The organism is Vibrio sp. Isolate33, assembly GCF_022397895.1.
Taxonomy (GTDB): domain Bacteria; phylum Pseudomonadota; class Gammaproteobacteria; order Enterobacterales; family Vibrionaceae; genus Vibrio; species Vibrio pomeroyi.
In genome coordinates, this window is the sequence record NZ_JAKEUP010000022.1 from 1 (window position 1) to 57,671 (window position 57,671).

The following is a 57,671-nucleotide window of genomic DNA, read 5'->3' on the forward strand; positions in this document are numbered from 1 at the left end:
CTTTTTAAGGATAACTTTTTAAGGATAATCTGGCGCGGATATCATCGTGGAGCTGGGAAGCTAGTGCTCCCAACAAGGACTCCGAATACATTAGCGCAAACCAACTCCGTTATTACTTAATTGTAGTTGCAATAACGGGGCGGACCATACATTTTTGTGCCTGCTGTTTGAGTAGAGGAAATATTAGGCCGTTAAATAGATCAAGTAGAGGGACTGGTGGTTAGCCATACTTTTAAGTTCTAAATTTTGCCTCTCACCTCTTGTTCAATCTTCAACAGAGCTTCCCATTCGCCTCACGTGCCTATCTTAGTAAATAGCGGTTACATACAATGTTACTGGGAACGATAAGCTTAGGTTGTCTTGGGCGTGATTAAACTGATCACCGAATTAATAATGATATTCGACGTCTTGAATCTAAGGGTAGTTTACTAGTTGAGAATACGGCTTGTTAAAAGCAGAAGTTATGAATTAACAGATGTAGCTTTAATTACCAAACAGAAACTGATTCTGACGCCCGATAACACTCTAGACGCTTTAATAGAAAATTATGCGAGGTGGCTTTAGATAAACGGTGTTTAGGGTCGAAGAGTGTGTATTGGAAAAGTACAAAAAAGCCTCTAGTAAAACTAGAGGCTTTCGGGCAGAACTAGATAGTTCCTACTCTGCTGTAAACTGAGCTACGCGCTCTTGAATTTGAGCGTTGGTAAGTACTTCATTCCAAACTGCGATATTATCAACTGAGCCATCAAAGTTTTTATCACTACTGGAAGATCCACCCAATAGAATAAACTTGTCGTCTGTTGTATTTTCAACAACATCAAAATCGACACTTTTTGAGTGAACAAGAGTACCATCGATATACAAGTTAGCAGTCGAGTCTGAGTGATTGTATGTCGCCAAGATGTGGTACCAATTATCTTCAACAAGGAATACATCTCCTTCACTAGATTTCGCTTCGGTACTTAAACCGTCACCCCCAGCGTTTTTACCACCATATACTTTGAATTTGATAGAGTTGTCGTCTTTTTCTAGGTATAGCTTAAAGCCCAAATACTCGCTAGTCTCTGCAAAATCGACAAGAGATACATCAGAAGAGTAGTTAAAACGGTCTGCTTTAATCACGGTCTCTACAGAAAATGAATCCACAATAGCTTGAGCACCAGTAGTAGTTTCAGAAGTTGCATTGTAGTACACGTAACCATAACCACCACCTGTAGCTGAATCTTGGTCAATATGCATTGCACCTGTACCAGCCGCGCCTGCTGTCGTTGTGATTAAAGGAGATCCTGACTTACTCGTTAGATCATTTTTAGCACTGCCGCTATCTACTGCATAATCGGAGCTATCAAAAGTGTACTCGTTTAACGCAACCGGAAAGTCTCCAACCGGCGGCTCTGGGTTTTCTGGATCGACAGGAGCCTCTCCAGTCAAACTAATAACCGTAGCTTCAGAAGTACTGCTGTTATATGGGTTGTTATTTAAGTTATACCCAGCAGAGTAGTCGTTAAAATTGTCTTTGAACTCTTCAACATACTCTCCAGTAGACTCATCAAGTGAGTATACTTTAAGGTTGTCAGCAATTAACTCATATGGCGTTACGCCACTGTTTGTGCCTAGACGAAGGGCAATAACTTGAACTTCGTTAAAGCTACCTGGATCTGAAGACACTGCACCAGTGTATGTTTCGCCATTGATGGTAAAGGTATGTGACGTTGGTGTCCAAACCACCTCGACAGTCGCATCAAACGTGCTGTTTGCATCAAAGGTACCGCCAGTTGCTGTTAGTGAACCAGAAGCGTCGCGAAATTGAATAATACCGTCACCAATCGCGATGTCACCGTGGTGATATGCGTTGCTGACCTTATTATCTTCATCATTTGTTGAATAAAGCGAAATATAAGAGTTGTTCTGACCTTCATCAACTTGAGTGCTATCCGGATTAAGTTGGTAGGTTAGATCAACAGTTAACTTACCTGAAGAAATCGTTTTGCCTACCGTAGAGCTAGTGTTTAAGATCTTAAGTCTCAGCTCACCAGTATCATCGGTTAACGTATCTAAAATTTGAGCAGCATTATTAACACCTGAAGCTTCATCAGCTGTGTCTGCAGAGCTGGTAACTTCAGTATTATCGCTGTGGTCAGTACCTGAGACCGGAATGTTACCGCCGATAGCAAGACCACCGTCAGCAGCAGAGTAGTCGCCATCTACAGATACCGTACCTACCGTACCGTCATTATTGAAAAGTGTGAACGCGACTTGACCTGAAGTTTCATCTTCAATTGTTTCTTCATAAGTGGTTTCAAATCGTTCATATTCACCAAGTGTGGCATCAGCTGAATTGTCAGTGTAGTAATAAAGTGTCTCACCATCTGCTGAGAAGCGATATACGTTGGGTAAATCAGTACTACTCGATGATGAATAGGCTGCTGAGAATGCTGAGGTATCAGAAAATTCCCAATAACCATTTAATAATGCTGAGGTTGGTAAACTAGGATCTGTTGTAGAGCCATCACCTGAACCAGTTGGAATAGGTAAACCATCACTGTTACAACCAAATAATAAACCTGTCGAAAGGGCGACAGCAGTAGCGACTTTAGAAATCTGCATAAAATATTCTCTTTATGATATTAAGTCCATATGTAAATCACATAAGAAATAGATAATGAATAGGAGTTAAATATTTTTTAGGATTAAACAATATTTATTAGAACGTCCTATTCTTTAAAATAAAGTAATTAAATATGCCCCAAAATTTTACAAGAGGAGAGGGGTGTTTTAATAAATTAACTATTTTCTAATTAGAATGAGTAAGCAACGCCAACACGGTATTTTGCTTCGCGATCTTTAGAAGACGAACTGATATCAGATGACCAGATTTCAGCAAAAGGTTTCCAAGAACCGAATTTGTAGTTAACTTTTAAGCCTGCATCCCATTCCCAGTCATCGCTGTTGTAAAGCAGTACGTTATCCAAAGATTTCACGTAGTTTGCTTCGTAAGAAAGACCAAGTTTAGGTAGAGATTGAATTTTGTAAGAACCCGTTAGTGTGACTTTTGATTTCTGTGCTGATTCTAAACGCTCACCAGTCTCTGAATCTTTGTCACCAAATTGAGTGTGATTACGGAAATCAGCATACTCGTGACGGTAACGAATAGCCGTTGTTAGACCCATGTCTGCTTTATAGCCAACACGGAATTGAGGTTTGTAAGTGACCTTTTTCATTTTCCAGTCACCGCCGTTGTAGTTCGGCTCATCCCAGTCCCAAGCGATTGGCATACCTACTTGTAGATACCAGTTGTTATCGACCTTGTAAGTTGCTGTATTCTCGACTTCCATGCCGTAAATGTACCAGTTGCCATCATAGAAGCTTCTACTGTTCGCTGATTTAACTTCGCCAGAGTCTGCGTCGTAGTAAGAGTCGTCAGTATGGAATTTAACTTCAAGTCCAGTTGAGTGCTTCCACTTATCAGATAGCTTAAAGCTGTGGCCTAGTTTCACGCGGTGCTGGTGGCGAGCGTCAACATGAGCTTCATCTCCATTAGTTTTTGTATAGTCAGTCGCTGCACGATACTCATAACGGTAATCAAGTGTTGTTGCTGATGCCATGCCTGCAAATAAAGTTGTTGCCACTGCGATAGCAACCGTATTCATTTTTTTCATCATTACTCTCATATTTTTAGATTTAAAATTAAGTAAAGGTAGGGTTTTTCTTCCGAGCCACTTAATAACTCATACAATAATCTTATATGTTAAGTTTATGAAAAACCGTGAGCTAGGTTGAAATTCGAATAAATTGGATATTGACTAGTTTGTTAATTCAGTTGTGAGTCACTGATTTTTGGAATGGTATATACACAAAACGGCATAATTTGTTAATTATGGTTGCTCTTGGTTAACAAATTTAACTTTTTACCGCCTGTTTATATCAAAACGTTATGAATATCCCACTTTCAGTGCTGTGTTTAATGTCAATAATGACAGCCCTCTCAATTTTTCAATGTTGCCGAGAAATGCAAAATCCATGTGATAAAATAATACAAATGTTTTATGGGTTGATGTGGCGATATGTGACTCCCAACTATCAGATAAATCGATTTTTATCTTTTTGGTTGTTCTGTTTTTGGTCGCCATGCTTTGAATGTTTATCCAATGGATGGTTAAAAGAAAAATGAAAAACCTAGTATGTTTGGCGATAACGGCGTCACTTTCCCTCGGCGCACATGCTTCTGATATGGGAGTTCCTGCTGACTACAGTCAGTTTCAAGACATTCTCAAACTCTCTAAGCTGCAAATGTCTGATCCAGAAGGGAAACCTGGGAACAAGAAAGATTATGCGAGCAAAGGCAACTTTGATGGCGTTGTGTTTGAACACTTCTATGTTGATGAACCCACTCAAGCATTGGTCTTTAAAATGGCGGGTTACAAGAATCGCAGTGAGATTCGCGTCAATGACAATTTTAAGGTCGATGAGCCTAATAAGTACCATCATCTGAGTGCTGAGTTTATGCCCATTAATCCTCGTGATTCGGTAAAAAACAGCGAAAAAAAACGTGATGAAATGACGTACCTGCAAGTGCATAACAAAGGGACGTACTACGATGGAAAACCAGGTTCTCATGGTGAAGGGTATATTCCCCATCCTTTAGTTCGTGTGGTTTATGACGCCGACCGAAGTGGTAAGACAGATTGGTATTGGGCAATCATTAAAAATAATGCCGTTAACTGTAGTTCAAAGAGTGGAAATAAAGGCTCAACGGAATGCAAAAAGGCTTATATAAAATTACCATTGGGGCCAATAGCTGAAAAAGGCGCAGATAAGTTCGATATTTATGTCGGCAACCAAAGGTTAATTATTAACCATAACGGCAGCACTGTTGTTAATCATGACATTAGTTATTGGAAAGATATGGTTAGCTATTATAAAGCGGGCGTTTATAACCAATTCAAAAATGGTGAAAGCGAAGCTCACTTTTACAATTTAGTTTATTCAATTAAAGATTCACCTGTTATTACCAACTAGTTTTCTTACACCTAGTTAATATTAATGGGTTTACAAATACTCGTTTGTTATTAAGGATAATTTGGATGTTCAAAAAAAATATGCTTGCTATAGCTTTGCTATCAGCAGTTCCTATTGTGTCATTTGCGAATAACGGTGTGTCTTATCCAGTTCCCGCTGATAAGTTTGATATGCGTAATTGGAAAATAACGATCCCTTCAGATATTAACGAAGATGGACGTGTTGATGAAATCGAAGGGGTAGCAATGATGAGCTACTCACATAGCGATTTCTTCCATCTTGATAAAGACGGTAATCTCGTCTTTGAAGTACAAAACCAAGCGATTACCACGAAGAACTCGAAAAACGCACGCTCTGAATTACGCCAGATGCCACGCGGTGCTGATTTCTCAATCGATACGGCTGACAAAGGAAACCAGTGGGCATTATCAAGCCACCCAGCAGCGAGTGAATACAGTGCGGTTGGTGGGACATTAGAAGCGACACTAAAAGTGAATCACGTTGCGATTAATGCTAAGCACCCAGAAAGGTATCCAGCTCACTCGGTGGTTGTTGGTCAGATACACGCGAAGAAACACGATGCTTTGATCAAAGCAAAAACAGGTTACGGCCATGGTAACGAACCCCTAAAGATCTTCTATAAGAAGTTTCCTGATCAAGAGATGGGCTCAGTCTTTTGGAACTATGAACGTAACTTAGAGAAGAAAGATCCTAACCGTGCTGATATTGCTTACCCAGTTTGGGGCAATACTTGGGAAAACCCAACAGAACCTGGTGAAGCGGGAATTGCTCTAGGTGAAGAGTTCAGCTACAAAGTGGAAGTGAAGGGTACAATGATGTACCTCACATTTGAAACGGCTCGCCACGATACGGTTAAGTATGAAATCGACTTGAGCAAGGGCATTGACGAACTTGATTCGCCAACAGGTTATGCGGAAGATGACTTTTACTATAAAGCGGGTGCGTACGGTCAATGTAGTGTAAGCGACTCTCACCCAGTTTGGGGCCCAGGTTGTGCTGGCACTGGCGATTTCGCTGTCGATAAAAAGAACGGCGATTACAACAGTGTGACTTTCTCAGCCCTTAAGCTGAACGGCAAATAGTACATGCCATCACCAGTAGGCTAGCAGGGTTAACCAGAATCTAGCCATGGTAGATGTTTTCTTAAGACCACTTAAACGAATGTTGAGTGGTCTTTTTGTTTTATAGGAGTTTTAAACCAGCGAGAGCGTAGTGAAGCTTATCAATGAAAGGTACAGCCAAAACAATACAACCTTGCCAAAGGACAAGGTTGTATTCAGAAAGCTTAGACAGAGCTTAGATATCTTTTAGAGATAACTCTGACCCTTAGAGTCAGTTCGAGATGAACGACATACCATCACTAGTCATACATCAACTCATTGGCCTTGTTTGCATCAAACTCTTTAAGAGATTTACGCGCCAAGTGACGGAATGGGAAGGCTTTGACTATCTCTTCGAATGGTTGGATGGCAAATGCCCAAAAGATGGAGCCGTCTAAACCAAAGATGATCAATGCGCAAAGCGGGATTGAAACGACCCATTGACCCGTAAAGTTGATTTTGAATACGTCAGTGGTTTTGCCTAATGCTCTTAATACGTGTCCGTGAACGGTGTTGTAACCACGAACGATTGGCAAGAAGATGTAGAGTGGGGCAATAACAGCCAGAGCTTGATAAGTGGAGGCGTCAAGATCTGGGTAAATATCGCCAATCACCAAACTTAAACCTGCAAACATCACCGCACAAACCACAGAGATACCAACCGCCACATCAATACTGGTATCAACGTTTTTGGTTAGGTCATCCATTTTCTTCGAACCGATAGCCTGGCTGATCGTAATCGCGGAAGAATGAGCCCAAGCCGTAATGAATTGAGTGCCGGCACGTATCCACGGCATCACCAAGGTAATCGCTACGTAGGCATTAATATTGAGTTGTGAGTACAACAGCTGATAGATTGTCGCGCCAATCGAAAGCATAGTCACGTTCGCTGCGACCGGGAATATCTCAATGAAGTGACGACGGATGTTAGTGATGAACTCTGACTTTTCAGTATCCAGTTTCAGTGACACGGACGAATCGTAATGCACACACAGAATCAAATACACAAGACGAATCGTAATGGCGATAACACTACCTAGTGCTGCACCTTGTACGCCAATGCCTTCAAAGTTTGAGAAGCCATGAATAAGCACATAAGAGAGCACGGCATTGACAGGCAGTTCGATTAAGTAACCTTTAAACGGAACCTTAGTTCTGCCCAGTCCATTAAACAAGGCAATGATCACCTGTGTTAAGGCTGTGAAGATCACCAGGTATTTTGAGAAGTCTAGATAATGACTGATCTCAAGGTGAAGTGTCTTATCGTCGGTTAATGCTTGGATTAGAGGTTGTTCAAAAAAGGTAAGCAGAAGCCAAAACATCGATGCGACGCCAACATTGATGAACAGACCCGCCCAAAATGCTTTGGATAGTGAAGAGCTGACACCAGAACCGACTGCGCGGCTGAGAACCAGCTGGGTACCATTAGCCAACGCCATTTGAATACCCAACACAAACGCGATGATGGTCGTGGCAATGCCCATTGCAGCAAGAGGTATTTCACCAAGGGGAGAAACCAATAGCGTGTCGATCATCAACATCGACTGCATCAGTAATGCGTTTAAGGCGAGGGGCCAGGCGAGAGAGAAGTTTTTCCTTACGTACGATTGCGAAGACACAAACAACACCTTATGTGTATAACCGTAAGCTTTCTCTGAGACGACCCGACTTCAAGGTTTAAAGATGAAACACTACGGTATGGATGGTAAAAAATTGGACGCTAAAATGTGACTGACTCGTGTATTGATATACACGAGTCAGTGGGTAAATATTGGTTATGCGATGGCGAGTTCAACCCGAGATAGCTTTTGGTTTTCATCGTCTAGTAACACTTGTGAGGCTATTCGAGCCTGCTGGGCGTTACCCGACATAATCGCATCGTATATCGCTTTATGCTCTTCTAAACAGAAGCGACCACCTTCGGCTGAATGGTCGATGAACTGCTTGAAGATTGTCGACAGAATGTTCGCAAACGGGATGTAGAACTGATTACCTGTCGATAAGAAAATCGTTTGGTGAAACAGGTGATCGTTGGTTGTCCACTCTTCATAATCAAAGCTGTTTGCCGCAATAGTCATCTTTTGGAACAGAATCGAAAGCTCTTTGCGTTGTTCTACCGTTGCGTTGGTTGCTGCTAGCGCACACGCTTCTGGGTCAATCGCTTTTCTTAAGCCTAAGAACTGAGACAAGAAGGGTTTGGTGTCTTCTAAGTCTTGAATCCAATACAGTAATTGCGGATCTAAGAAGTGCCATTGCGTTCTTGGTTTGATACGAGTGCCCACTTTCGGTTTTGACTCAATCAACCCCTTTGCAGAAAGTAGCTTGGTTGATTCTCGAAGGGCAGTTCTGCTTACTCCAAAGATATCGCACAGCTCCATTTCGCTAGGTAACTTTTGATTTTCTTGTAACTCGCCAGATAAGATCTTACGAGCAATTTGTCGCGCCACTTGAACATGAATTCGGCGGCTTGAATCTTCCACCAATGTAAATATTGACATTTAAACCACCTGAAATTGAAACTTTAAAAACAAAAAAAGCCAGACGAATCTGGCGTTTTGATGTCAGTGTATACGTCTAATATAGCGTGAGGTTTTGCCTCATCTATTAAGGTCTTGTGACCTAATGTAATGTGTAACTTAAAGTGCAGCCTTATAGCTGAGCTTCAGCCTCTAAGCTAGGGCATTATTTGCCTAAGCTAAGGAGCTATCTGTCCGCCGTTTACATCCAAGATTTGTCCTGTGATGTAACCGCTGCAAGCATGGGATGCAAAGAAAGCAAAAGTCGGTGCCACTTCTTCGATATTGCCAAAGCGTCCCATTGGGATGTTGCTAGCAATGTTCGACTTCAGCTCGTCGCTTTTACCATCGTGAAATGCAGTATCGATAGTGCCCGGAGAAACAATGTTGAAACGGATATTGTCTTTCGCAAACTCTTTCACCCAGTTACGGTGAATGTCGTGTAACCACGCTTTTGAAGCTGCATAGATGCCAGCACCCACACCGCCACCTTCACGAGCAGCAATCGAACCCGTGCTGATAACACACGATGTTTGCCCCGACTTAGCTGCAGAAGCGCGTAAGTGGGGGATAGAGAACTTGGTTGTCATTAATGCAGAGCGAACGTTGAGATCCATGACTCGTTCATAAAACTCGTCATCGATACTTTCTAGATTTGCACGACCGCCTAAGCCACCTGCGTTATTGATCAAGACATCCATGCCACCAAAATGCTCGGTGAACTCTTTAACTAATCTTTCGCACTCTGAAGTGTCCATCAGATTTGCTGGGAAAAACGCAACATCGCCACCCAGTGCAGTGAGTTCTGTTAGAACGTCATCCACTTTTGGGCTGAAAGCACGACTATTGATGCCAATCTTTGCACCATACTTTGCAAAAACACGTGCGGTAGCTAAGCCCATACCAGCGGTAGAGCCAGTAATTAGAATGCGTTTGCCTTTTAAATCGTTAAACATCAGAGTCGCCTATATTGTAGATTATTTGCGTTAATAAATCATACAATAACACTTGCCATATTCAAGGGTGTTCATCTCAAAACCGATCATTAACGACATAATTAGTGAGAGTAAGAGTGGTTTTGTGAGTTCGCGCATACTCAAAAAGTGTAAATAAGAACTATTTGTATGAATAAATGAGTTGGAGAGGTCTAATGTGTTGAATAGGGGTAAGATGAGTGAAATATTGCTCTAGACTATATCAGGAGTGACCTCACGTTATTCTTATACTGAGTTGGTGCAGATATAAATCAGTGCTATAGTCCGGGTTAAATAATACATATCTAATAAGTAAGTAGACACATGGCTGGCTCTTTCAATTCGATTTCAGGCTCTAAGCGAAGCCTTCATGTGCAAGTTGCACGTGAAATCGCTCGTGGTATTTTGTCGGGCAATTTGCCTCAAGGTTCTATTATCCCTGGTGAAATGGCTCTGTGTGAGCAATTTGGTATCAGTAGAACAGCATTAAGAGAAGCGGTGAAACTTCTGACTTCAAAAGGTCTACTAGAATCTCGTCCTAAGATTGGTACTCGTGTGGTTGACCGCGCATTCTGGAACTTCCTCGATCCACAATTGATCGAGTGGATGGATGGCCTAGCGGACACAGACCAATTTTGTCATCAGTTCTTGGGTTTACGCCGTGCGATTGAACCAGAAGCGTGTGCGTTGGCTGCTCAATTTGCGAGCGCTGAGCAACGTATTGAACTCTCGGGTATTTTCCAACAGATGGTAGAAATCTCGAGTGCCGAAGAATTCGACCAAGAGAGTTGGTTAGATATCGACATGAAGTTCCACAGCTTGATTTTCAACGCAACGGGTAACGACTTCTACCTGCCATTTGGTAATATCTTGACGACGATGTTTGTTAACTTTATTTCTCACTCTTCTGAAGAGGGAAGTACGTGTATTAACGAACATCGCCAAATTTATGAAGCAATCATGGCGGGTAACAGTGACAAAGCGCGCCAAGCGTCTGCAAGTCACTTGTTAGAAACTAATCACAGATTACCAGTGGCTAGCTGATTGTTTTAAAAAGCTTTAGTTATACAAAGCTATAGTTTTAAAAAGACTTTGGTTTATAAAAAATAGTGATTTAAAAACCTTAGTTAAAACAAACTGACACCTAAAAAGCACGTTCAATACGTGCTTTTTTTGTCTTCAAATTTGATGAAAACCTGACCAGTGTCCAATATTTAATCTATTATTTACCGTTTTATTAAAATCACTAGTAACCAGTATTTTAAGTTATATAATAATACTAATTAAATTATTGTGAGTGTGATTATGCCCCAGTCTCTGCTGCCAAATATTCTTCAATTCATCGGTCAGATAGACCCTTTCGATAAGATCCCTAAAGAAGCACTTCGTGAGCTTGCCTCTAATGTTCAGATCACTTACCTCGGTAAAGGAGATGTGGTTGATCTGTGTGAGTCGGGTAAAGAGAAGTCGCTCTATATCATTCGAACGGGCTCGATGGAGCAAAGAAAATCAGACGGCGTACTTCGTGCGCGTTTAGGCAGTGAAGATTTGTTCGGCTTTACGTTCTTAGATTCTGAAGTTAACGACGAGAAAGGCTATCGAGCCGTCGCCATCGAAAACACCTTACTTTATGTTATTCCACATTCGGCACTTCAAACGCTGTTCAAAGCATTTCCAAGTTGTGCAGAGCACTTTGCATCACAGGCTCAAGTTCGCTTGAAGTCGGCGCTTGATGTGGTGTGGTCAAATAAAGAGAAGGGCTTGTTCATTCGTAAGGTTGAAGAGGTGGCAAGCGGGCAGGTGGCCATCGTTAAGTCTGAGCAAACCATCCAATCGGTCGCGGTAGAAATGCTTCATCAACGCTCTCCTTGTGCGGTGATCTATGAAGGTGAAACCATTGTTGGTTTGATTACCGACCGTGATATGACCAAACGCGTGATTGCGCACGGTGTTAGTACTGAAAATTTAATCTCTGAGGTAATGACGCATTCGCCACTCACAGTAAAACCGGATGATCTCGTGTTGCATGCCGCGTCTATCATGATGCAATTCAACATTCGTAACCTTCCTGTAGTGAAAGAGAACAAAGTCGTTGGCCTTCTGACTACCTCTCACTTGGTTCAAAACCACCGTGTTCAAGCGATCTTCTTAATCGAGAAAATCAAATACGCGGGCAGCGTGAAAACCATGTCTTCCTTCACTTCAGAGCGACAAGCAATCTTTGAAGCGCTGGTGGAAGGTAAGGTTGCACCGGAAACGGTCGGCAAGGTCATGACCATGATTATGGATGCCTACACACGCCGATTGATTCAGATAGCAATTGATAAGTTAGGTCCACCGCCGTGTGACTTCTCATGGATTGTGGCAGGTTCGCATGCTCGCAACGAAGTTCACATGCTTTCGGACCAAGACAGTGCGATCGTACTGGCTGACGATGCAACCGACAGTGACCGTATTTACTTCAAACACTTAGCCATGATGGTGACTAATGGTTTAGCGAGCTGTGACTACCCACTCTGTCCGGGTAAATTCATGGCAGCGACGCCAAAATGGTGTCAACCGCTCAGCGTATGGAAGCATTATTACAAGAAGTGGGTGGCAAACCCTGAGTACGAACGCTTACTTAACATCAGTGTGTTCCTAGAGATTCGTACAATTTACGGCAACAGTGAGTTTGAAGGCATTCTTCGTGATGAACTGCATAACAATATTCGCAGTAACCGTGAGTTCTTAAGCACGTTAGTGAAAGATGCGGTGAATACCAACCCGCCTTTGGGTATCTTCAATAGCTTGGTACTTGAGAAGTCAGGTGAGAACAAGAAAACACTTAACGTGAAGAAGTACGCTATTAATTTGATCATCGATTTAGCGCGTATTTACGGTTTGGCGGTGGAGTGTGATTTGTCGGCAACGGACGAACGTTTCGCTGCTGCTAATGAAAAAGGCATGTTGAGCGATGATGCGTTCAAGAACATCCTTGGCGCGTATCAGTTTATTCTGTCTTTCCGTTTCGGCCATCAATTAGAAGCGTTGAAGAACGGGGAAGTGCCAGACAACAATATCAACCCAGACAGCTTTGGTAGCTTTGAACGTAAGCACTTGAAAGATGCCTTTAGAATCATTGCCGACCTTCAAGAAGCGGCGAAAATTCGTTTCGGAGCGCGTTAATGAAAGCCTTGTTGAACTACTTTCATCCGCTTGAGCGAATAAAACGCAAGCGTAAGCAATATCTGGGTACGGTTAAGCTGCCAGAAGCGCTACATGATCTGGTAGAACAGCCTTGTCCTGAAATGACGGATTTGGCCAAAGACAGCGACTATATTGTGTTGGATCTGGAAACCACAGGCTTAGACAGTGAGCAAGATCTTATCTTGTCTATGGGATGGGTCGATGTGGTGAAAGGACGAATCGATTTGGCTTCGGCCAAGCATATCTACCTGAACAATGATTCTCAGATCAACGCTGAAACTGCGGTAATTAACCACATCACACCACAGATGTTAGAAGAGGGGGCATCCATTCATGATGCGATGCTCACTTTCTTCGAAGCAGCGAAAGGCAAGATTATTGTTGCACACGCTTGTGTGGTCGAAGAGAAGTTCATTAGCCAATATTTGCTGAGATGTTATGGCTTAAGGCAACTGCCTTTACTTTGGTTGGATACACTGTGTATTGAGAAGAGCATGGAGAAAGCGATCAGCAACCATGAAGAGGTAGACTTAACTCTGGCTGGGACGCGTGCAAGGTATGGGCTTCCGGAGTACAACAGCCACAATGCACTAGCCGATGCCGTCTCGACCGCAGAGTTGTTTTTAGCTCAACAGAAGAGAGTCGTGCCTAACGATGAAGTGACCGTTTCATTTCTTTATCGGATCAGTCACTAAGGGCAGAAGCCCCACGTACTCGATTCTTGTTTGAATGAGCCGAGTTTAAACGATAAAAAGCCAGCGATTAAGCTGGCTTTTGTTTAGGTCTTAGAAAATTAGGACAGTAATTATCTTAGATTTTTCATGTAATGTGCTGCTTAGAAGCTGTAAGTAATACCTACACGGCTACGCAGTTGACGGTCACGGCTGTCTTGAACGTTACCGAACTCAACGTATGGACGCCAGCTCCAGTCAGCCTCTTTGTAACCCACTTTAAGGTTGTAATCCCACTCGTTGTCAGCACCGCCGCCGCCAGTCCACTCATTATCAATGAAGTCTTCTGCGTAGTTAGCTTCGAAGCCGAACTGCCAAGCATTCCAGTTGTAATCGATGTTACCTGTTACTTTACTGCGGTTCTTGTTGTCGTTTGAAGAATCAGAGGTGTAGTCACGGAACTCGTGACGGTAGCGAAGCTTCGCTTTTACACCTGAATCGAAAGAGTATTGAACACGTACTTGTGGTTTGTAGGTTACGCTATCAGAACCAAATGTTACTGGCATACTTGGTTGGATTAACCAGTGATCGCTGATTTTGAATTTGTAGCCGTATTCAAATTCGTTGTCCGCTGCTTCCCATTCAGAGAAAGGCTTACCTTTTTGCTTCATTTCAGCGCCGAAGAAGTGGTTATCTACCGAACCGCTCATTTTGATACGGCTTGCCCAGTCTTCAGAACCATGTTTGTACTCTTGGCGTGCGTCAAGTGATGCTGCTGATACGCTGCCTGCAAATAGAGTAGCGACGACAGCTAAAGCGATTTTATTATTTTTTAACATTGTTATGTTCCACTGTTTTAATTAAAAATGGTTGTACAAGGGGCGGTTACAAAGCCCCTTGTAGTTATTTGGATTAAAGCTTCGGGTAAAGCAGTTCTACATCTCGTTGAGCCCAAACTTCCGCTAGGTTCTTCTTAACCGTGAACTCGCTGAAGTCAGTTTCTGTTGCCAGTTTCACCCACTCAGGGTTTTCCATAGCAACACCGGCTTTCAGGTAAAGCGGAGTCATACGTTCAACGCGACGACGTTCATCTTTTTGTGTGTATGGCCACTCTTTCGACAGGTCGTTGTAATCAGCCATTAGCTGAATGCCTGTGTCTAAAGAGCCACCTTTTTTGTTTGTGTAGTTCCAAAGGTCGATACCGACTTTGTCACCGATCTGAGCCATACCGACCAATGGATCTAGGCTGAAGTAGTGGTAGTGGTAAGCACGTGTACGTTCGATTTCATGGGGCTGAGAGCCATCTTTTTCGAATTGTGTGTCGATACGCATTTTGCCTTTCTGAACCATCTGCTTAGCCAGTGCGTCGTTACCAATAAAGTAAGAAACGCCTGCTACTTGATAGTCGTACCAAGTTCCGTGGTTGTTTTCTGCGTAAGCTTCGCCTTTAGGGCCACCAGACAGATCATCGATGATTAACCAATCTAGATATTCGCTGTACCACTGAGTGATTTGCGTTTCATCAGACTCAGTCCACGTTGGTGATTGAGACAGAATGGCGATTGAATCCAGCATGCGGTCAGTCAGTGTTCTGGTATCGATGATTCCACCGCGGCGACCTTCAGCAACGCCAGGTACACCTTGTCCGTAGTTCACGTTCGGGTTCATCTTCGTATCTTCATTGAAGAACCAAGTTCTTACATATTCGATACCTTGCTGAGCGTATTTTTCGTCTTGGCTAAAGTAGTAGGCGATCGCTAATGCGCGAACAGAACGTGTGAAGTGGCCAATACGTTTTGAGTCAGTTTCGTCAGTTTTTGATGCTGGGTTGGTTTTTCCGTCATGGCGTACCCACGGAAGCCCATCTTCTTTTGATTCATCAGGCCACCAGTAAGGGCTGATGCTCATGTAATCGTTTTTGCTGCCGCTTGGCGGAACCATGCCTTTATCAGCAACGCTGAAAGGACCATCGTTCATAGCTAGTTCTGCTTCTTCAATCAGCTTGGTGTAAGCATCTTTCATTGAATCAGTAGCTTTATCTGACTGAAGAAGAGTGCGGTTCGCTTCTAATGTTGCTTCATCGAGGAAAACGAATTCAGCAGCCATAGCTTGTGAACCGAAAGTGATAGCACCAATACAGGCAGCCAGATGTAGGAGTCGGGGGGCTTTCATATTTCCGCCTTTTGTTTTGAATTAAAATAATACAAATATGGTAGCGATCCGAGGCGTGATGATCTGTGAATTAGATCGTGTTGTAGTGACAAAACCACTATTTACAAAGGGTTACAAAGTTAAGGTCTGATATAACATTATGTTTTTATTGGTTAATTTATCTTGATAAGTCTGTTTATAAAGTTCTTGTTTATCAATAAATGTGCGCTACAGCAAAAAATTGAATCTTTAGATGTTATTTTTATTTGTAATACATTATTATTTACTAACTTTATGTAGCAACACTTATCTTTCGTATGTTGAATATATGTAGATTCAACAAAGAACCGCTAAGTAGTGAAGTAAAGTGGATAGAGGAACGGATAGTTCAAAGGACGAGGCATTTGCTTGAGGTGATAAAAGCTTCAATCAGAGCAGGTTTGAAATGTAGTAGGCAAGGCAGTGACATCGCCTGCTATATAGAATCGAATTTAGTTAAGACGGTTAACGCCTCTCTAAATCGATGAAAAAAAGAAATCGTTGAAGTGCTTTCAAGAGCATTTTGATTATTGCTCCCAACTATTCTAATTATAACTTCTGCTTTCATTTAGAAAGGTAGGAGATGGTAGTAGAAGATCTGCCCTTGCGCTCATGTTGATACAGGCAACATGAGCGTTTTTTTATCTGGAATTTGAGTAAAGAGTCGTTTGAGGCTCAATAAGCGTGTAAACCGCGGTTTAAAAGCTAGGCTCTTAGGTTGATGACAGCTCGCTCAAGTGAGTCGGTTTGTTCTACCACAGACGTTGCAGAAGCGGCGTTTTTCGACGCTCCCGTTACATTGGCTAATGTTAGCTGCTTAATGGCACCCACGTTTTCAATGATCTCTGAGGTAACAGCGCTTTGTTCTTTCATTGCATTCGCCACTTCCAAACTGTTGTTTAAAATCGTTTCCATGTCTGCGATAACAGAAGTGATTCTTGAATGCGCATTCTCACAAGAGTCGACGCTGCTGTTGCCTTTCTCACAACAACTTTGAATCGTATTTACGACCGTTTGTGTTTGATCCTGAACGCCTTGGATTATCTTTGAGATCTCTTCAGTAGAAAGTTGTGTTCGGCCAGCCAACGTTCTTACTTCATCAGCGACCACCGCAAAGCCACGGCCTTGTTCTCCCGCGCGAGCTGCCTCGATGGCTGCATTGAGAGCAAGTAGGTTGGTTTGTTCTGCGATGTCTTTAATCACTTCTAATACAGTATTAATCTTCTCTGAGTGAACAGAAAGGCGATTCACTTCTTCACTGGCACTGACAAGATCAGTCGAAAGGGTATTGATGGTGTCTCTAGTGAATGCCACATCATTCAGACCTTCGTTTGCTGTAGCGAAACTGGTTTGCGCATTGGATGAAGCGTTTTCACTGTAGGTCGCTACGTTTTGAATATTGCTGCCCATCTGGTTTATCGCGGTCGCAATGTTCTCGGTCTGTTGCTGCTGTTTGTTTAAAGCACTCTCAACTTCCATTCCGTCATGTTGTAGCTGGTTCGAAATATTGCCGAGCTCTTTAATAGATCCCTGAACTTGGCCGACGAGCTGACGAATATCAGTAAGGACTGTATTAAATGCCTTTGCGATATCGGCAATCTCGTCCGATCCCTTATCTTCGGCTCTTACGGTAAAGTCGCGTTGTTGAGCGACGAGCATCATCGTCGAGTTCAGCGAGGCTATTTTCTTTGCTACGCGAGATGAGATGCCATAAGACAGCGCCATCAATAACGCAGCGACGGTAATAATGGAGCTTACAATGAAGGTGGTAATGGTTTGCTGAATCGATTCGACTTGCTGTTCTAATCGGCCTTCAACGTTGATGAATATAGAGATGATATCTTCAAACAGCATTTTCATTTCTGATTTCAGTTCAGCGACCTTGGCGGGGTTACGGTCGATGGCATCGACCATTAACGAGAAGTCTTTGTTGTATTGCTTTACTTCAAGTGTCAACTTCTCTAATTCAGGGACTGCGATATCAGACTCTTTAAGCAAGACTGAGAAACCGCCCATCAGTTGTTGAAAGTGAGAGTACTCTTGAGCAAACACTGGCTTGAGCGTTTTATCGTGGCTTATCAGAAGCTCTAATTCTGTTCGATTGAGCTGAAGCATAGAGACTTCGAGTGACTTTACCTTGATCAGCGTTTTCTCAAGTTTGATCAGTTTTAGATTGGCCAGTTCTGTAAATGAAACGACGATCAGTAAAGACAGGATGGATAAACAAGTAAGGCTAATTAGGGAAGTTTTAATTTTCATAGACGGGTACCAAAGCAAACAATATTACTCAACAACGTATTTGGAATCGTGTTTCTCTTATTTGCGTGTTAAATAGCTTATGAGAACGAAAAATGAGATCTGACTCGCAACGGAAACGTTTGCTAACAGTATTTTATAAAATGATTATTAACAAGTTAAATATTTATTATTTCAATGACTATTGGTGATTGTTCTGTCACTAATAGGTTATTTTGTCACTAAGCGATTGTTGGAAGTCAGCTGGAAGAGAAAGGAATACAACAAGCGGGAGAGGGAAGGCACTGTCTAGGGGCAAAAAAATACGAGCATTCACGTCGGTTTACATGAATGCTCGTTTCTAGTGTCGATTTGTTTGAGAGAAAGGCTATCTAACAACCATAGTATGAGTTTTTGTGGCTATGTTTTAGGTTACGCATTTCTCTATAAGAGACATAAAGTAGGCTTAGCTTTTATGAAGACCTAGCGACTGAGCAAATCTAGCTTTGAGTCGGCATCCACACTTGTTTTGACGTGATTTTCTGGTCTTTGAACGTCAGTTCTTCGACCTTGTCGCCGTTAGAGTTCCAGCGAGTCAGTTTCCCGTTCGCCATTTCACCGTCACTGAATTTCGCTTGGCTCGCCTTATTGCCATTCGGGTAGTAGTCAGTGACCAGACCATCTTTTTGTCCGTCACTGTATTCTGCCGTTAGGCTTTGTTCGCCATTTGGATACCATCGAGAGGCAACGCCCGATAGTTCGTTGTCTTTATAGTTGAGCTCGGCTTTCTTCTGGCCGTTGGGATACCAGGTTTCTGCCTTGCCTTGTAGTTCACCTTTAACGTAATTCACTTTAGAAGCAATTTGGCCATTAGGATACCAGCTGGTTTCTAAACCAAGTTCTAGTCCGTCGGCAAATTGAGCTTGGGTCGCGACTTGGCCGTTATCGAACTTCTCTTCAAACTGACCAGTAAAGGGTTTTGAATGGTTTACTTGATAAGCCAAGCCTTTACGCATCTGTAAATAGTCGACAGCATCTTCGCGTGGTGTAGCTGCATAACTCATAGAAGACATCGTACTAAGAGCAATCAATATAGGGATGTATTTCTTCATAATGACACCTTTTTATTGGACAGGGGAAAGTGTAACCGGTGTGTTAAAAGCATTTCACTTCAGTGCCCGACTGTCAGTATCTATTAGTGGTTTTCAAGTTTTCATTATTAGCGGTCTAATGAAGGGAACTTTTCAAAGCGTTATTTGACTATAAGTTTGTGATATTTGTAATACAAATATGTCGTGTTTATTCATTTTTATAAACTATATCTAGCGGTATTTCCGTTGTTCGCATATAAAAATTTTCCGTAACGATTAACCGTTTTTAACGTCTGTTATCAGTATTTTAGTGACTTTGTTCTTATTTTTCGGGGTTTTGATGGGTGTCCGGCGCTGGAGTCTGCACTGAGTTGATGAAAAGGTGCTCCCAGGCGGTGCAAATTTGAACTCGATCACTTGTATGATTAATTGAGAGTCAGACTGTAAGATCATCGTCACGCATTTAAATTATTGTAGTACAAATATACTTGCCATCTATCTATAGTGACCCTAACAAAAAACATAAATAAAAAGGTCTTAAAGATGGAACTCAATACCCTGATAGTTGGCATCTATTTCCTATTCTTAATTGCGATAGGGTGGATGTTTAGAACGTTTACAAGTACGACAAGTGATTACTTCCGTGGGGGAGGTAATATGCTGTGGTGGATGGTAGGTGCAACAGCATTTATGACCCAGTTCAGTGCGTGGACATTTACCGGCGCCGCAGGTAAAGCTTTTACCGATGGTTTTGCGGTAGCGATTATCTTCATTGCTAACGCGTTCGGTTACCTAATGAACTACCTTTACTTCGCTCCGAAGTTCCGCCAACTGCGTGTTGTTACGGTAATTGAAGCGATTCGTATGCGTTTTGGTAAAGTGAATGAGCAAGTATTCACTTGGTCTGGTATGCCAAATAGCGTTATCTCTGCAGGTATCTGGTTGAATGGTCTAGCAATCATTGCATCGGGTATCTTCGGCTTTGATATGACAACAACGATTATCCTTACGGGTCTGGTTGTACTGATCATGTCAGTGACGGGCGGCTCTTGGGCGGTAATCGCATCTGACTTTATGCAGATGGTTATCATCATGGCAGTAACGGTGACATGTGCAGTCGTTGCTATTTACCACGGTGGCGGTGTTACGCAGATCGTTAGCGACTTCCCAACGGATTCGTTCATCACGGGTGACAATCTTAACTACATGAGCATCTTCAGCATCTGGGCTGTGTTCATCTTCTTAAAGCAGTTCAGCATTACCAACAACATGCTTAACTCTTACCGCTACCTTGCTGCGAAAGACTCAAACAACGCACGTAAAGCCGCTCTACTTGCATGTGTACTAATGACGCTTGGTCCAATCATCTGGTTCATGCCTTCTTGGTTCATGGCTGGTCAAGGTGTTGATTTAGCAGCAGCTTACCCTGAAGCTGGCAGCAAAGCCGCTGACTTCGCTTACCTTTACTTCGTTCAAGAATACATGCCTGCAGGTATGGTTGGTCTTCTGATTGCCGCTATGTTCGCAGCAACCATGTCTTCAATGGACTCAGGTCTAAACCGTAACTCAGGTATCTTCGTTAAGAACTTCTATGAGCCGATTCTTCGCCCTAAAGCGACAGAGAAAGAGCTAATGGTTGTTTCTAAACTAACGTCTACTTTCTTCGGCATCGCTATCATCTTGGTTGCTCTGTTCATCAACTCTCTTAAAGGTCTGAGCCTTTTCGACACCATGATGTATGTGGGCGCATTGATTGGCTTCCCAATGACGATTCCAGCATTCTGTGGCTTCTTCATCCGTAAAACACCGGATTGGGCAGGTTGGGGCACGCTAGTTGTAGGCGGTGTGGTTTCTTACTTCGTTGGTTTCGTTATCACAGCTGACATGATCCAAAACTGGTTCGGTCTAAACGAGCTAACAGGCCGTGAGTGGGCTGACCTGAAAGTGGCTATCGGCCTTATCGGTCACATCGTATTTACTGCTGGCTTCTTCGTACTATCAACACTGTTCTACAAGCCTCTTGCTGAGCACCGTGAGAAAGACGTAGACAAGTTCTTCAACAATCTAGCGACACCGTTGGTTGCTGAGAGTAACGAGCAGAAGAAACTGGATAACAAGCAACGTCGTATGTTGGGTTCACTTATCGCAGTTGCGGGTGTGGGTGTAATGACAATGTTCGTACTGCCTAACCCAATGTGGGGACGCATGGTGTTCGTTCTTTGTGGCTTGATTGTATTCTCTGTTGGTTTGCTGCTTGTTAAAGCGGTAGATGACAAGGTCGAGAAGCAAGACGAAGTAACACCAGCTGAAACCTAAGTCCTTATCCCTTAAGAGATATGGCTTTCAAAAAGACGACAAGTCTTAAGAAATTATAAGTTCAAACAAAGAAAACTTTAATAAAACGGTCACCAGTTTGGGTGGCCGTTATTTTGGTAATCCATTATTTAATGTGAGATGTAAAATGAAGAAAAAATTAATTTCGGTAAGCATTATTAGCGCGTTTACGTTAGCTTTCGCGACAGGCTGCACGACTCAAGAAAAAGCAGCACCCGTGATCAGCGCGGCTGAGCAAGCAGTGCCTTCGATCAGCGAAATCGATCGTAGTTACTTACTAAGCAGTGACCGCTTAACTGAGGTTGATGGCAATACACTAGATGTTGCTTCAGAAGAACAAGTGGCTGCACTCAAAGCACAATTTGAAAACCTAAAAGATGGCGACGAAGTTGTTATCCCTAATGGTAAGTACGCGAACCTAGGTCAAGTGACGATTACCGCGAATGACATCACCATCAAAGCGGAGCAAGCAGGTTCTGCGTGGATCACTGGCTTGATTCAGTTCGAATTGAAAGGTGATGACATCACGCTTGATGGCCTAGTGTTTACCGAAGGCGGTCCAAACGAACGTTTTGGCGCAGTACGTATGATGGGTAATGGCAACACGCTACAAAACTCAACATTCTACTACTTCAACCACGATTACACGTACGAGCCAGATGAGCGTCGCTCTGAGTATCCAAAGTACCTGTGGGTTTCTCTATGGGGTAAAGACGGTAAAGTGATCAACAACCGTTTCGAAGGTAAGCAAAAGCGTGGCACTTTGATTGGTGTTCAAAAGGATGACACGTCAGACAACCACCTGATCGCTAACAACATCTTTATGGATCAAAAGCCAAACCAGTTTAACGAGTTCGATATCAAAGAAGCGATTCGTTACAACGGCAACAGCTGGGAAGCGATCCGTATCGGCGATTCTAAATCTTCACAGTGGGATTCAAGCTCTAAGTTTGTAAACAACCTGATGATCGATATGGATGGTGAGCGTGAGCTTATCTCGATTAAGTCGGGCGACAACACGATTTCAGGTAACACAATCTTCCAAAGTGCGGCACTGATTTCATTGCGTCACGGTAAAGGCAACACGGTTGAGAACAACATGATCTTGGGTAACGAGAAACGTCTAACAGGCGGCATTCGTATCTACGATGAAGACCATGTGATCCGCAACAACTACATTGCTAACACTCGTGGCCGTGATGGTGTGATTGAAGGCAACGCTGACCTACGTGGCGGTATCGTGATTAACACGGGCATTATCGACGTAGCGAATGGCGAGCAGCTAGATCAATCGGTGAAAGGCAAAGAACTTAACAAGCAATGGACACCGAAAAACATCACCATCGAAAACAACTCTCTAGTCGATACTGAGTGGGGCATTGTTTACGGTAACCAAAGCCACCGTGTAAGCCTGTTTAACAACGCAGAAGTTGAAGGCATTTACGCAGGTGTGGACGTGGCGTTTAAACACAACGTGGTTGATAACTCGCAATCACCTGAGTTTGTAAGTGTACGTGCCACTCACGACTTCCCATTAGTGGGTGCGACTTACACAGACGAAACTTACGTGGGTCAAGTGACGGACTCTGAGCTGATTGAAAGCTACTCGGTTGAACTACCAAAAGTAGCGGTAGAAAACGGTATGAATGCTTACCAAGGTGAAGGCGCAGATGTGTCTAAACTGGCAGTGGTAACGGCTGAAACAGCAGGTCCAGATTACGTGCTTGAAAACACAAAGAAGTAACGCGGAATAAAGTCAGTTCTTAACTGACAATGATAAAAACGAGCCCCAGAGCGTGTCAGCGTTCTGGGGCTTTTATGTTTTGGAAATTGTCATTTTCCTGTGCATCCTCTGAAAATTATTAATAATGGGCGTCTTCGTACAGAAAGTGACCACGTGTGAGGTGCCCAGTTAATGTATTCGAGTTCTCCAATCCATAATGCAGTCTTAAATTTACTGAAAAGCCAAGGATTCTCGATGCAGGAAGCATCTCTCATCACCAAAGCAGAAACGGAATATCTAACGTGCCGTGACAGACAAGTTGTCGAGCGTTGGAATATGAGTCGCTGTCACTCTGAACATGCTAAGTCGGTATCTTACGTTCAAAAATACAAGCTGATTGAGTATCTGCTCGTACTTAAATCATCGAACCCTTCACTTACTCAAATGTAACTGACTGAGCGAGGCTTATATGCACTTAACGACGATAAGACAAGCGATGACACAACCAGGAATACAGCAGTTACTGATAGCCAACCGTTTTAAAATAACGCCAGACCAATCAAATCAAGAGAGCGGTTGTACTTGCTCCATTAAGCCTCTTTCTCTTGTGCGAGATTACGCCTACGGAACCCATTACTACTTGCTTTGTCCTCAATGTAAGCGCATAGAGGTGACGAGTATAAAGAAAGACAGAGAGACAGTTTGTTGAACTAAGATTTGTATTTATGCAGCAGATCCCAAGGGATATGGCATAAGTGATGATCTTCAGGAAAGTGGCTTAGGTGGTGCTGGTGGATGTCGCCACTGGCGACGTATTTGGTTAATGGCAAAACCTCTAGAGCGATTCGGTCTGCATCTTCGCGAGATGCAATGTAGCGCTCGGCTTCTGCTAAGTGTTGAGCGTCGGTGCTGTAAACACCGGTGCGATACTTTTCCCCCACATCGACACCTTGTTTATTTATGCTGTATGGGTCAATGATCTCAAACAGATGTTCGATTAGAACCGTTACTGATGTGATGCTTGGGTCAAACTCAATCTGCACACACTCAGCGTAGCCATCATAAGCGTTTTGGTCGTCATCGCTTTTTGGTGCTTCGGCTTCTGTTGGCTGGTAGCTACCATTGGCGCGGCCTGCTTCTGTGCTGATCACACCGGGTGCATACTTGATGAACTCTTGCACACCCCACAAGCATCCACCTGCTAAATAAATTTGTTCCATACTTCTCTTTGGGCTCTCTGTGTTTGTTGCTAGCTTTTAACTGATGGCTGTTGATTACTAATAGACGACTTAAACTGTTACAGCGTCAAGCATTCAATAGCTTGGAGCATGCTTAAATACGTGATAGAACCGTATATAAAACAGGCTTATAAAAACAAGCGCTTAAGCATTGTAAATCAGCACGACTGAACAAACGCGTCACTGAACAAACTTAAGTTAAATGCGATAACCTGATTATATAAGTCATCGCACCTTGTCACCAACCCGAATCTCAACATCAAGTGAGCGTTAGTCTAACCATGTTTGATCAAATTAAAGACTTCATTAATCCGAGCAAGAACCCCGATCTCACGCAGGCTCATGAATATCAGCGTAAGCATCTGCCGACCTTGTGGCTGTTGGGCAAAACGGGTGCGGGCAAGTCATCGTTTATTCAAGCGGTCACGGGTAACTCCTCTGTTGAAGTGGGTAATGGTTTTGCGCCATGCACCATGACGGCAATGTCGTATGCGTTTCCACAAGACAAACCGGTTATGCGATTTCTCGATACCCGAGGGCTGGGTGAGGCCGATTACGATCCGGCAGACGATCTTCAAGAGATTGGCCAAGCGGGTAATGCGCTCGTCGTGGTGATGAAAGCTGACGAGCCTGAGCAATCCGCGGTGGTTACCGCTCTGCAACAGATTAAGAAGCAAAAGAAGATTAAACACTTACTGCTGGTTCATACCGCTGTGTTGTCTTCCAATGAATCAGACCGTGCAAGGCAAATTCAATTCAACACCAATCAAATAGAAAAGGTGTGGGGAAAGGAATTTGAATCGGTCGCGGTGGATTTTGAAACGGATGACGAGAGCAACAACAGTGGCGCAATCTACAATTATGAAGCCTTGATTGAACAGCTGACTAATATGCTTCCAGTTATCGGAATGATGGTGGTCGACAAAGAGCATTCCACCCAAGAAGAAGCCAACTTTGACCAAGTAGAAAACGAAGTGCTTTGGTACGCAGGAAGTGCTGCGGCTAGCGATTTGATTCCGGGTGTTGGCTTGGTGTCTGTGCCTGCAATTCAAGCGAAGATGCTCCACAGTTTGGCAAACCAATATGGGGTCGAATGGAACAAGAGAGTCTTTAGCGAGCTGATAGGCACTTTGGGAAGCAGCTTTGCAGTGCAATACGGCATGAAACTCGGAACTCGACAGCTGATAAAGTTGATTCCGGTTTATGGTCAAACGGTCGGTGCGGTTGCGGCCGCAGCCATGAGTTTCGGTACCAGTTATGGTTTAGGTCGAGCTGCGTGTTTTTACTTCTATCATAAGAACAAAGGCGAAGACGTGTCTGAACAAGAGATGCAAAAGATCTACAAAGAATCCCTGAAAAAAGGTAAGGCAGCGTCGGGTTATGAAGAAAATTAGAAACTTATTTCGATTACTTTCCGTTTTATCGGGCGGGCGTTGGGGCATTGCGCTGATTTCGGCGATCTTCCCAAGCCTCATCATGATGGGATTTGGTCTGTTTTTGGCCGTCAAATACGGTTATCTGTTGGAAATGTCGATTGCTATAGCGGTAAGTACCTTGGTGTTCACCATTCCTTTATATATTTCTAGCCGTTCTTCTCGCGAGCCGACTTATAGCAATGCGTCTGCCAACTCAGCAAGCGAGGGTGAAACCGAATCATCGCCTAAGAGTGCTGACATCAATGATGCGTTAGTAAACGATGCGTTAATAAATGATGCGATGGTCAAAGCATCTGATGAATGGTCGCAAGCTGAGTTGTTGATTTGGAACGACTCGAAGCACTATGTACGTCAGCAATTAAGTAACGAGATAGAGTGGGGCAACCTTGACCAAACTGGTTTAGAGGTGCTTGAGTTTGTCGCTAAAAAGTTTGATAAGAAATCACTCGATTTTTCGATTCCTGAAGGGCTTAAATTATTTGAAGAGGTCAGCCGCCGCTACAAGTTAGTGGTGAAAGAACACATTCCGGGCATTGAGTATCTTAAGGTTTCTTACATCAAAGCGGGCTACGAAGCCTACGACAAATACGGTGAGTTGGGGCAGAAGATCTTCAAAGCGGCGATTTGGGGTAACCACCTCAAAAACTTGTATTTGAATCCGCTCAAAGTGATTTCTGATTTAGGTCGAGAACAAGCCACATCTACCATGACTAAAGGTGTGGTCGATGACATGCAATACGCTGCCAAACAAGCTTTACTCGATGAAGTGGCTGCAGTAGCAATTGATCTCTATAGCGGTCGATTCAGCATTGAAGATGAATCGCTTAGAGCGTCTGATGTTTCAGAAGTCGACGATACACGTTTTGCTCCTGAATTAGAACCTGTACGAATTGTGCTGGTGGGGCAAACAAGTTCGGGTAAATCTTCACTGATTAATGCCCTTAAGCAAGAGCTGGTTGCCGAGGTCGACGTGCTACCATCAACCGACACTTCAACCGTTTACAAGGCGTTTGTCGATGACAATGACGTTCGAGTAGTTGATCTGCAAGGGCTTGATGGTAATGCAAAAAACGAATCCTTGATGCTTAAAGAAATGACTCAAGCCGATGTAGTACTTTGGGTGCTTAAAGCCAATCAATCGGCTCGCGAACTGGACAAACAGTTGAAGGGCAAGTTTGACGCTTTCTATGACGATCCGAAGAACATCTCACGTAAGAAGCCAATATTGGTCTCGGTTGTTAATCAGGTCGATCGACTAAAGCCTGTTGATGAATGGCAGCCACCTTATGATTTGGATAGCCCGACATCGGTTAAGGGGAAGATCATCGCTCAAGCGATCGAATACAACCAAACACTGCTACAACCCGATATTGCATTGCCACTGGCGATTGCTCCTGAAAAGGCACAGTTTGGTTTAGATGCTCTAAGACAGACGTTGCTCGAGCGCATCGCTGACGCAAATAACGTGCAGAGAAATCGCCAACGTTTTGAAGCTATGAAAAGAGGGACGTCGGTTAAAGGACAGCTGAACAAAGCGGTAAAAGCCGGTAAGAAGGTGGCACCCAGTGCACTGAAAGCCGCGACACCGAAGTTAGCTGAAATGGCGATTAAACAAGTGGTTAAGAAGAAGTAACCCGATTTAATGGCAATAGCTATGGCAACAACAATAGCAACCAAGCTCTGATGAAGCTGAAATTAACCGAACTCAGTGATTATCAGAGCTTGTTTTATTTACCATTAGTTATAATTAATCCTCTATTACCGCAACTCTGTATTGCTACAGCTATTTGTCGATACTTGTTAATTCCGCGAACTAGTTTAATAGTATATAAACTGACGATATTCACAGTTTATATAACACGCTATCGTATTTAATTGCCATTCTAAATATTGATCACATTTATACTTTCTTTCGCTGTATTTATAAAACAATTGCACTATATTTAAATTTCGGATCACCTTGATTTCAACGTAGGGATATATTGTGAACATGTATCTGAAATGGCAATCAACAACATGGCTAACCTTGTTAGCTTGGTATACTTTAGATCATCAGCTCTCGTTCCACCTTTCTTCAGAGTAGTACCCTCTAGGCGTCACGCGCCAGCAGAGCCGCTGAGCTTTGCCCAATCCTATTAATTTCGTCTTTAAGACATGTCGTAACTCATGAGTTTAGTATTTGTTTTTTGTGCATGAGGTTCTTGTCTCTTAGATATTATTAATTGGAGTCTAATCAATACGTCATTGATTAAATAATCTATTTCTAGCTATTAATTTTCATCGTAATTTCACGAGAGTTATCGTACGTGAAATAAAATTAATGGTGATGACTCGTGACATCTAAAATAATGAATTTGGCTTTTTCGCCCTAGGCTGAATTTTTTGAAAGGTACTATTATGGAAAACTTCAAACATCTACCAGAACCGTTTCGTATTCGCGTTGTAGAGCCAGTAAAAAGAACAACTCGCGCTTACCGTGAGCAAGCCATTGTTGAAGCGGGTATGAATCCGTTTCTACTCGACAGTGATGACGTGTTCATCGATTTGCTGACTGACAGCGGTACAGGTTCAATCACACAACGTATGCAAGCAGCGATGTTGATGGGTGATGAAGCCTACAGTGGCAGTCGCAGTTACTATGCACTGTCGAACGCGGTGAAAGATATCTTCGGCTATGAGCTGACCATTCCTACTCACCAAGGTCGTGGCGCAGAGCAGATTTACATCCCTGTTTTGATTAAGAAGCGTGAAATGGAGAAAGGACTCGATCGCAGCAAAATGGTCGCTTTGTCGAACTACTTCTTCGATACCACGCAAGGCCACACTCAAGTGAATTGCTGCGTAGCGAAGAACGTTTATACCAAAGAAGCGTTTGATACCTCAGTGAATGCTGACTTCAAAGGCAACTTCGATATCGTCAAATTGGAAGAAGCGATCTTAGAAGCAGGCGCAACCAACGTTCCTTACATTGTGAGTACTATTACTTGTAACTCGGCTGGTGGACAGCCTGTCTCGATTGCCAACCTCAAAGCCGTGTATGAGATCGCACAGAAGTACGATATTCCAGTGATCATGGACTCTGCTCGTTACGCTGAAAATGCTTACTTCATTCAGCAGCGTGAAGCCGGTTATCAAGATTGGACTATCGAACAAATCACACGTGAGTCTTACAAATACGCGGATGGTTTGGCTATGTCGGCTAAGAAAGATGCGATGGTACAAATGGGCGGCTTATTGTGCTTTAAAGACGACTCCTTCATGGATGTGTACACAGAGTGTCGAACCTTGTGCGTCGTGCAAGAAGGCTTCCCAACCTATGGTGGCTTAGAGGGCGGTGCAATGGAACGACTTGCGGTTGGCTTATATGACGGTATGCGTCAAGATTGGTTGGAGTACCGCATCGGTCAGGTTCAATACCTCGTTGATGGGTTAGAGGCGATAGGTATCGTGTGTCAGCAAGCGGGCGGTCATGCTGCGTTTGTCGATGCGGGTAAACTGCTTCCTCATATTCCAGCGGGTCAATTCCCTGCGCATGCGTTGGCGTGTGAGCTTTACAAAGTGGCAGGCATAAGAGCGGTTGAGATTGGCTCGTTATTGCAAGGTCGTGACCCCGTAACGGGAGAGCAGCATCCATGCCCTGCAGAGCTATTGCGTTTAACCATTCCACGCGCGACTTACACACAAACCCACATGGATTTCATTATTGAAGCGTTCGAGAAAGTGAAAGAGAACGCAAGCAAAGTGAAAGGGCTCGACTTTACCTATGAACCGCCAGTGTTAAGACACTTTACTGCGCGCTTGAAAGAGGTAGAAATAAGCGAGAAACAAGCAGGAAAAAAGAATGAACAAACGCTCGAAGAAGCATTTTAAAATAACAACATAAGCGAATAGTCACAGACCAAAAGAGCCGTTTTTTAGCGGCTCTTTTTTTGTGCGCTCTAAAGCAGAAATCGAGAGAAAAGAAGAAATCGAAATACGTAGGGTCTGATCCTACAAGTGGGATAAAAGGAAAATCGGCGAACCTCATATAATTCCATTCATCGCCTAGGTCGTTATCGATGAGCAGGCTTTGAAACGTTGTTTTCTCTAGTGGAATAATAGAAGGGGTGTGTATGAAAACTAAAGTTTTAATCGCGTTATTGGTGGCCTTAATCGGGTATTTGATGACGTCTAATGCCGTTCACAGTTCGAATATCTATCAGGATAATGCCGACCTTAACTGGAATGCGCTTATCAAGCCAACCAAAGAAATTCAGAACCCTTTTGAAGACCTCTCCTACGAGAACATCTCCTTGTTAAGAGAGTACGCGAGTTTCCAAGATGCGATAAAAACACGTGACTTAGATACCGATCCTCAATACAGCGACTACATCACCAGCCAAGTGAGCAAAATCGAAGATGTCTTACTTGATGAAGGGCTCGATGCGAAGAACCTCTACGACTTGCGAAACCAGATGATAGCGCTCAACGAAGAACGTTTTTATACCCCGAACCCTAAAGTGTTGGACAAGAACTGGAAGCTCGGCGGTTACATGGTACCGATTGATTTTGAAGGGCTTTCTGTCACTAAGTTCTTTCTTGTGCCTATCGCTGGTCAATGCATCCATACACCTGCGCCACCTGCGAATCAGATCATACTGGTCAACTACCCACAGGGGATCGTGATGCCTTCTTTAGAGACGCCATTGTTCATTGAAGGGACATTGCAGAGCGAGTTAAACATCGACCAAGGCAATTACTACGATGGAACGAACAGTGTGGAAAGCATTTACCACATGACGGCGACCAACGTCGCATTTCTAAACTGATTCATTTTATTCAATTGAAACTAATCCAATCAAATTTACTTAGGTTTATCGTTATGCTTTACAAAAAAACAGTGATCTCTTCTTTAATCTTGTCGGCGCTTTCTTTCTCTTCACTTGCAGCAGAAAGCGTGCTGATCAAAGACGTGAAAATATTCGACGGCACCACCAACGGCCTAACATCCAACATGGATGTTTTGGTTGAAGGCAACACCATTAAATCGATTGGTGAGAACCTTGATCAACAAGGTGTAACGTCAGTGATTCAAGGTGAGGGAAAAACTCTGACACCTGGCTTTATTGATGCTCACGTGCATCTATCGCTCCAGTTGGGTTTCGGCGAAATGATGGTGGCAGACGAGTACCGTTTTGCCATTGGTCAGGTTGAAGAATCTGAAGCTATGTTGATGCGTGGTTTCACTACGGCTCGTGACATGGGCGGCAACACCTTCTCTCTAAAGAAGGCGATTGATTCTGACATGGTCAAGGGCCCAAGAATTTACCCGTCTGGTGGCGTTCTAACGCAAACTGGTGGTCACGCAGATTATCGTATGCCTAATAGCTTGTCTAAGCTGCACACCAATGATCCTGATCCATTTGTTCGTGGTGGTCACACCGAGATTGTTGATGGCCAGTCTCAAGTATTAACAGGCGCTCGTGAACAGCTTCGTAAAGGTGCAAGTCAGGTCAAAATCTTAGTTGGAGGCGGCGCAGCTTCACCAACCGATCCTCTTGATGTGACTCAGTTCTTGCCAGAAGAGGTGGATGTGGCAGTAAGAGCGGCAGACAACTGGAACACTTATGTCGCGGCGCACGTGTACAACAATCATGGGATTCGTATGGCGCTGGATAACGGTGTGAAATCGATTGAGCACGCTAACTTCATCAGCGAAGAAAACCTCGACTTATTGATTGAGAAAGACGCGTGGTTGAGCGTTCAAACCTTGGTGTACATCAACACACCCGCAGGCGTGAACGAAAGCCAGAAAGCCAAATTCGCACAAGCGTTTGATGGCTTAGATAACACGTTCTCGCTTATCAAGAAGAAGGGATACAAGAAGATAGCCTTCGGTACGGATGTGATTGCCGACCATTCGTTAATGGCGCGTCAAAACGAAGAGTTTACCAATCGCACTAAGTGGTTCTCAAACTACGAGATCCTTCGCCAAGCGACTTCTGGTAACGCTGCGCTGCTTGAAATGTCTGGCCCTAGAAACCCATATGAAGGGAAGCTTGGTGTCGTAAAAGAGGGCGCGCTGGCGGATTTGATTTTGGTCGATGGCAATCCGTTGGAAGACTTGTCGGTATTAACGAATCCAACAGACAACTTCGACATGATCATGAAAAACGGGACTATCTACAAAGACACGACTCAAGATTAAGTAACTCGATAGCTGTCGGTTGATATCAAGAACCAAATAGTGAATAAACAAAGGGCCTACTGATGAAGTAGGCCCTTATTGGTTCGTGGCTATTTGTTTTGCAATACGGATTTGAGGATCTTTAAAAGCCATTGGTTCACAGGTGCGTCTTTTTGTGAACGACGACAGCTCATCACATAGCTGACACCGATAGTCAGCTTCTCGGGTAAATCAATGCTTCGACAGCCTTCTGGCACACTGCCATCTAAGGTGATACCAAAATAGTCAGACTTCAACACCACATCGTGGATCATGGCAGGGTGGTCGACTTCAACTTTTGGCGTGACGTTGAAACCGACGTTTCTGAGCCTGTCGATAATGGGGTATTTATTGTCATTCCACCCAGGAGTCTTGAACAGAATGATTGGGTAGTTAACCAATGACTCAAAGGTCTGGGCTTCGTGGTCATTTCGAACGAAGAACACCGCTTTGCCTTTTCCTATTTCCTTCTGTGAAATAGATTGCGGCAAACCTTCATCAAAGTAGTGAACCGCGACAGCATCTTCACCGTCGATGAGCCTGTTTTTAACATTGGTTCCCCATCTCACAAATGAATAGTGAGCATGTGGTGCTTCTTGGCTGAGTGCGAAGTAGAGCTTAGATCCGTAGCGTTCCCAAAACAGGGTATTGGCGTAAATTTTAATGTCGCCCTGATAAGTCTCAGGAGTGAACACTTGGTGTTTGATGGCTTCGACACTCGTGAGTATCTGCTCAAAGTTTTCGATATTGGTTTCGACAAAAGTCGTTGGCTCAAACCCGTGTTTGGTTTGAATAAACAAGGGGTCATCAAGCTGCAATTTTAGTTTCGACAGGTTCTTGCTGATCGCCCCAGAGGTTTTTCCTAGCGACTCAGCAACCAAACCAACATTGCGAAGTTCATACATACGTTTGATGACCAAGATATTCTGAATATCGAGATTGATGTCCACAAGCACTCCGAATTGGTTAGGTGATTACGATGCGATTCTTTGTTGCGAATGAAGCGTTAAAGTATAAAGCGCGACAACAGAGAAACGTAAAAGCATCTGACTCTAATATCATAGTCATGAGTTCTAAGTTTTAAGACAGCACAACGTCAAGATGTGAACTATTTCGTTGATTTATCGAGCAAGTTTCCATTTTGTAAATCTTGCTTTTCCTCGAATGGCCTGCATCCGGTTGTTAAAGTTACCTCAACAAAGAAACACAGTAACAAACGAACATAATATTAAAAATAACGAGGGGTGATGTATGAACAAGTTAATCGCACTAGGCTTGATGGCTATTTCAATGAATACTGCTTTTGCGGCTGATGGAACCTATACAGGCACCATTGATATGACAATGAGCCAAGGCAATCAGGTAAATGTAGAGCGTGTTGAGTCTGATCTTACTCTTGAAGGAAGAAATGACGGGAGCAATGGCGGAATAAAATTCCAAAAGACCGTTGATCAAGACCAAGCGATTCAATTAACGGGTCGCCGTGACTAACGCTTAATCTGTGCTTACCATGTCCATGGAAAATGCTGTGCCTTCGGGTGCAGCGTTTTTCGTTTTAGAGTCTTTTATAAAACTCAGTCATCTAGCCTTGGCAGTCTCTGTAACCTGTGGCATTTTGTCTTCTATTAGCGTTAACTCGCGACTGGGTGTGCGCTCGAATGACACACAAGCAAACGAAGACTCGACAAGGACTAGGAATGAATCGAAAAGAAACGGGAATGATTCGTCATATTTTGCTGATTAAGTTTAAACAAGATGCAGAAGTTTCTGAAATAGAGAAGCTGAAGGGACTGTTTGAAGCCATGCCAAGCAAGGTTGCAGGAGTGACTTCAGTCGAATGGGGGCTAAATGACAGCCCTGAAAACAAAAACCAAGGTTATACCCATTCGGTGTTAATGACGTTTGCTGATGAAAAAGGCCGCCAGAACTACCTTCCACACCCAGAGCATGATGCGCTGAAAGAAGTGTTTCGTCCGCTTTTGGAAGACATCATTGTGTTTGATTACTCCCTGTAATTAGCTTCTCAGTTCGTCTCTTATGTTTTACGCATCTTCGATAATGAAGAGTTAGGGCTTGTATGACTAAGCCCTAACCAATAAAGAACGATTTACTCTGTCGGTGAAATCGTGACAGGGGCGAACGAAGCAACGGCATTTCCGCCTGCGCCCGGGCGATCAACGTAAGGGGTGTTTTGCATTAAGGTGTAGTACACGTCTACGAAGTCATCGTCATTCACTAGTACGCCTTCAGGAATCACATCAATGATCTTACCGGTGATCTGAGCAATGATCGCATAGCCTTGAACTTCTGGGTCAGGAATCATCTTCAATATCTCTTCTGCGGCTTCAACCAGCAGCTTGGCTAACGCTTTGTAATCGGTGCCGTCATCGTGCTCCATCAAAATCATATCGGCAGCACCCCAACGGTAACGAGGCCAGAAGATCACGGTTTGATTTGGATAGTACGTCTGTTTGTCGTAATCCAGATAAGGCATCTCAACCAGATCAATTTGTGGCTCTAAACGACTTGAGTCGACCCCGGTCACAATGGCATAGATTTCAGCTTTGCCAGAGATCCACGGTTCTTGGTCGACAGCCAAACGGATTTTCGTTAACTGTGTGGTGTTCAATGGCTCAGGTTCAGACATTGCCATCGAACGCTGAGCTTTACCCATAAACGTTTGCTTCTGAACCTTACTGTTTTTACTAGCTTCACTTTCGCTGGTGGTTTTGGAATCGGAATTGATTTGTGTTGCAGTACCCAGCTTGTTCATCTCGGCCTGCATCGCCATTAAGCCTGCTTTGAGTTCTTCTGAACCGTTACTATCAATAACAAACACAGGAACGTCGGGCATTTGGTACACATCTAACTCATGAACTTGTCCATACACATCATAGGCTTCGATGTATTGCCAGTTTGAATCATCGCCTGATGGTTCGTAAGCAAACAGTGGGCTTTCACCATTCTTCCAAGCTTCAATCATCGCTTCATCGGCCATGCGAATTTCTAACACAGAGTCACTGAAGTCGTTGATCCCTTTCATCTTGCGGTAACTAAGATCGGCTTTCTGCATTTTGCTTGAAAACGTAGAGTAGGGCTTGTCTGAGTTAAGCTTGTCTATCGGTGTAGACAGCTGCTTTTCTGTTATCTGACCTTTTAGAGAAAGCTCAAGATCCGAGTAACGGGCACTGATTTGCAACGCCAAAGTTTGCTTTTGTGCTGAGGCGTTCTCTGAAAGAGAGCGTGCGTCTGTCGTGTCGATATTGTTTGCATAGGACTGGAAGCCAACCACTGTTGTTGCAAGCACCATACTGATAGAGAAAGATGGTCTCATAAATAATCCTTATTTTAATTTTTATCATTAATAGAGCATTTGCCCTATAAGGATTAACCTATCAGCAAGGTGAATGTGTTTAAAAGTTAGACAGCTGATTTTTATTTCGTTGTGCAGCACAGGATCTCAATTTAAATAATTTATAAAATATCAAGTGTGTGACGACTTGATATATCCAAATTTATAAACCAATCAGCAGTTAATTAACAAAATTATTAACTATATAGTTTTGGTTTATAGGTGCAAAAGAGCGCTTAGGTATAAGGGTATCTGTTGGCTGGCGTAGGGCAGATAAGAGAAAGGGCTAGCGCTTGGCTAACCCTTTTATGTTTATAAGCGAACGGCAATGCTTATAAATACTGACTGTTGTTGGTGTATCTATTATTTCATTACGAGCGGCGTTATATCAGCGCTGTTAGCCCTGTGATTGCTCTGCGGATGCCATGTACATTTGCATCTCTTCTAAGCTTGTTTTTGCGATAACTTGGTTATCAATAGAGTAGTGAACTTCATCGCCAAAGCGCTCGCCCGTTAATGTCGCGTGAGAACCGTCGTTGTAAGTCAGCTCAATTGCGATTTGGTCTTCGTTGATCACTCTCATTTCACTGTGGTCAATCACATGCTTTGCCAGCGGGTCGATAGGCGCTTCAGTTAGGCTGTCATCCAGTTGGTCATTAACATCAATGTAGGTATCTACTTTGGTGTCAAAGATGTGAGGCTTCTTGTTGATTGGGTTCTTACCCGTCCAAAATTCCAGTGAGTTAAATACGATGTAATCGGCGGCAACGGTAATACCGTAAGCAGGGGCAAGTAACATGTTTAGGCCACCACGAGCGTAACGGTTATCAACGGCTTTCACGTTAAATTCCATTAGTTTTCCGGTTACGGCATTGCTGCCCACACAACCAAATAAGGTCACAAGGCTCATTGAGATTATTATCGGTTTTGCAAATCGGTTAATCATTATCTATTTCTACACGTGTCTGTTTAGGAACGGATAATTATGTCAAAGTCATCTGCGTTCTAATATAACGTCACGCCTATACTTGATATCAGAAAATCCTATATCTCTATATAAACCAACATCTTGCTTATTCGCTTGGTTTGTTTCTCTTGCTATTTCGTTCGATCCTATCGTACTAGTTCGTGTTATTTACACTTGGTGTTTTTACAATGAACTGTCATGACCATAACTGAATGATGGAAATTGAACAGGATAATAGAGGACAAGTTAAACGATATTAATTCTCCGTTTATTCATATAAATGACTGCCTAAAGGGCTCGAATGAAACGATTTAATCTGAACCTCATCTATTACTTTATTGCGATATATGAAGAAGGAAACTTAACGTACGCAGCAGAGCGGCTCAACATCTCACAACCCAGCCTCAGTGCTCACTTGAAGCAGCTTCGAGACGAGTATCGTGATCTGCTCTTCGTTAGAAAATCGTACACGCTTGAACCGACACCTGTTGCTAACGACTTGTACCCAATCTTCAAGCAAGCACACAAACTGGTATCTCATTCGTTACCTGAAACGCACGACTTTAAACCCAAAGAGTGCAGTTACACATTTAGAATTGCCGCGATGAGTATTTCAAGCAGTGTGACGCTGCCGCAAGTTCTGGATAGGATTCAGAAAGAAGCGCCAGACTGCGTGATAGAAATCGTGAACATCAAAGAAGACATGGCGACCGACATACGAGAGAAAAAGATCGACCTTGTTGTCGACTTAACCAGCGCCCATCCAACCTTATTAAGCCAAGAGGTATGGAGCGACGAGTTGTGTATTGTGTGTAGCCAAAACCACTCGAACATTGACCAGCAAGTCAGCTTAGAGCAATACCTTTCAGAAAAGCATGTAACGCTCACACATGATAACTACCGAGTTAACCAGCTCTCCGAGTTTCACAGCCCAATTTTTTCAGAGCGAAAAGTAGCAAGAAAGCTGAATTCGATCGCTGATTTCTCAGAGACCATCTACAACAGTGATTGGATTGCAACCTTCCCCAAAAGTGTGGCGAAAGCGTATTTCGATGAAGAAAAAATAAAGATGTTTGAACTGCCATTCGAATACAACAAGCCATCATTGAGTGTGTATTGGCACAGCAACCGCAATGACGACATCGTAAACCGATGGCTAAGAGAGTTGTTTACCAGTGAGATCTTAAAACTGTCTGCGTGATCAATGTGGCTTTGTAATAGGTCGTCTAAGTCTCTAGAACAATCCAGCCTTTTAATAAGCAATCAAGCCTACTCATGTGAGTAGGCTTTGTTATTGGTTGCTACCTTAAGCGCTAAGTTTTAACTCAATCTAAACGCAACGTTAGGCCAGAATAGTTCGAGTATCCGCGCAGTAATACATGATAAGTCACGCCCGGTTGCGCGCTCACACTGCACTGCTCATTGTTGCCAGCGCGATAAGGGCGACAGTCGTAACTCGATGTGGTTGGCTTGCTTCCCGATTTCACGTAAAGGTCGGCATCACCTGAGCCTCCAGATATTGAAACCGTCACGCTTGATGCAGAATCCACAGTGAAGGTGTAGAAGCTCTCTGATGATTGGTTTCCGCTTAGGTTCGCAATCGGTGTGCCTTTCGTTAATACATTGCCAGTTGGCGGTGTGATACCACAGCTCGCATTCACGCCTACGGTGTTAAAGGCATTTTCAACATCGGCAACCATATAACCCATGTCTGCTGCAGCTTTCGCAACGCCACACGCACCGGCATCAAAGGTACTGTTTGCCGTCCAATACAGTTGGTTTGCGACTGTGAATATTTCAAAGCCCTTACGTACATTCCAACCCGATTTGTTCGCTAAAAGGTAAAAGGCGCGGTTATAAACACCGCTAGACAAGTGAACGTTCAAACCATCGTAGTATTCAGAGGCATGATCAATCGAGCGGCCATCTTTTGATGGTTGATCAAAGTAGCGCAAGCCACCTTCCGATTTGAAAATGTCGCTACCCACAATCCAATCCACATTTCCACGCAAGTAATATTCAGCCGCTTCACCTGCAATATCGGAGAAGGCTTCGTTTATGCCGCCCGACATGTTTCGGTATACAAGCCCCGAGTTCTGCTCTGTGAACCCGTGACTGACTTCGTGAGCACTCACGTTAATATCGACCAATGGATAGAAGGTGCTGCCACCATCGCCAAAGGTCATTGATGAACCATTCCAAAATGCATTCTCGTAATTTGAGCTGTAGTGAACACGCATCGTCAGCTGAAAGGTTAATGGTGAAGTGTTCATCCACTCTTTGTACATATCAAACACGACATTACCGAAGTAGTGCGCATCGTTAAGAGGCGAGTAAGCACCGTTAATGTACTTATGATCGGTGTAGTTGGTTCCGTCGGCACAGTTGTAGCTGTAGGCGGCACTGCCGGACGTTCCGTGATTCAAGTTGACCGTTTTAACCGAATCATTTTCTAACTTACACGTCGTGCCTGATTTGTCGATGGGAAAGCTAGGGAAGTCACTGCCATATTCATATCGAGTGGTTTTGAGGTTACCACCGGGGCCAGTACCAGACGATTTAGCGTGGTTTAATCCATTCCATTTTTGGATTACCTCGCCAGTCATGGCATCAATAAAGTAAAAAGGGCGCTCTGGATAAGAAGAAGCGATAAAGAAGTCGACCAGATACACCATTTGCGCGGTTTGGTTCTCGTCCAGTTTCACCATGAGTTTTGCATTTTTGTTTTCAATCGACTTTTTGCCGACAGTAAACGTGCGGTGAGAGGAAATAGCGGCTTCAATCGCTTGTTCCTGATTTAGCTTTGGCGCGATGCTGGATAGGTCACCACTGATCCCTTGTGCCATTGAACCGAATACCTGAGTGGGTTGGTTCTTGGAAAGGGTGGCGACAACGGAGGTATCAAAGACGGGTAAACCTAGGTGAGTTTGTTGGTAGCGGACTTTCGTTTTCCCATTGGGTAATACCACCCGTTTTACTTCAGAAAAACCTAATTCTAGTGGGGCAACACTCTTCGACTGCGCGACGAGGCTTTGTTGTAGCAGTGTATCGTTATCGACTCTGACCATTTCTGCAGCGTGTGCATTGAAGCCAAAAGATGTACCTAGAATAGCTGCTACTTTCCAGCTTAGTTGACGTTGTTGGTTCATTTTTCGTTCCTGATTTTAATATAAACTCCTTCTTCCCAACGGCTTTATAGGAAGTCTATATGCAACACACTAATGCCATGTGTTGCGAATCAAGATTGGAAGAGCATTTCGGCTTATGACAAGTTTTTATTAGAGATTAAATTTTAGAGTATGTAATTCAAAGTTTACAAAAATTCTTATTGATCAAATTGTTTTTATAAAATCCCATTTTATTATTTATCGTAAACGTATGAAGGGTCGGGAGTTATTAAAATCCGTTTTGTTTGAATCTAGAGAATACTTTTCTCTAAGTTAACTTCGATATTTCTCCGTTTTTATCTTAATTATAAATGAGTAAATAAGTAGTTTTTGGAAGTGGCAATATTGTCTTTATTATCAATAGTAAACTTGTTTTAACAATGTTACTAAGTACAGATCTCATCTTTTCTACATTTAGTCCTGTTAGATAGAAAAATTCTATATTTTTTCGTTCAATCACAAACTAAGAACGATAAGTCATTGTTATGAATAAAGTAAGTCGTTTAAGATAGGCAACATAAGAAGCTAGATAGAAAAATTCTGCATTTAAATACAGAGTTTTTGTCTAATAGCTGTTATCTCTATATGGAAATTAAGTATGGTGTTTAAAAAAGTAGAAGTGAATCATTGGCGACAGTTTGAAAGCATTGACATCGAACTTGATGAGAGTGTAACAATTTTAACTGGTTCGAATGGTGCTGGAAAAACAACAATACTAGGAGTTATTAGTAAAAGCTTTGGTTGGAATACTCGTTTATTGTCAACACCAGAGAGAGATAAGTCATCAGGAATACTTAAATATTTAACAGGAAAGTGGAGCTCTTTTTTTTCAGATAAAATATATGAAGATTCATGGGTGAATATTGGGAAGGTGCAATACTCTAATCTAAATGTTTCACAAGTTAGAATACCCAAAGAAGCTGGCTCTAGTTATGATCTTAACTATTCAGAATTAACACCTATAGATGGTATGCACATACCTTCTCACCGCCCTGTTTTTAGCTATAAAGAGGTGCAGTCAATTCCAACTAAACCTAAAAATAAAGAAGACTATTTTAACGAATATAATGCCAATGTAGTTGATAAGTTCACTAATACTGATGAATATTTAAAAAATATAAGTCCTAATTTTCTACTCAAGGAATCTTTAATTGGGTTGGCCACATTTGGTTATGGAAATGCTCATGTCGTCGAAAATAAGGAATATGCAGCGTTATTTGAAGGTTTTCAAACGATTTTAAAAGTGATGCTTCCTGTTAGCTTAGGGTTTAAGCACTTAGAAATTAGGATACCTGAAGTAGTGCTTATAACTGACTCTGGAAACTTCTCTATTGATGCTGCTTCTGGTGGTGTAGCTTCGATTATAGGCATTGCGTGGCAAATTTATATGTTCTCTCATGATAAAGATCGTTATGTCATCACTATTGATGAACCTGAGAACCATTTGCACCCTTCGATGCAACGAGAATTAATACCAAATTTAACTGAAGCTTTTCCAAATGCTCAATTCATTATTGCCACTCATAGCCCTTTTATAATTGGTTCTTCTAAAAAGTCGAAAGTATACGCATTAACTTACAATGAAAATAAGCGTGTATTTTCAAGAAAGCTCGACATGGTCGATAAAAGTGGTAACGCGACCAAAGTTTTAAGAGAAGTCCTTGGAGTTCCTGTAACTGTACCTGTATGGGTAGAAGATGACCTAAGATCTATCGTTCAAAAATATTCAGATCAAGGTATCGATGAAACTTTATTTGAAAGGATGAGGCAAGAGCTTGAAGAGCAAGGACTTCAAGAGTTTATGCCAAAAGCAGTATCTCTTGTTGTGGAGAACATCAATGATAAAGCTTAATAAAGGCGCTGAGCCACAGATATTATTAGATAACTCTATCAATTGGAGAAATGAGTTACTTGGTTATATTAAGCGAAATGAGAAGGTACCTTCGGCCGTATCAAATCGCTATAATAACTCTCAAGTTAAAGCGTCACTGAAAGAAGAAGTTAAATCGAAATGCATGTACTGTGAAAGCAAAGTTAGCCATGTTTCTTATGAGCATATTGAACATGTGAAGCCTAAAGCTAAAGATATGTATCCTGAACTTACTTTTGATTGGAATAACTTAGGTCTAGCTTGCCCTGTATGTAATATGAATAAGAGTGATGAATATGATCCTAATTTGCCAGTATTGAATCCATATATAGATCAACCTAATAATTTTCTTTTCGCCACAGGTCCATACGTTTTTGGTAAGCCAGGACAAGCTAGAGGAAAATTGACGGAGAAGTTACTGGAACTCAACAGAGTTGATTTAATCGAGCAGAGGCTTGAACGAATGGAAGCAATTCGTTTACTTATGGATAGTTACGAAAATGAGAAAAACCCCACACTAAAAAAAATAATATACAAAGAAATTATTAGAGAGTTAGAAGAAAATAGAGAGTATTCTTTTGTCATTAATTCAATGGTTAATATTGTAGGTGTGGTTACTACACAATAGAGATAACAAAGCGGAAAGGCATTTAAACACAACTAAAACGATGGGTTATGTTCCTATTTGCTTCACAGTATAACCCACAACTTTAGTCAGCTTAACGCGGCTACATGGTGACAACTAACCTTTATCTTCTAACTAAATATCATAGTTGAGTCTTGAAAATCTCATTGCTCATTCCAATATAATTGGTTAGTAAACTAATTTTTATCGTTAGGGCTAGTTACATGACAGGATTAAAGCTGAGGTTTATCAAACCTTGCAGGGAAACAGATAGTTCACCTGGCTTGACAGTCAGTAGAGTAATCGAGAATAAAAATAGAAATACGGAAACTACATTATTTTTAGATTTAAATATACTTATCCGTATGGAAGATGTAATTCTTAAAGGAGGAGACCCTGTTGAGCTAGGGTTAATGAAGCTGGTTAATTTTTTGAATCAGTGTCCGCCCGAAAGTGTCAGCTTAGTTCCTGGTCTTGCGTTAACTGAAGTTCATCCAAAATTTAGAAAGCAATGCCATGAGCTATTTGAAGTGTTTCTTTCAATTTTCTGTCCTCAAATGATTGATCACCCAACTGCAACTCGAAACTCAGAAGTTGAGGTAGAGCCAACCCGAAAGCTAGAGTTTCATGAGTTGCCAATTGGCGAACAGTATTTACACTCAATTTCATTTTACTCACTAATTCAAATTCATATTATTAACAGTAGACACAGTAATTGTTCTAGTCTTGAAAAATTTAATCTGTATATGGATGTTGTATGCAAAGATGTTGATATGTTGAGCGCTGTAGAAGCGGAAATAGCTAAGTACTGTTTTTGTACACACAAAGATACTTATAGCGAAAACCTCAATGAAAAAATTCAAGCTATAAAGGAAAATTTTTTAGACCGACACAGTAAACCTAAAAAGCACCTTGCTAACATATTTAATGGTGTGCAAGACCTGAAGTACGGAAAGTCAGCATTAAAGTTCTCTGAAGAAATGTTCTATGGAAAGAATCAAGAAACTTGGGTTGTTACATTGGATTCAAAACTGTATTGGCTAAGTGAATCAATACATCACTATCCGCAACAAGGGGAACCAGATGGTAAATTTTTCTGCATTGTTCGTGACCGTGACCAAGACAACTGTGAGTACTGGAGAGCTGTTGACGATGCGTTATACAAAAGATTAGAAGAAAGAACGCAGCAAGGGAAGTCTAGTATCCCATTAACGGACCTGCATATGAATGACTTGCTTCATACGCTGACTAGTAAAGGCTTTAATGACTTTTACGACGAGTTTGGAACTTGAATAACAACTGCACACTAAATACATAACAAACGACTATGGCGTCAATGATTAGTTTTTGGCTGTGTTTTCATCCCACATGGCGCCATATCTGAGCATATAGTTAGGGCTTACAACCACCTTCGTACACATGCGGTTATTACGACTTCTTTAGGTTTTGTAGCTGCTAAAAGTTGAGCATAAGTCGCTATGAATATGGGGTTACAGTGAATGGCTGCTATCATCGCCATGTATAAAACGGTTCGTGCTTACTTTCTACCTCCTTGGATTACGCGCTTACCTTTGTAACGTCCACTTTCGTGTGTGATTGTAGAGACGACAATATTTCCTATTTTTGGGACGCTCTGCAATATTGTATTTTTGATCATGCTGATTGAGTTGGCATTATGTGGCAGGTATGGAATTCGAATATAAAAAAGTAAAACCAAATCATAGAGATTTTCAGTCATTAATCGCTGAGCTGAATTTGTCACTGCGCCAGATTACTAATGACACAGGTGAAAGCTCATTTGCGTCTGACGCTTTTGACCCATCAAAAGATGGATGCATCGTGGTGTATCTGAATGATACTGCTGTGGCATGTGGGGTGTTTAGATATCACGAAAGTGAAGTTTGTGAACTTAAGCGAATGTACTCTAACAAAGCTGGTGCTGGCTCATATTTATTGAAACAGCTCGAATGTTTTGCGATTGAAAAAGGGTATCGAAAAGCTATTTTATCGACACGTAGAGTTAACTCAAAAGCGGTGAACTTTTATTGTCGCCACGCTTACTCAGAATCCAGTGCGTATGGCAAATATGTCGGTGTAGACTGTTCGATATGCCTCTCAAAGATGTTAGCCATATAACAACCAAATCTATACGGTCTTAGTTTCACGGAAGAAACATGACAAGCGACCAATTACTGGAAAAGGCACTTTATAGCAGTGCCAGCATCCATTACTTCATCCTTTAAAAGGTTGTTCAGCGCTTTTATCAGAAGTGGTCCTCAATTTATGGGCATGGCTTTAATTTATGGACGGGACTTTAAGTGACTGAACTGTTCTGACGGTACCTAGAATAACCGGAATTGAGTATGACTAGAAACGTAGAAACCACTCTCCTGAATTTAATTGCAACAATAAATGACATACAAACGTAGAGGTAGCGCACAGAATCGAAAAAGGGGATATCGTGATCACGCAATCATTGATCTAGCCGAGAGTGAGATAGTGACAAGAGTTCGATAATTCGTTGTCGGATCCAAATTAGAACTTTAAATCTAATTTCTAAGTAGTTGTTATCTCAGGAAGAGTTTTTGTGCTATGCGCCCCTATATTAAATACATTATCCCTATTTTAATTCCTTTCATTATCCTTGTAATGCCGCTATCAGCGTTTCCATTTGAAGGCCTTACGATTATTCAACAACGCGTTATCGCGATCTTTTTATTAGCGGCATTGTGCTGGGTGTTCGAGCCCATCCCTATTTACGCGACGTCTGTTGTTATTATCGTTCTGCAATTATTGATGTTGTCGGATAAAGGGCTGATCTTTTTAAGGTTTGAGCATGGGGAGGAGCATTTTGGTGAGTTGTTAAAATACAGCGATATTATGGCGACATTCGCTAGCCCAATCATCATGCTGTTTTTAGGTGGTTTCTTCTTAGCGATGGCGGCCACTAAATATCGATTAGACGTAAACTTAGCTCGTGTGTTGTTGAAGCCATTTGGACAAGACCCAAAGTTTGTGATGCTTGGCTTAATGTTGATCACTGGTATCTTTTCGATGTTTATGTCTAACACGGCAACAACGGCAATGATGCTATCTATTTTAACGCCGGTACTGGCTGTGTTTGGTCCGAAAGACCCCGGTCGTGTAGCGTTTGCGCTTTGTATCCCTGTTGCCGCTAACATCGGTGGCATTGGTACCCCGATCGGAACCCCTCCGAACGCTATCGCACTTAAATATTTAGTTGGCGATAACCTAATTACGTTCGGCGAATGGATGGCATTTGGTGTGCCGTTTGTCGTTATTATGATGGCGTTAGCGTGGTTTTTAATCGGCTTTATGTACAAAGCTGACCAAAAGAAAATCGAACTGAGTATTAAAGGTAAATTCCTTAAAACACCCAAAGCCATTGCGGTGTACGTCACTTTTACGCTGACCATCATTCTTTGGTTAATGGGTTCAAGCCATGGCATGAACTCTTATACCGTCGCTCTGATTCCTGTGGCTGTGTTCTCTCTTACTGGGATCATCAATAAAGAAGACCTGAAGAAAATTTCTTGGGACGTATTGTGGCTTGTATCAGGTGGTATTGCGCTTGGTTTAGCGCTCGATAAAACTGGCTTAGCAAAGCTGGTGGTACACAGTATTCCGTTTGATGCTTACTCACCCTATGTGGTGCTGTTCGGAGCGGCGTTCTTGTGCTTGGTAATGGCAAACTTTATGTCTCATACCGCAACGGCTAACTTGTTAATGCCAATTATGGCGGCATTAGGTTCATCTATGGCTTCACTCACGCCACTAGGCGGTGAGTTAACGTTAATTCTGGTTGTGACTTTTGCCGCTTCATTAGGTATGTCGCTGCCAATCAGTACGCCACCGAATGCGTTGGCTCATGCCACTGGTCATGTGCAAAGTAATCAAATGGCCAGAATCGGTATTATTTTGGGTGTGGTTGGTGTGCTATTGAGCTTTGTTATGGTGTGGCTGCTACATTCAATTGGTCACATAGGATAACGATACGTGTATCAACAAAAGTTAGAAGCACTGATCGATCGCTATTTTAACCACACAGAACGTCGGGTGACGTGCTGTGCCGGTAACACCATTATTGAACAATCAGCGTTAAACACTCGTTTATATTATGTGTTGAGTGGGGAACTGGAAGGGTTTTATTCCGATGCTAATACACCGCAAGTGCGAGTATTTAGCGCGGGTAGTGGGGCTTTTATAGGCGTTCATAGCTTCTTTTCAGGTAATTGGACAGCATCTTCAACGGTTGTTGCCAAAACCGATGTTGAATTAGCGTGGATCGATAAAGACACGCCTGCAGAAGATGAAGGTAAATTTGGTCCTCTTACCGCACAGTTCACACCTGTGATTGTCAATGAGTTGTCGCGTCGTCAACGCCGAGCAACACAGGAGGCGATTGCGAAACAAAAAGCGCTAGAGAAGTTACATACTGCTGAGCAAATGACGACCTTGGGGCAATTGGCTGCGGGGATTGCCCATGAGCTTAACAACGCTATTGGTGTAGTAAATAGTAAATCTGGCCGACTTGAAACGGTCATCATGGATCTGCTTGAAGAAGTGCATCCAGAAGCCAGTCAATTTTTCGATTTTGGGTTAATGCATGGCCAGAAAACGTCGTCGTTAGAAGCACGAGCACGTGGGCGACAATTTGAAAGAAAATATGGTTTAGACAAAAACATTGCTCGCTCTCTTGCAAAGGCGATTCCAATTGACGCTTTATCTGCAACAGACGTTATTTCAAAGCATTGGCTGAAAAACCCAGAAGAAGCGATTCGTTTTTGGCAGATGGGCTGTGATTTACATGATTTACGTTTGGCATCTAGACACACCGTCGGCATCGTAAAATCGGTTAAACAACTTGGCAGAGTTGATATTGACACCGAAGAAGCGGTTGATATTAACGACTCCATTAACCATGCCTTATCGTTGTTACAAAGTGAGTTACGTAGAGTGTCTGTGCGATTGAGCCCTGCGGATTTACCGTCTTTTAAAGGCTCGAAAACAGAGCTTGTTCAGATTTGGGTCAACATTGTAAAGAATGCTTGTGATGCAATGTCGAATTCAGACGATGCCACAATAGAGATTCAAACCAGATTAAGTAAGAAAAGAATATTAGTTACGATCGCGAATAACGGCCCTGAGATAGACGAGGCGACTCGTAGAAAGGTATTTCAGCCCAACTTCACCACTAAAAAAGGTGGTTTATCGTTTGGATTAGGCTTGGGTTTATCAGTAGTTAAGCGGATTGTGGCAGGTTATGGCGGAAGTATCATTGTGAAAAGTGATGCTTCTAAAACGGTATTTAGAATCAAGTTACCAATAGAGGGTGAACATGGAGAAGCTTAATTTAATCTGTGTCGATGACCAGAGAGAAGTACTGAGCGCAGTGATACAAGATTTAGAGCCGCTGGCGAGTTGGCTGAATATTGAAGATTGTGAATCAGCGCAAGAAGTGCTTGATCTCATTGATGAACTTGACGCAGAAGGCGAACACATTACCGTCATCGTGTCTGATCATGTGATGCCAGGGAAAACGGGTGTGGAGTTACTCACTGAAGTGTTCCATGACGGTCGCTTTCCGAATACAAAGAAAATTCTTCTTACGGGGCAGGCCACTCATACTGATACCATCAATGCGATTAATGCAGCAGGCATCGACCGTTACTTTGAAAAGCCTTGGCAAGCAAGCACATTAGTTGATTGCATTCGTACTCTTGTCACTGAGTACATATTTGATCAAGGGCTTGATTACACGGACTATCAGAATGAGCTCGACCAGCAGGTTGTGTTGAGACGCTTACGCTAGTCTTTTATGTTAGCGACTTACGCTAGTCGCTTATGTCAGTCGCTTGAAATTGTATGCACCGAAGGACGCTTTCTGAAGGATTTTTCTTTGAAAGATGTAACCTTTCGGTGCCTATATCACCTATCTTTTTTAGTCGTTCAGGTTTTAGTACTCAGCTATTAACACACGGGTTGCTGGCTTAAGTCTATAACTCATACGCTACGCCAACGGATGCCTTGTGTTTTCTTCACGAACGATTCCCTGAACACGCAGCAGAGCTAAAATGTGTCGCAGAGTCCCAGTGTCGTTTGTTAGAAAAGTAAGTCGAATGTATTCAAAAGTGATTCCTAATGTGTGGTATGTGGAGTTCGAAGTCAGATCGGTACTTACAACGTAAAGGACTAGGCTTTCCAGGGCTTACTGCGTAATAATGCATTCGGCCACAAGTGGTGGTTTATAGTCAGTAGGATTTTAAAATGAGTGAGATTGCTCGCTTTATCTCTGGTGAAGTGCCAGACAAATTTGGTCGTAATATTGAACAATTGTTAGCTTATAATCATTTTTGGTTGGAGCATGACCATAAGTATATCCAAGTGTTTTTCCCAATCGATGAAGGGACTAAGTTTAATCGACATGCGCCGTTGGTTACTCAAGAGGATAGGGCGATTTTTGCTAATTCAGAAGCGCTTCGCACTGCCCATCTACAAGTGCTTGACCTGATGCTTGAATTTTGGGGAATGCAGCGAGACGGAAGTGAGATATCTTCATTGTTGCCACTTAGCCCTGCGAACCATGTATGGTTGAAGAATCACGACCATAACCAGCTTCGACTAACACGAGCCATTCGCAGTTTATACTTGCTAGGCAATGAAGAGGTTGCGACCAACTTATGTGACTTCTTGGTCGCAGCAGCGAATGAAAATGGTTCTGTCTCTGATAAAACGGTGCAATATTGGCGTAATGCGTTAAATGGTTAGAAGCCCGCAATAGCCAGTGGGTTAACACACTGTATGAAAGGGAAGGAGACTCAGGATGAGTGCAGATTTTAAAGGTTCGTGTTTGTGTGGCAGTGTTCGTTTTTCTGTTGAAGGGTTCAGCGAAAAAGCCGCAAACTGCCACTGTTCAATGTGCCGAAAATTTCATGGCGCCGCTTTCGGGACGTTAGTTGGCGTACAAGGCTTAAGCTGGCTTTCTGGCAAAGATCGACTCAAAGAGTTTGTCGCATCAAACGGCACAACACGAACATTCTGCTCTAACTGTGGCTCAAGCCTTGGCTTCAGAGTTCAAGGTGAACCTCTTGAAAATATCGAGTTGGCGATATCAACGTTCGATGTCGATATTCCTGTTAAAATTGATGCTCAGATCTACACCAACTACAAAGCGAACTGGTGTGAATTACAGAGCGAGTTAAGCGTTTTTGCAGAAGGGCGCTTAACCTAAGGTGCGGAATCCGTTAGTCAATTGAACAAAGATCCAGATGCAATCTGTGTTATACATCAAAGTTGATATTATTTTGGCTAACTCATTACTTTTCATTATGTTAGGGTTCTTCTAATTTTTATAAGAAGGCGACTAGATTATGAAAAAGGGATTTGTCATCGCTGTATCAATTGGCTTTGTTGTCTTCTTCCTCGTTGGCCGTGAACTTCAATGGTTCGGGTCCAGTAATTCTGAGTCGTTCCCTAAACTTCCTAATAGCCCTCAATTTGTGCCTTCTACTGATTTCGACGGTGAGTGGCTAGGTCGTCGTATTAACACCACTGGCAATAATATGTGTGAGCGAACAACCATCACCGGAACCATTCGTGAGGGTAAAGCCACGCTTAGGCTTACCTACAACGGAACACCGTTAGAAGGTTGGGTTACTGAAAGCGGCGACTTACGTTTATATGCCAAACATCGCCAGTGGGACTATCGCTTTTCAGCAACTGGCAGCAGCGAGCGATTTGATGGTCGTTGGCATTTAACCAACGGCCCATGCCAAGGAACGTGGTTTATAGAAAAGCTGGGTGACAATCTTGGCGTTGACGAATAAAGGACAATTTTCATGACATCCAACATTTGGCACTTTCGATACGCATTTGCAGAAGTAGGGAACTCTGCCTTTTTCCGTTCTCAATTGAAGTTGGTCTGCGCTGATGAATAATGAAGTAATGAAAAAGCTGGGTTGGTTCATGGTACGGTTAGTCATTGCGTACTTATCTATCGGAGTTTTACTGGGCGTTGTCATACTTTACAACACCTACGCTCCGCGCTTTTTCTCAATGGACTGGGACATTATGGTGTGGTTTGCCGTCTTGGTGATCATACTAAGTTATGTCCTATTTCGGATAAAGAGGACAACTAATATCGGCAAACTTATGTTTGCAAGTATTTTGGGAACCGTTGTTTTGTTTATGTATGCCGAAGAAAGTTATTGGATAGCCAATATTAACGTGCGCTCTTGGAGTCTGTTTCTTAGTGTATTGTATGTGTCCATGCTTTTATATTTCTTGTTTCCTCACCGATGGTTAAAGCCGTTTCTGTTTTTATCGCCTGTTGCTGCAGGCTCATGGGTTTTATTCTGGATAGGTTATACGCCGATTAACGTGACCTTGAGCGTCCTGGAGGTGCAAGGGACAATTCCAGACGAAAAATATCACAAGGCAATCGCTATGCTCCCCGACATTTATAGTACTTGTCTGATATCGGCTTTGCTTTGGACTTCACAGGTACTAGGTGTTTACGCCTTGGCGTATTGGGGAAACAACCCACGAGTGAGTTACCAAAACGCGGTGCGATCGTTAAAATCAATGGTTAGCCCTTCAAGTTAGCCACTCTTAATTTTGCTATGTGGGTTTCAGTCTACGTTGGTTTATCTTTGTTTATGGCAATAGCAAAGACACCCTGACTAAAATGGGTAAAGTTAAGAATCCTTAATGGGTTGTATGAATTAGCCGGACAAGATGTTTATGGCTAATTCTAGTTATTAATGAAGTTGTACATGGAGGTGCAATGAACATCGGAATCTATATTTATAATCAAGCAGAAGTTCTCGACTTCTCTGGCCCGTTTGAAGTTTTCAGTACAGCAAAGCGCTTAGGTGCTGAAGATCTAAATGTATTCTTAATCTCCGAAACTGCAGAACCGGTTATAGCTCGCGGCGGTTTTAAGGTATTGCCCGACTACTCGTTAAATAACCACCCCAAAATAGATTTGTTGATGGTCGTTGGTGGTGTGCATACTGACGAAATGAACAAGCCAAATGTGCTCGACTGGATATCTTCTGTTTCAGAATCGGCCTCACAAGTCGTGTCTGTTTGTACTGGTGTATTTCTTTTAGCTAAAGCAGGGTTACTTGAGGGGTTAAAAGTAACCACTCATTGGGAAGACATCTCCGACTTAGCGCAGCAATTCCCAAGTTTAAAAGTGATCAGTGATAAACGATGGGTGGCATCAGGTAAATTCACTACATCTGGCGGTATCTCGGCAGGTATAGACATGAGCTTACATTTGGTATCAGTACATAACGGCCTAAAGTTTGCCAAGAAAGTTGCGTGTCAAATGGAGTACAGTTGGCTGGAATGTACATAGCTCACCCTCGAAAGATGAATCTAAGTGTGTTGTGTACTTTATGTGTTGGTTTGGGTGTTTAAGCACAATTAAAAAGGACATTACATGGATATTAGAATAGGAACATTGTCTGACGTTGAAGGAGTTACTGATATCTTCAACTTTTATATTGAACATACCAATGCGCGCTTTGAAGAAGAGAAGTTTACGTTGGAAAATCGACAGCAATGGTTCTCCCAATTCTCGAGCAATAGTAAATATCAACTTTATGTCGCTACCGAAAACGACTCGCTACTTGGTTTCGCATGCTCTCAACAATACAGAGCTACATCGGCATTTGAAGATACAGCTGAAGTCACCATTTATTTAACTGAAGATGCAAAAGGTAAAGGGATAGGCTCTAAATTGTATTCTCAGCTCTTCGTATCAATCATTGATTTCGGTGTTCATCGAGTTCTTTCCGGTGTGGCATTACCTAATGAGGCATCTATCGCTCTGCATAAGCATTTTGGCTTTCGAGAGGTTGGTGTGTTCAATGAATATGCAAAGAAAAATGGCCAATACATCAGTTCAATGTGGTTGGAAAAGGCTTTAGACGCAGATATGTCTCTTAAATCTTCTTAACGTTTTTGATTCAATACTTATGGCATTTTTGGATGCAGTATTAGGGAGCAACTTAAAGCTAAGGAAAACAATATGGAAGTAAAGCTGGTCAAAGGTTCAGATCCTCAATTCGCTGAGCTAATCACCAAAACGAATATGGTGAGTTACTATCAGGCTCGCGGCATCGCTTGGGGTCATAGTCAGTTTTTACGAAGTTGGGATGAGTTGGATAACTATGAAATCTATGTCGGTGGTAACCGTGTTGGTGTTATCCGATTCAGCTATACCAGTGACACCACGTTTCTCAGAGACTTTCAGATATTAGCTGAACATCAAGGCAGAGGCTTTGGTGCTAAGTGTTTAGATTTAGTGATCGAACATGCGAACAACCAAGCATCGACTCAGTTAGTGCTACGTGTGTTCAGTGAGAATCCCGCTATTAAGCTTTATCAATCAAAAGGCTTCACCAAACTTTCCGAGGTTAAAGGCTTGGTTGAAATGGAGCTACGTTTAGATTCACAACAAGGAAGGCACCATGGTTAGCCGCATCCAATTAAATTTTGTTAAATACTTATTTTCAGAGCTGCTGTTTATTGCTATTGCATTAGTCCTTGTCTATTGGATATCAGGCGGTGAACGTTCATCGTTGCTAACCATAGGGCTGATAGTTTGTGTTCCTCCACTAATAAAAATTCTAATGTTGTGGTGGAAGCTTCGCGATAGCTCATTTGAAATCACGAACGGTCACGTACGTTTAAATGGCGTTGCTTGTGACGTGACTTTACAGCGTAGCTTTCTTCCGTTTGAAATTGGCTCATTCATCAAGCTTTCATACACAAAAGGTGCTATGCAGAAACACAATATTTACCTTTCTAAAGGCTCTATGAGCCAAGAAGAATGGCAGCGTGTGTTAGCGTGTCGAACATAGTTCCACAGCTTTAGCTTGTGTTGTGCGCCAGTTTGTATTTTAGGTTCTGGTGGTGTGCTAGTATCCATTTTTTTGCACCGAGCTAGTATATGACTAACGACCATTTCCAGGGTAAATACGAAGTAGAGCTTAAGTATCGCCTCGATTCTAAATCAGAATTCTTGAGGACATTGAGTATTATTCCCCATGAAGTGATGCTCCAAGATAACCTTGAGTGCGATTGGTATTTCGATAGCCCAGATAGAAGCTTACAAGCTCAAAACAAGAGTTTATGTATTCGCACAATGGAACCGTCGGGCATTAAGCTATGGATTGTAAAAGGCCCAGAGTCTGACCGATGCGAAGCGACAAACATCACCGATGCGTCGAATGCCAAGAGTATGCTTGAGAACTTGGGTTACGAAGTGATTCTAAAAGCGCAGAAGACGCGCAGCATCTACTTCGTGGGCGAATTTCATATTACGGTCGACTCACTAAATGGTATCGGTGATTTTGCAGAGTTCGCTATCATGACGGATGATGAGTCTAAGTTATCGGTTTATAAAGATGAGTTGGAGTTATTAGCCAGTCGATTTGGGCTGACTCAATCAGCACTGCAAACCCAATCTTACAAACAGATGTTCGAGGAAATGAACGCATAGCACAGAGCTCAAGCGTCAGGGAGAGTTATGGACACCATTATCAAACAAGCCATCGAGTTGCGTAAAGAAGCCAAGTATCAAGAGTCACGAGACTTGCTGGCGACACTGCTCGATGATGAAAATTATGCTGCGAAAGCGCACTTGCAGATAGCTTGGTCTTACGACAATCAAGGCAAAGAACAACCGGCCATCGAGCATTATTTGCTGTCTCTTTTGGGCGAACTTACTTTTACAGAACGCTTTGATGCGCTTTTCGGTTTGGCGAGTACTTATCGAAGCCTAGGCCTTTATGCAGAGGCTTTAAGCTATTTCGAACAGACGATGGCAGAGTATCCAGAATCCCTTGAAGTTCAGCCTTTCTATGCGATGTGTCTGTATAATTTAGGTCGCCATAAAGAGGCAACGTCTCTGTTGCTTGAGTTGTTGGTTTCTACAACCAATAGTGATGCGATCAAAGAGTACCAAAGAGCGATCTCCTTATACGCTCAAGATTTAGATAAAACGTGGTAAACAGCCGACTATAAAGCTCATCTGCTTGCTTAAAAACGATGAGCTTAGCTTAGCTTAGCTTTACTTTCTTAGGACGAAACTTTCTGCCGTCCATAATATTCAAAGACATCAGTGTTAGGTTGGTCGCGCCAGCTATCAGCTCTAAAACCTGAACACCATAAAACACAGAGTCGAACTCTCCTAAACTTGCCCACTGATTCAAAAAGTACGCGGCTGGAATCAAAATAACGATCCCGTTGAACGCGATAATTGGCATGCGTTTACTTTTACGCTCAACTATTTTCCCTTTGCGTTGTTTTGCCATAGCTGCACCGGTTGCACCAGTGATAGCAATGGCTGGGACAAGAATAAACAAGCCCGGAAAAACGATCATCGACTTGACTAGCTTCACTGATTCCAAAGTGCCAAACAGTTCTACAAGCAATGTGCTCGTAAAGAATGTCGCGACACACAGTGTGGCTGTGAATGCCGCTGTTTTGTGGATTATTGGTTTCATATCATTCTCGCTATTAATTTGGTAACATGTTGTCAATTTGGTTTAAGTCTAATTTAATGACAGCATGTTGTCAAAGTGAGTGTTATGGATACGAATGGAGAAGTTTTCACAAAGATCGCACTAGAGATCTTTAAGGTCAGTGGTCTATTGAATGCTGAGGGTGACAAGTTAACTGAAGAGTTAGGGCTAAGCAGTGCCAGATGGAAGGTGATGGGGGCGATCGAAAAGTCTGATGACCTGGTCACCGTTTCTCAAATTGCTCGTATTATGGGACAAAGCAGACAAGCGACACAGCGTGTTACCGACATCATGGTGAAAGATGGCCTGCTAACTTGGTTTGATAACCCGAATCACAAAAAAGCAAAGTTGGTTAACATGACTGAAAAGGGTAAGGAAGCGTATGCGCTATTAGATAAAAAACAGGAAGTATGGGCAGAAAGTGGCGCCGAAGGCATTGCAAGAGATGAGCTGGATAAGGCACTAATCACTTTGAAGAAGATGGCTACCTTCTTAGACAAATAGAGAATGGCAGTTGAGAAGAGTACGGAAGCCTAAGCATCATTCGATACTTAGGCTTCAAGATTTAGCTTTTCTATTTAGATTAGCCGTTACGCTGAAAGCTCTTTACGAACGATCTCTGCACCAGCGCTGAGTGCATTCAGCTTAGCTGAGGCAATGTCGCGAGGTAGGGGAGCCATGCCGCAGTTAGTGCAAGGATAGAGCTTGTCTGCATCAACATACTTAAGTGTTTCTCTTAGCGTGCTAGCCACTTCTTCCGGTGTTTCAATAGAGTCTGTAGCAACATCAATAGCGCCAACCATCACTTTCTTACCGCGAACAAGCTCAAGCAGTTCAAGTGGTACATGAGAGTTGTGACACTCTAATGAGATGATATCGATATTTGATTGCTGCAGCTTAGGGAAGACTTCTTCATATTGGCGCCATTCCGTGCCTAATGTCTTTTTCCAATCTGTGTTTGCTTTGATGCCGTAGCCATAGCAAATGTGTACTGCGGTTTCGCATTTAAGCCCTTCAATGGCTCTTTCTAAACAAGCGATACCCCAATCATTCACTTCATCAAAGAACACGTTAAAAGCAGGTTCATCGAACTGAATAATATCAACGCCTGCAGCTTCTAGTTCCTTCGCTTCTTCGTTGAGGATCTTTGCAAATTCCCACGCCAGTTTTTCACGGCTTTGGTAATGGGCATCGTAAAGTGTATCAATCATGGTCATAGGCCCTGGCAAAGCCCATTTGATTGGTTGGTCGGTTTGCTGACGTAAGAATTTCGCATCTTCAACAAACACCGATTTCTGACGAGAAACTGGGCCAACAACTGTCGGTACACTTGCATCGTAGCGGTCGCGGATTTTAACGGTTTCACGCTTCTCGAAATCGACACCATTCAGGTGTTCAATGAAAGTGGTCACAAAGTGTTGGCGGGTTTGTTCGCCATCACTCACGATATCGATGCCTGCTTGTTGTTGTTCATGCAGAGACACTCGTAGTGCGTCCTGCTTGCCATCCGTTAACTCGTCGCCTTCCAGTTTCCAAGGAGACCAAAGTGTTTCTGGTTGTGCTAGCCAAGACGGTTTCGGCAAACTGCCTGCTGTTGACGTCGGTAATAGTGTTTTCATAATAATTCTGCCTGTCCTTAGATTCCCAAAGTGGATCGTACGTTTCCTAATGCGCGTAACGTAGAGCGATTACAGCGCGTAGTTGGCAGACCAGTTTTCTAGTACCGATTGATATGGCTTAATGAAGTTTTCTTCTGCGAACTTACCTTGTTCAACAGCTAGCTTGCTTCGTTCTTCTCGGTCATACACGATTTGAGTCAGTGAGTGATCCAAGTTTTTCAAGTTTGGTTGGTAGCAGTTACCCGCAACAGCGTTCGCGTTGTAGATCTCAGGGCGGTAGATCTTCTGGAAAGTACCCATAGTGCTAATGGTGCTGATAAGCTCTAGGTTAGAGTAATCATTCAGCAGATCACCAAAGAAATAGAAAGCCAGAGGAGCAACACTATTTGGCGGCATGAAATAACGAACCTGTAAGCCCATCTTCTTGAAATATTGTTCAGTTAAAGAAGACTCGTTAGGCTGGTATTCAAAGCCTAATACTGGGTGTTGATTTTCAGTACGGTAATAAGTTTTATTATCTGAAACACTCAAACAAATAACAGGTGGTTTCCTAAAGTTCTCTTTGTACGCTTGAGAATTAACGAAATATTTAAACAGCTTGCCATGTAAATCACCAAAATCGGCTGGAATACTGAATTTATCTTGGCCTTTATTATGATCTAAAAGTAATACGCTGAAATCATAATCACGAACATAAGAAGAGAAGTTATTCCCGATAATACCTTCAATGCGCTCGTTCGTTTTGTGGTCCAGAATGTTGGTTTTCAGCACTTCAATTGAAGGGAAGGCTTCGCCGTTGCTTTCAATGTCCATATCAACAGAAATGATTTCAAGCTCTACAGAGTAGCGGTCGCCCTTTGGGTTGTCCCAATGTGCTAAGGCATTGAAACTGTTGTTAATCATCTGTAGTGCGTTACGTAAGTTCGCTTGACGGCTGTCGCCGCGAGCCAAGTTAGCAAAGTTAGTTGTGATACGCGTGCTGTCTGCAGGCTGGTAGTTTTCGTCGAGGCTAATGCTCTTAATCGTAAAGTTAAATTCTTTATTCATGTTGATCTGGTATCCCAATTCGTTGTCTGATTCTCTCGGTCTTTAATATTTAAATGCTTTATTTTTGCGTGTGACCGGATTAAGAATCGAGGCTGTCTTCACTAAAAGTGTCGTATAAATTTATTTGCTTAAGGTTTTTATACGTTGATGGGAGTGGGATTAATAATGGTATTACTTCACATTCATCATGAAGAATCTTCATGATCTATATGTTTGAATATTCAAGTCGGTGTCAGTTATATTAATTAGCTTAATGGAAATATAACCACATTAATATTGTGTTATTTAAGATAATTAATTGAATAAGAGATGGATGAAATGAGTGAATTGCTGTTGTTGATTTTCTACTGTGCGTTACTAGGCAGTGGTGTTGGTTTTCTTGCCGGGCTTTTGGGCATTGGTGGAGGGCTGATTATAGTTCCAGTGTTAAGCAGCATTTTACTTTATTTAGACGTTCTACCATCCGACCAAGTTGTTGTCGCTGCGATTGCGACCTCGTTGGCTTCAATTCTATTTACTTCA

At 42.6% G+C, this 57,671-nt stretch carries 52 protein-coding genes and 1 pseudogene (1 of these 53 running past the window's edge); 35 read left to right on the forward strand and 18 right to left on the reverse strand.

Translation table 11 applies throughout. The features are described 5' to 3' along the window. Positions 1–657: 657 nt before the first annotated feature. Both L1D37_RS21150 and L1D37_RS21155 read right to left on the reverse strand, forming a co-directional pair. Positions 658–2,607, reverse strand: coding sequence for a LamG domain-containing protein (locus tag L1D37_RS21150; RefSeq protein WP_239849067.1), 1,950 nt, complete (start codon positions 2,605–2,607; stop codon positions 658–660). A gap of 191 nt (positions 2,608–2,798) precedes the next feature. Further along, on the reverse strand, positions 2,799–3,659 hold the full coding sequence (locus L1D37_RS21155; RefSeq protein ID WP_176681024.1) for an oligogalacturonate-specific porin KdgM family protein: 861 nt from the start codon (positions 3,657–3,659) through the stop codon (positions 2,799–2,801). A 508-nt stretch (positions 3,660–4,167) separates the two neighbouring features. Here L1D37_RS21155 and L1D37_RS21160 point away from each other — a divergent pair. Together L1D37_RS21160 and L1D37_RS21165 are read left to right on the forward strand one after the other, a co-directional pair. Next, positions 4,168–5,019: a polysaccharide lyase family 7 protein gene (locus L1D37_RS21160; protein WP_239849068.1), complete on the forward strand. Its 852-nt coding sequence runs from the start codon at positions 4,168–4,170 to the stop codon at positions 5,017–5,019. A 65-nt stretch (positions 5,020–5,084) separates the two neighbouring features. Beyond that, positions 5,085–6,122 (forward strand): polysaccharide lyase family 7 protein, encoded by a 1,038-nt coding sequence (locus tag L1D37_RS21165; RefSeq protein ID WP_239849069.1) that lies wholly within the window; start codon positions 5,085–5,087, stop codon positions 6,120–6,122. Positions 6,123–6,400: 278 nt separating this feature from the next. On the opposite strand, the gene L1D37_RS21170 is transcribed toward L1D37_RS21165, so the two are convergent. The 3 genes from L1D37_RS21170 to L1D37_RS21180 form a co-directional block, all read right to left on the reverse strand. Beyond that, a complete protein-coding gene (locus L1D37_RS21170) occupies positions 6,401–7,768 on the reverse strand; it encodes an MATE family efflux transporter (protein ID WP_345779455.1) in 1,368 nt (455 codons plus the stop codon). Positions 7,769–7,915: 147 nt separating this feature from the next. After that, on the reverse strand, positions 7,916–8,638 hold the full coding sequence (locus tag L1D37_RS21175) for a FadR/GntR family transcriptional regulator (protein WP_017632465.1): 723 nt from the start codon (positions 8,636–8,638) through the stop codon (positions 7,916–7,918). Positions 8,639–8,835: 197 nt separating this feature from the next. Beyond that, a complete protein-coding gene (locus L1D37_RS21180) occupies positions 8,836–9,612 on the reverse strand; it encodes an SDR family NAD(P)-dependent oxidoreductase (RefSeq protein WP_239849070.1) in 777 nt (258 codons plus the stop codon). 342 nt (positions 9,613–9,954) lie between these two features. Here L1D37_RS21180 and L1D37_RS21185 point away from each other — a divergent pair, with 342 nt between their 5' ends. The 3 genes from L1D37_RS21185 to L1D37_RS21195 all read left to right on the forward strand — a co-directional run bounded on the left by L1D37_RS21185 (position 9,955) and on the right by L1D37_RS21195 (position 13,514). After that, positions 9,955–10,674 carry a FadR/GntR family transcriptional regulator gene (locus L1D37_RS21185; RefSeq protein ID WP_017632463.1) on the forward strand — a complete coding sequence of 240 codons (720 nt, stop codon included), beginning with the start codon at positions 9,955–9,957 and terminating at the stop codon, positions 10,672–10,674. 261 nt (positions 10,675–10,935) lie between these two features. Further along, on the forward strand, positions 10,936–12,798 hold the full coding sequence (locus tag L1D37_RS21190) for a DUF294 nucleotidyltransferase-like domain-containing protein (RefSeq protein WP_017632462.1): 1,863 nt from the start codon (positions 10,936–10,938) through the stop codon (positions 12,796–12,798). Beyond that, on the forward strand, positions 12,798–13,514 hold the full coding sequence (locus L1D37_RS21195) for a 3'-5' exonuclease (protein ID WP_048663523.1): 717 nt from the start codon (positions 12,798–12,800) through the stop codon (positions 13,512–13,514). Before L1D37_RS21190 ends, L1D37_RS21195 begins: the two co-directional genes overlap by 1 nt. Positions 13,515–13,654: 140 nt before the next feature. Here the strand turns inward: L1D37_RS21195 and L1D37_RS21200 are convergent, their stop codons facing one another. The 4 genes from L1D37_RS21200 to L1D37_RS21215 all read right to left on the reverse strand — a co-directional run bounded on the left by L1D37_RS21200 (position 13,655) and on the right by L1D37_RS21215 (position 19,027). Continuing rightward, a complete protein-coding gene (locus L1D37_RS21200) occupies positions 13,655–14,329 on the reverse strand; it encodes an oligogalacturonate-specific porin KdgM family protein (RefSeq protein WP_017632460.1) in 675 nt (224 codons plus the stop codon). A 73-nt stretch (positions 14,330–14,402) separates the two neighbouring features. Further along, positions 14,403–15,662, reverse strand: coding sequence for an alginate lyase family protein (locus L1D37_RS21205; RefSeq protein WP_239849071.1), 1,260 nt, complete (start codon positions 15,660–15,662; stop codon positions 14,403–14,405). A gap of 723 nt (positions 15,663–16,385) precedes the next feature. Further along, positions 16,386–17,939 (reverse strand): methyl-accepting chemotaxis protein, encoded by a 1,554-nt coding sequence (locus tag L1D37_RS21210; RefSeq protein ID WP_239849072.1) that lies wholly within the window; start codon positions 17,937–17,939, stop codon positions 16,386–16,388. Between the two features lie 476 nt (positions 17,940–18,415). Beyond that, positions 18,416–19,027, reverse strand: a complete 612-nt coding sequence (locus tag L1D37_RS21215; protein WP_239849073.1) for a toxin-antitoxin system YwqK family antitoxin — start codon at positions 19,025–19,027, stop codon at positions 18,416–18,418. A gap of 522 nt (positions 19,028–19,549) precedes the next feature. Here L1D37_RS21215 and L1D37_RS21220 point away from each other — a divergent pair. The 3 genes from L1D37_RS21220 (at position 19,550) to L1D37_RS21230 (ending at position 23,513) form a co-directional block, all read left to right on the forward strand. Then, positions 19,550–21,322 carry a transporter gene (locus tag L1D37_RS21220; RefSeq protein WP_239849074.1) on the forward strand — a complete coding sequence of 591 codons (1,773 nt, stop codon included), beginning with the start codon at positions 19,550–19,552 and terminating at the stop codon, positions 21,320–21,322. A 145-nt stretch (positions 21,323–21,467) separates the two neighbouring features. After that, a complete protein-coding gene (locus L1D37_RS21225; protein ID WP_123296806.1) occupies positions 21,468–23,084 on the forward strand; it encodes a polysaccharide lyase 6 family protein in 1,617 nt (538 codons plus the stop codon). Between the two features lie 234 nt (positions 23,085–23,318). Next, entirely contained in the window at positions 23,319–23,513 is a 195-nt protein-coding gene (locus L1D37_RS21230; RefSeq protein WP_239849075.1) for a hypothetical protein, read from the forward strand. Between the two features lie 260 nt (positions 23,514–23,773). On the opposite strand, the gene L1D37_RS21235 is transcribed toward L1D37_RS21230, so the two are convergent. Continuing rightward, on the reverse strand, positions 23,774–24,283 hold the full coding sequence (locus L1D37_RS21235) for a peptide-methionine (S)-S-oxide reductase (protein ID WP_239849076.1): 510 nt from the start codon (positions 24,281–24,283) through the stop codon (positions 23,774–23,776). Positions 24,284–24,582: 299 nt separating this feature from the next. On the opposite strand from L1D37_RS21235, the gene L1D37_RS21240 reads away from it, so the two are divergent. From L1D37_RS21240 to L1D37_RS21260, 5 genes are all read left to right on the forward strand, one after another. Then, the gene (locus tag L1D37_RS21240) at positions 24,583–25,695 is read left to right on the forward strand and encodes a GTPase (RefSeq protein ID WP_239849077.1); all 1,113 of its coding nucleotides are present in this window, start codon (positions 24,583–24,585) and stop codon (positions 25,693–25,695) included. Continuing rightward, positions 25,682–27,370 carry a GTPase gene (locus L1D37_RS21245; protein WP_239849078.1) on the forward strand — a complete coding sequence of 563 codons (1,689 nt, stop codon included), beginning with the start codon at positions 25,682–25,684 and terminating at the stop codon, positions 27,368–27,370. The genes L1D37_RS21240 and L1D37_RS21245 overlap by 14 nt, the downstream gene beginning before the upstream one ends. Before the next feature lie 764 nt (positions 27,371–28,134). Continuing rightward, the gene (gene tnaA / locus L1D37_RS21250) at positions 28,135–29,607 is read left to right on the forward strand and encodes a tryptophanase (protein WP_239849079.1); all 1,473 of its coding nucleotides are present in this window, start codon (positions 28,135–28,137) and stop codon (positions 29,605–29,607) included. Between the two features lie 242 nt (positions 29,608–29,849). Continuing rightward, positions 29,850–30,545, forward strand: coding sequence for a DUF3299 domain-containing protein (locus L1D37_RS21255; protein WP_239849080.1), 696 nt, complete (start codon positions 29,850–29,852; stop codon positions 30,543–30,545). Positions 30,546–30,598: 53 nt separating this feature from the next. After that, positions 30,599–31,924, forward strand: coding sequence for an amidohydrolase family protein (locus L1D37_RS21260; RefSeq protein WP_239849081.1), 1,326 nt, complete (start codon positions 30,599–30,601; stop codon positions 31,922–31,924). Between the two features lie 89 nt (positions 31,925–32,013). Here the strand turns inward: L1D37_RS21260 and L1D37_RS21265 are convergent, their stop codons facing one another. Continuing rightward, positions 32,014–32,892, reverse strand: a complete 879-nt coding sequence (locus L1D37_RS21265; protein ID WP_239849082.1) for a LysR family transcriptional regulator — start codon at positions 32,890–32,892, stop codon at positions 32,014–32,016. Between the two features lie 301 nt (positions 32,893–33,193). Here L1D37_RS21265 and L1D37_RS21270 point away from each other — a divergent pair, with 301 nt between their 5' ends. After that, the gene (locus L1D37_RS21270; protein WP_239849083.1) at positions 33,194–33,433 is read left to right on the forward strand and encodes a hypothetical protein; all 240 of its coding nucleotides are present in this window, start codon (positions 33,194–33,196) and stop codon (positions 33,431–33,433) included. Between the two features lie 206 nt (positions 33,434–33,639). Beyond that, the gene (locus L1D37_RS21275; RefSeq protein ID WP_239849084.1) at positions 33,640–33,957 is read left to right on the forward strand and encodes a Dabb family protein; all 318 of its coding nucleotides are present in this window, start codon (positions 33,640–33,642) and stop codon (positions 33,955–33,957) included. A gap of 92 nt (positions 33,958–34,049) precedes the next feature. On the opposite strand, the gene L1D37_RS21280 is transcribed toward L1D37_RS21275, so the two are convergent. Both L1D37_RS21280 and L1D37_RS21285 read right to left on the reverse strand, forming a co-directional pair. Further along, complete coding sequence (locus L1D37_RS21280) at positions 34,050–35,276, reverse strand: DUF3103 domain-containing protein (RefSeq protein ID WP_239849085.1); 1,227 nt, start codon at positions 35,274–35,276, stop codon at positions 34,050–34,052. Positions 35,277–35,691: 415 nt separating this feature from the next. Then, positions 35,692–36,240 carry a DUF3332 family protein gene (locus L1D37_RS21285; protein WP_026084404.1) on the reverse strand — a complete coding sequence of 183 codons (549 nt, stop codon included), beginning with the start codon at positions 36,238–36,240 and terminating at the stop codon, positions 35,692–35,694. 322 nt (positions 36,241–36,562) lie between these two features. On the opposite strand from L1D37_RS21285, the gene L1D37_RS21290 reads away from it, so the two are divergent. Then, complete coding sequence (locus tag L1D37_RS21290; protein ID WP_239849086.1) at positions 36,563–37,462, forward strand: LysR family transcriptional regulator; 900 nt, start codon at positions 36,563–36,565, stop codon at positions 37,460–37,462. 124 nt (positions 37,463–37,586) lie between these two features. Here the strand turns inward: L1D37_RS21290 and L1D37_RS21295 are convergent, their stop codons facing one another. Further along, positions 37,587–39,410 (reverse strand): M4 family metallopeptidase, encoded by a 1,824-nt coding sequence (locus tag L1D37_RS21295; RefSeq protein WP_239849087.1) that lies wholly within the window; start codon positions 39,408–39,410, stop codon positions 37,587–37,589. 616 nt (positions 39,411–40,026) lie between these two features. Here L1D37_RS21295 and L1D37_RS21300 point away from each other — a divergent pair. The 3 genes from L1D37_RS21300 to L1D37_RS21310 all read left to right on the forward strand — a co-directional run bounded on the left by L1D37_RS21300 (position 40,027) and on the right by L1D37_RS21310 (position 43,215). Further along, positions 40,027–41,280 (forward strand): AAA family ATPase, encoded by a 1,254-nt coding sequence (locus L1D37_RS21300; RefSeq protein ID WP_239849088.1) that lies wholly within the window; start codon positions 40,027–40,029, stop codon positions 41,278–41,280. Next, a complete protein-coding gene (locus L1D37_RS21305) occupies positions 41,267–41,926 on the forward strand; it encodes an HNH endonuclease (protein WP_239849089.1) in 660 nt (219 codons plus the stop codon). Before L1D37_RS21300 ends, L1D37_RS21305 begins: the two co-directional genes overlap by 14 nt. Positions 41,927–42,147: 221 nt before the next feature. Then, the gene (locus L1D37_RS21310; RefSeq protein WP_239849090.1) at positions 42,148–43,215 is read left to right on the forward strand and encodes a hypothetical protein; all 1,068 of its coding nucleotides are present in this window, start codon (positions 42,148–42,150) and stop codon (positions 43,213–43,215) included. A 48-nt stretch (positions 43,216–43,263) separates the two neighbouring features. On the opposite strand, the pseudogene L1D37_RS21315 reads toward L1D37_RS21310, so the two are convergent. Continuing rightward, positions 43,264–43,574, reverse strand: a pseudogene (locus tag L1D37_RS21315) (transposase); the annotation flags it as partial. Between the two features lie 35 nt (positions 43,575–43,609). On the opposite strand from L1D37_RS21315, the gene L1D37_RS21320 reads away from it, so the two are divergent. From L1D37_RS21320 to L1D37_RS21385, 14 genes are all read left to right on the forward strand, one after another. Beyond that, positions 43,610–44,059 (forward strand): GNAT family N-acetyltransferase, encoded by a 450-nt coding sequence (locus L1D37_RS21320; RefSeq protein WP_239849091.1) that lies wholly within the window; start codon positions 43,610–43,612, stop codon positions 44,057–44,059. Positions 44,060–44,515: 456 nt separating this feature from the next. Beyond that, positions 44,516–45,934 carry an SLC13 family permease gene (locus tag L1D37_RS21325; RefSeq protein WP_239849092.1) on the forward strand — a complete coding sequence of 473 codons (1,419 nt, stop codon included), beginning with the start codon at positions 44,516–44,518 and terminating at the stop codon, positions 45,932–45,934. Between the two features lie 6 nt (positions 45,935–45,940). Then, entirely contained in the window at positions 45,941–47,296 is a 1,356-nt protein-coding gene (locus L1D37_RS21330; protein WP_239849093.1) for an ATP-binding protein, read from the forward strand. Further along, positions 47,283–47,756, forward strand: a complete 474-nt coding sequence (locus tag L1D37_RS21335; RefSeq protein ID WP_239849094.1) for a response regulator — start codon at positions 47,283–47,285, stop codon at positions 47,754–47,756. Before L1D37_RS21330 ends, L1D37_RS21335 begins: the two co-directional genes overlap by 14 nt. A 455-nt stretch (positions 47,757–48,211) precedes the next feature. Next, entirely contained in the window at positions 48,212–48,712 is a 501-nt protein-coding gene (locus L1D37_RS21340) for an opioid growth factor receptor-related protein (protein ID WP_239849095.1), read from the forward strand. A gap of 55 nt (positions 48,713–48,767) precedes the next feature. Next, positions 48,768–49,175, forward strand: a complete 408-nt coding sequence (locus L1D37_RS21345; RefSeq protein WP_239849096.1) for a GFA family protein — start codon at positions 48,768–48,770, stop codon at positions 49,173–49,175. Between the two features lie 139 nt (positions 49,176–49,314). After that, entirely contained in the window at positions 49,315–49,770 is a 456-nt protein-coding gene (locus tag L1D37_RS21350; protein ID WP_239849097.1) for a hypothetical protein, read from the forward strand. 103 nt (positions 49,771–49,873) lie between these two features. Next, positions 49,874–50,548 (forward strand): hypothetical protein, encoded by a 675-nt coding sequence (locus L1D37_RS21355; RefSeq protein ID WP_239849098.1) that lies wholly within the window; start codon positions 49,874–49,876, stop codon positions 50,546–50,548. A gap of 181 nt (positions 50,549–50,729) precedes the next feature. Beyond that, complete coding sequence (locus L1D37_RS21360; RefSeq protein ID WP_239849099.1) at positions 50,730–51,308, forward strand: DJ-1/PfpI family protein; 579 nt, start codon at positions 50,730–50,732, stop codon at positions 51,306–51,308. A gap of 84 nt (positions 51,309–51,392) precedes the next feature. Further along, entirely contained in the window at positions 51,393–51,911 is a 519-nt protein-coding gene (locus L1D37_RS21365; RefSeq protein WP_239849100.1) for a GNAT family N-acetyltransferase, read from the forward strand. Between the two features lie 72 nt (positions 51,912–51,983). Continuing rightward, positions 51,984–52,433, forward strand: coding sequence for a GNAT family N-acetyltransferase (locus L1D37_RS21370; protein ID WP_239849101.1), 450 nt, complete (start codon positions 51,984–51,986; stop codon positions 52,431–52,433). After that, a complete protein-coding gene (locus tag L1D37_RS21375; protein ID WP_239849102.1) occupies positions 52,426–52,818 on the forward strand; it encodes a hypothetical protein in 393 nt (130 codons plus the stop codon). The genes L1D37_RS21370 and L1D37_RS21375 overlap by 8 nt, the downstream gene beginning before the upstream one ends. Before the next feature lie 89 nt (positions 52,819–52,907). Next, entirely contained in the window at positions 52,908–53,459 is a 552-nt protein-coding gene (gene cyaB / locus L1D37_RS21380; RefSeq protein ID WP_239849103.1) for a class IV adenylate cyclase, read from the forward strand. Positions 53,460–53,486: 27 nt separating this feature from the next. Beyond that, positions 53,487–53,969, forward strand: a complete 483-nt coding sequence (locus L1D37_RS21385; RefSeq protein WP_239849104.1) for a tetratricopeptide repeat protein — start codon at positions 53,487–53,489, stop codon at positions 53,967–53,969. Between the two features lie 49 nt (positions 53,970–54,018). Here the strand turns inward: L1D37_RS21385 and L1D37_RS21390 are convergent, their stop codons facing one another. Continuing rightward, on the reverse strand, positions 54,019–54,465 hold the full coding sequence (locus tag L1D37_RS21390) for a hypothetical protein (protein WP_239849105.1): 447 nt from the start codon (positions 54,463–54,465) through the stop codon (positions 54,019–54,021). An 84-nt stretch (positions 54,466–54,549) separates the two neighbouring features. Between L1D37_RS21390 and L1D37_RS21395 the strand changes: the two genes are divergently transcribed. After that, positions 54,550–54,987: a MarR family transcriptional regulator gene (locus tag L1D37_RS21395; protein ID WP_239849106.1), complete on the forward strand. Its 438-nt coding sequence runs from the start codon at positions 54,550–54,552 to the stop codon at positions 54,985–54,987. 86 nt (positions 54,988–55,073) lie between these two features. Here L1D37_RS21395 and L1D37_RS21400 read toward each other — a convergent pair whose 3' ends face one another. Continuing rightward, positions 55,074–56,102: a methionine synthase gene (locus tag L1D37_RS21400; protein WP_108021161.1), complete on the reverse strand. Its 1,029-nt coding sequence runs from the start codon at positions 56,100–56,102 to the stop codon at positions 55,074–55,076. A 69-nt stretch (positions 56,103–56,171) separates the two neighbouring features. Next, positions 56,172–57,149 carry a DUF1852 domain-containing protein gene (locus L1D37_RS21405; RefSeq protein ID WP_239849107.1) on the reverse strand — a complete coding sequence of 326 codons (978 nt, stop codon included), beginning with the start codon at positions 57,147–57,149 and terminating at the stop codon, positions 56,172–56,174. Positions 57,150–57,467: 318 nt separating this feature from the next. Here L1D37_RS21405 and L1D37_RS21410 point away from each other — a divergent pair, with 318 nt between their 5' ends. Beyond that, positions 57,468–57,671 carry the 5' portion of a sulfite exporter TauE/SafE family protein gene (locus L1D37_RS21410; protein ID WP_239849108.1) on the forward strand. The gene runs 606 nt beyond the window's last position, so 204 of the gene's 810 nt are visible here — the first part of the coding sequence; its start codon is at positions 57,468–57,470; its stop codon lies off the right edge, out of view.

Coding starts and splice junctions, on each gene's coding strand:
- L1D37_RS21150 (WP_239849067.1), bottom strand. CDS start 2,607: ATGCAGATTTCTAAAGTCGCTACTGCTGTCGCCCTTTCGACAGGTTTA.
- L1D37_RS21155 (WP_176681024.1), bottom strand. CDS start 3,659: ATGAAAAAAATGAATACGGTTGCTATCGCAGTGGCAACAACTTTATTT.
- L1D37_RS21160 (WP_239849068.1), top strand. CDS start 4,168: ATGAAAAACCTAGTATGTTTGGCGATAACGGCGTCACTTTCCCTCGGC.
- L1D37_RS21165 (WP_239849069.1), top strand. CDS start 5,085: ATGTTCAAAAAAAATATGCTTGCTATAGCTTTGCTATCAGCAGTTCCT.
- L1D37_RS21175 (WP_017632465.1), bottom strand. CDS start 8,638: ATGTCAATATTTACATTGGTGGAAGATTCAAGCCGCCGAATTCATGTT.
- L1D37_RS21180 (WP_239849070.1), bottom strand. CDS start 9,612: ATGTTTAACGATTTAAAAGGCAAACGCATTCTAATTACTGGCTCTACC.
- L1D37_RS21185 (WP_017632463.1), top strand. CDS start 9,955: ATGGCTGGCTCTTTCAATTCGATTTCAGGCTCTAAGCGAAGCCTTCAT.
- L1D37_RS21190 (WP_017632462.1), top strand. CDS start 10,936: ATGCCCCAGTCTCTGCTGCCAAATATTCTTCAATTCATCGGTCAGATA.
- L1D37_RS21195 (WP_048663523.1), top strand. CDS start 12,798: ATGAAAGCCTTGTTGAACTACTTTCATCCGCTTGAGCGAATAAAACGC.
- L1D37_RS21200 (WP_017632460.1), bottom strand. CDS start 14,329: ATGTTAAAAAATAATAAAATCGCTTTAGCTGTCGTCGCTACTCTATTT.
- L1D37_RS21205 (WP_239849071.1), bottom strand. CDS start 15,662: ATGAAAGCCCCCCGACTCCTACATCTGGCTGCCTGTATTGGTGCTATC.
- L1D37_RS21210 (WP_239849072.1), bottom strand. CDS start 17,939: ATGAAAATTAAAACTTCCCTAATTAGCCTTACTTGTTTATCCATCCTG.
- L1D37_RS21215 (WP_239849073.1), bottom strand. CDS start 19,027: ATGAAGAAATACATCCCTATATTGATTGCTCTTAGTACGATGTCTTCT.
- L1D37_RS21220 (WP_239849074.1), top strand. CDS start 19,550: ATGGAACTCAATACCCTGATAGTTGGCATCTATTTCCTATTCTTAATT.
- L1D37_RS21225 (WP_123296806.1), top strand. CDS start 21,468: ATGAAGAAAAAATTAATTTCGGTAAGCATTATTAGCGCGTTTACGTTA.
- L1D37_RS21230 (WP_239849075.1), top strand. CDS start 23,319: ATGCAGGAAGCATCTCTCATCACCAAAGCAGAAACGGAATATCTAACG.
- L1D37_RS21235 (WP_239849076.1), bottom strand. CDS start 24,283: ATGGAACAAATTTATTTAGCAGGTGGATGCTTGTGGGGTGTGCAAGAG.
- L1D37_RS21240 (WP_239849077.1), top strand. CDS start 24,583: ATGTTTGATCAAATTAAAGACTTCATTAATCCGAGCAAGAACCCCGAT.
- L1D37_RS21245 (WP_239849078.1), top strand. CDS start 25,682: ATGAAGAAAATTAGAAACTTATTTCGATTACTTTCCGTTTTATCGGGC.
- tnaA (WP_239849079.1), top strand. CDS start 28,135: ATGGAAAACTTCAAACATCTACCAGAACCGTTTCGTATTCGCGTTGTA.
- L1D37_RS21255 (WP_239849080.1), top strand. CDS start 29,850: ATGAAAACTAAAGTTTTAATCGCGTTATTGGTGGCCTTAATCGGGTAT.
- L1D37_RS21260 (WP_239849081.1), top strand. CDS start 30,599: ATGCTTTACAAAAAAACAGTGATCTCTTCTTTAATCTTGTCGGCGCTT.
- L1D37_RS21270 (WP_239849083.1), top strand. CDS start 33,194: ATGAACAAGTTAATCGCACTAGGCTTGATGGCTATTTCAATGAATACT.
- L1D37_RS21275 (WP_239849084.1), top strand. CDS start 33,640: ATGAATCGAAAAGAAACGGGAATGATTCGTCATATTTTGCTGATTAAG.
- L1D37_RS21280 (WP_239849085.1), bottom strand. CDS start 35,276: ATGAGACCATCTTTCTCTATCAGTATGGTGCTTGCAACAACAGTGGTT.
- L1D37_RS21285 (WP_026084404.1), bottom strand. CDS start 36,240: ATGATTAACCGATTTGCAAAACCGATAATAATCTCAATGAGCCTTGTG.
- L1D37_RS21290 (WP_239849086.1), top strand. CDS start 36,563: ATGAAACGATTTAATCTGAACCTCATCTATTACTTTATTGCGATATAT.
- L1D37_RS21295 (WP_239849087.1), bottom strand. CDS start 39,410: ATGAACCAACAACGTCAACTAAGCTGGAAAGTAGCAGCTATTCTAGGT.
- L1D37_RS21300 (WP_239849088.1), top strand. CDS start 40,027: ATGGTGTTTAAAAAAGTAGAAGTGAATCATTGGCGACAGTTTGAAAGC.
- L1D37_RS21305 (WP_239849089.1), top strand. CDS start 41,267: ATGATAAAGCTTAATAAAGGCGCTGAGCCACAGATATTATTAGATAAC.
- L1D37_RS21310 (WP_239849090.1), top strand. CDS start 42,148: ATGACAGGATTAAAGCTGAGGTTTATCAAACCTTGCAGGGAAACAGAT.
- L1D37_RS21320 (WP_239849091.1), top strand. CDS start 43,610: ATGGAATTCGAATATAAAAAAGTAAAACCAAATCATAGAGATTTTCAG.
- L1D37_RS21325 (WP_239849092.1), top strand. CDS start 44,516: ATGCGCCCCTATATTAAATACATTATCCCTATTTTAATTCCTTTCATT.
- L1D37_RS21335 (WP_239849094.1), top strand. CDS start 47,283: ATGGAGAAGCTTAATTTAATCTGTGTCGATGACCAGAGAGAAGTACTG.
- L1D37_RS21340 (WP_239849095.1), top strand. CDS start 48,212: ATGAGTGAGATTGCTCGCTTTATCTCTGGTGAAGTGCCAGACAAATTT.
- L1D37_RS21345 (WP_239849096.1), top strand. CDS start 48,768: ATGAGTGCAGATTTTAAAGGTTCGTGTTTGTGTGGCAGTGTTCGTTTT.
- L1D37_RS21350 (WP_239849097.1), top strand. CDS start 49,315: ATGAAAAAGGGATTTGTCATCGCTGTATCAATTGGCTTTGTTGTCTTC.
- L1D37_RS21355 (WP_239849098.1), top strand. CDS start 49,874: ATGAATAATGAAGTAATGAAAAAGCTGGGTTGGTTCATGGTACGGTTA.
- L1D37_RS21360 (WP_239849099.1), top strand. CDS start 50,730: ATGAACATCGGAATCTATATTTATAATCAAGCAGAAGTTCTCGACTTC.
- L1D37_RS21365 (WP_239849100.1), top strand. CDS start 51,393: ATGGATATTAGAATAGGAACATTGTCTGACGTTGAAGGAGTTACTGAT.
- L1D37_RS21370 (WP_239849101.1), top strand. CDS start 51,984: ATGGAAGTAAAGCTGGTCAAAGGTTCAGATCCTCAATTCGCTGAGCTA.
- L1D37_RS21375 (WP_239849102.1), top strand. CDS start 52,426: ATGGTTAGCCGCATCCAATTAAATTTTGTTAAATACTTATTTTCAGAG.
- cyaB (WP_239849103.1), top strand. CDS start 52,908: ATGACTAACGACCATTTCCAGGGTAAATACGAAGTAGAGCTTAAGTAT.
- L1D37_RS21385 (WP_239849104.1), top strand. CDS start 53,487: ATGGACACCATTATCAAACAAGCCATCGAGTTGCGTAAAGAAGCCAAG.
- L1D37_RS21390 (WP_239849105.1), bottom strand. CDS start 54,465: ATGAAACCAATAATCCACAAAACAGCGGCATTCACAGCCACACTGTGT.
- L1D37_RS21395 (WP_239849106.1), top strand. CDS start 54,550: ATGGATACGAATGGAGAAGTTTTCACAAAGATCGCACTAGAGATCTTT.
- L1D37_RS21400 (WP_108021161.1), bottom strand. CDS start 56,102: ATGAAAACACTATTACCGACGTCAACAGCAGGCAGTTTGCCGAAACCG.
- L1D37_RS21405 (WP_239849107.1), bottom strand. CDS start 57,149: ATGAATAAAGAATTTAACTTTACGATTAAGAGCATTAGCCTCGACGAA.